This window comes from Mucilaginibacter sp. Bleaf8, from assembly GCF_018390515.1.
GTDB lineage: Bacteria > Bacteroidota > Bacteroidia > Sphingobacteriales > Sphingobacteriaceae > Mucilaginibacter.
This window is the reverse complement of sequence record NZ_JAHBBK010000008.1, coordinates 1-57671: the sequence shown is the minus strand read 5'-3', so window position 1 is coordinate 57671 and position 57671 is coordinate 1. Positions and strand designations below refer to the sequence as shown.

The 57671-nt window shown below is 42.0% G+C and carries 47 protein-coding genes and 1 pseudogene (1 of these 48 running past the window's edge); 20 read left to right on the top strand and 28 right to left on the bottom strand.

Going from position 1 to position 57671, the window contains the following annotated elements:
- From KHS38_RS21420 to KHS38_RS21405, 4 genes are all read left to right on the top strand, one after another.
- Positions 1–228: the final stretch of a hypothetical protein gene (locus KHS38_RS21420; RefSeq protein WP_213490839.1), read on the top strand. 597 nt of this gene lie to the left of the window's left edge; only the last 228 of its 825 coding nucleotides appear in the window; its start codon lies off the left edge, out of view; it ends in the stop codon at positions 226–228.
- A 23-nt stretch (positions 229–251) separates the two neighbouring features.
- Positions 252–1601, top strand: a complete 1350-nt coding sequence (locus tag KHS38_RS21415) for an acetylxylan esterase (protein WP_213490837.1) — start codon at positions 252–254, stop codon at positions 1599–1601.
- Between the two features lie 119 nt (positions 1602–1720).
- A complete protein-coding gene (locus KHS38_RS21410; RefSeq protein WP_213490835.1) occupies positions 1721–3043 on the top strand; it encodes an acetylxylan esterase in 1323 nt (440 codons plus the stop codon).
- Between the two features lie 26 nt (positions 3044–3069).
- The gene (locus tag KHS38_RS21405; RefSeq protein ID WP_213490833.1) at positions 3070–3927 is read left to right on the top strand and encodes a hypothetical protein; all 858 of its coding nucleotides are present in this window, start codon (positions 3070–3072) and stop codon (positions 3925–3927) included.
- On the opposite strand, the gene KHS38_RS21400 is transcribed toward KHS38_RS21405, so the two are convergent.
- Both KHS38_RS21400 and KHS38_RS21395 read right to left on the bottom strand, forming a co-directional pair.
- Positions 3921–4382 carry an SRPBCC family protein gene (locus KHS38_RS21400; protein ID WP_213490831.1) on the bottom strand — a complete coding sequence of 154 codons (462 nt, stop codon included), beginning with the start codon at positions 4380–4382 and terminating at the stop codon, positions 3921–3923. The two genes, KHS38_RS21405 and KHS38_RS21400, sit on opposite strands and share 7 nt — an antisense overlap.
- 57 nt (positions 4383–4439) lie before the next feature.
- Positions 4440–4913 carry a ribonuclease H-like YkuK family protein gene (locus KHS38_RS21395; protein WP_213490829.1) on the bottom strand — a complete coding sequence of 158 codons (474 nt, stop codon included), beginning with the start codon at positions 4911–4913 and terminating at the stop codon, positions 4440–4442.
- A 391-nt stretch (positions 4914–5304) separates the two neighbouring features.
- Between KHS38_RS21395 and KHS38_RS21390 the strand changes: the two genes are divergently transcribed.
- From KHS38_RS21390 to KHS38_RS21375, 4 genes are all read left to right on the top strand, one after another.
- A complete protein-coding gene (locus tag KHS38_RS21390) occupies positions 5305–5682 on the top strand; it encodes a hypothetical protein (protein WP_213490827.1) in 378 nt (125 codons plus the stop codon).
- A gap of 112 nt (positions 5683–5794) precedes the next feature.
- Positions 5795–7840 (top strand): M13 family metallopeptidase, encoded by a 2046-nt coding sequence (locus tag KHS38_RS21385; protein ID WP_213490825.1) that lies wholly within the window; start codon positions 5795–5797, stop codon positions 7838–7840.
- A 111-nt stretch (positions 7841–7951) separates the two neighbouring features.
- Entirely contained in the window at positions 7952–8767 is an 816-nt protein-coding gene (locus KHS38_RS21380) for an alpha/beta hydrolase (RefSeq protein ID WP_213490823.1), read from the top strand.
- 29 nt (positions 8768–8796) lie between these two features.
- Positions 8797–9558 (top strand): DUF4272 domain-containing protein, encoded by a 762-nt coding sequence (locus KHS38_RS21375; RefSeq protein ID WP_213490821.1) that lies wholly within the window; start codon positions 8797–8799, stop codon positions 9556–9558.
- Positions 9559–9591: 33 nt separating this feature from the next.
- On the opposite strand, the gene KHS38_RS21370 is transcribed toward KHS38_RS21375, so the two are convergent.
- From KHS38_RS21370 to KHS38_RS21345, 6 genes and pseudogenes are all read right to left on the bottom strand, one after another.
- Complete coding sequence (locus tag KHS38_RS21370; protein ID WP_213490819.1) at positions 9592–10011, bottom strand: hypothetical protein; 420 nt, start codon at positions 10009–10011, stop codon at positions 9592–9594.
- A gap of 27 nt (positions 10012–10038) precedes the next feature.
- A complete protein-coding gene (locus KHS38_RS21365) occupies positions 10039–10386 on the bottom strand; it encodes a hypothetical protein (protein WP_213490818.1) in 348 nt (115 codons plus the stop codon).
- Positions 10387–10858: 472 nt separating this feature from the next.
- A pseudogene (locus KHS38_RS21360) lies at positions 10859–11032 on the bottom strand (energy-dependent translational throttle protein EttA); the annotation flags it as partial.
- Positions 11022–11225, bottom strand: coding sequence for a hypothetical protein (locus tag KHS38_RS21355; protein ID WP_213490815.1), 204 nt, complete (start codon positions 11223–11225; stop codon positions 11022–11024). The pseudogene KHS38_RS21360 and the gene KHS38_RS21355, both read right to left, overlap by 11 nt.
- A 7-nt stretch (positions 11226–11232) precedes the next feature.
- Entirely contained in the window at positions 11233–12354 is a 1122-nt protein-coding gene (locus KHS38_RS21350; protein ID WP_213490814.1) for an L-dopachrome tautomerase-related protein, read from the bottom strand.
- Positions 12355–12369: 15 nt separating this feature from the next.
- Positions 12370–13305: an NADP-dependent oxidoreductase gene (locus KHS38_RS21345; RefSeq protein ID WP_213490813.1), complete on the bottom strand. Its 936-nt coding sequence runs from the start codon at positions 13303–13305 to the stop codon at positions 12370–12372.
- 83 nt (positions 13306–13388) lie between these two features.
- Between KHS38_RS21345 and KHS38_RS21340 the strand changes: the two genes are divergently transcribed.
- Positions 13389–14249 (top strand): helix-turn-helix domain-containing protein, encoded by an 861-nt coding sequence (locus tag KHS38_RS21340; protein ID WP_213490811.1) that lies wholly within the window; start codon positions 13389–13391, stop codon positions 14247–14249.
- Between the two features lie 113 nt (positions 14250–14362).
- On the top strand, positions 14363–14938 hold the full coding sequence (locus KHS38_RS21335; protein WP_213490809.1) for an RNA polymerase sigma factor: 576 nt from the start codon (positions 14363–14365) through the stop codon (positions 14936–14938).
- A gap of 316 nt (positions 14939–15254) precedes the next feature.
- Here KHS38_RS21335 and KHS38_RS21330 read toward each other — a convergent pair whose 3' ends face one another.
- The 4 genes from KHS38_RS21330 to KHS38_RS21315 all read right to left on the bottom strand — a co-directional run bounded on the left by KHS38_RS21330 (position 15255) and on the right by KHS38_RS21315 (position 22117).
- Entirely contained in the window at positions 15255–16040 is a 786-nt protein-coding gene (locus KHS38_RS21330; RefSeq protein ID WP_213490807.1) for a hypothetical protein, read from the bottom strand.
- A gap of 79 nt (positions 16041–16119) precedes the next feature.
- Positions 16120–17592, bottom strand: coding sequence for a beta-helix domain-containing protein (locus KHS38_RS21325; protein ID WP_213490806.1), 1473 nt, complete (start codon positions 17590–17592; stop codon positions 16120–16122).
- A 157-nt stretch (positions 17593–17749) separates the two neighbouring features.
- A complete protein-coding gene (locus KHS38_RS21320) occupies positions 17750–20995 on the bottom strand; it encodes a TonB-dependent receptor (protein ID WP_213490804.1) in 3246 nt (1081 codons plus the stop codon).
- 135 nt (positions 20996–21130) lie between these two features.
- Positions 21131–22117 (bottom strand): FecR family protein, encoded by a 987-nt coding sequence (locus KHS38_RS21315; RefSeq protein WP_213490802.1) that lies wholly within the window; start codon positions 22115–22117, stop codon positions 21131–21133.
- Positions 22118–22298: 181 nt separating this feature from the next.
- Here KHS38_RS21315 and KHS38_RS21310 point away from each other — a divergent pair, with 181 nt between their 5' ends.
- Together KHS38_RS21310 and KHS38_RS21305 are read left to right on the top strand one after the other, a co-directional pair.
- Positions 22299–23696, top strand: coding sequence for a S41 family peptidase (locus KHS38_RS21310; protein WP_213490800.1), 1398 nt, complete (start codon positions 22299–22301; stop codon positions 23694–23696).
- Between the two features lie 396 nt (positions 23697–24092).
- On the top strand, positions 24093–25472 hold the full coding sequence (locus KHS38_RS21305) for a TolC family protein (RefSeq protein WP_213490798.1): 1380 nt from the start codon (positions 24093–24095) through the stop codon (positions 25470–25472).
- A gap of 53 nt (positions 25473–25525) precedes the next feature.
- Here KHS38_RS21305 and KHS38_RS21300 read toward each other — a convergent pair whose 3' ends face one another.
- The gene (locus KHS38_RS21300) at positions 25526–26698 is read right to left on the bottom strand and encodes a TlpA family protein disulfide reductase (RefSeq protein WP_213490796.1); all 1173 of its coding nucleotides are present in this window, start codon (positions 26696–26698) and stop codon (positions 25526–25528) included.
- Positions 26699–27148: 450 nt separating this feature from the next.
- Entirely contained in the window at positions 27149–28123 is a 975-nt protein-coding gene (locus KHS38_RS21295; protein ID WP_213490795.1) for a glycosyltransferase family 9 protein, read from the bottom strand.
- An 877-nt stretch (positions 28124–29000) separates the two neighbouring features.
- Between KHS38_RS21295 and KHS38_RS21290 the strand changes: the two genes are divergently transcribed.
- The 3 genes from KHS38_RS21290 to KHS38_RS21280 all read left to right on the top strand — a co-directional run bounded on the left by KHS38_RS21290 (position 29001) and on the right by KHS38_RS21280 (position 34290).
- The gene (locus KHS38_RS21290; RefSeq protein ID WP_213490794.1) at positions 29001–30596 is read left to right on the top strand and encodes a vitamin K epoxide reductase family protein; all 1596 of its coding nucleotides are present in this window, start codon (positions 29001–29003) and stop codon (positions 30594–30596) included.
- A 202-nt stretch (positions 30597–30798) separates the two neighbouring features.
- Positions 30799–32976 (top strand): peptidase domain-containing ABC transporter, encoded by a 2178-nt coding sequence (locus KHS38_RS21285; RefSeq protein WP_213490792.1) that lies wholly within the window; start codon positions 30799–30801, stop codon positions 32974–32976.
- Positions 32977–32988: 12 nt separating this feature from the next.
- Entirely contained in the window at positions 32989–34290 is a 1302-nt protein-coding gene (locus tag KHS38_RS21280) for an HlyD family secretion protein (protein WP_213490790.1), read from the top strand.
- Positions 34291–34572: 282 nt separating this feature from the next.
- Here the strand turns inward: KHS38_RS21280 and KHS38_RS21275 are convergent, their stop codons facing one another.
- Positions 34573–35700, bottom strand: coding sequence for an alpha-mannosyltransferase (locus KHS38_RS21275; protein WP_213490788.1), 1128 nt, complete (start codon positions 35698–35700; stop codon positions 34573–34575).
- Between the two features lie 557 nt (positions 35701–36257).
- On the opposite strand from KHS38_RS21275, the gene KHS38_RS21270 reads away from it, so the two are divergent.
- On the top strand, positions 36258–37007 hold the full coding sequence (locus KHS38_RS21270) for an SDR family NAD(P)-dependent oxidoreductase (RefSeq protein WP_213490786.1): 750 nt from the start codon (positions 36258–36260) through the stop codon (positions 37005–37007).
- A 65-nt stretch (positions 37008–37072) separates the two neighbouring features.
- Entirely contained in the window at positions 37073–37654 is a 582-nt protein-coding gene (locus KHS38_RS21265; RefSeq protein ID WP_213490785.1) for a TetR/AcrR family transcriptional regulator, read from the top strand.
- A gap of 278 nt (positions 37655–37932) precedes the next feature.
- Here KHS38_RS21265 and KHS38_RS21260 read toward each other — a convergent pair whose 3' ends face one another.
- Entirely contained in the window at positions 37933–38562 is a 630-nt protein-coding gene (locus KHS38_RS21260) for a TetR/AcrR family transcriptional regulator (RefSeq protein ID WP_213490784.1), read from the bottom strand.
- 196 nt (positions 38563–38758) lie between these two features.
- Between KHS38_RS21260 and KHS38_RS21255 the strand changes: the two genes are divergently transcribed.
- Together KHS38_RS21255 and KHS38_RS21250 are read left to right on the top strand one after the other, a co-directional pair.
- Positions 38759–38941, top strand: a complete 183-nt coding sequence (locus KHS38_RS21255) for a hypothetical protein (protein ID WP_213490782.1) — start codon at positions 38759–38761, stop codon at positions 38939–38941.
- A gap of 65 nt (positions 38942–39006) precedes the next feature.
- Entirely contained in the window at positions 39007–39720 is a 714-nt protein-coding gene (locus tag KHS38_RS21250; RefSeq protein WP_213490780.1) for a DUF3667 domain-containing protein, read from the top strand.
- A 291-nt stretch (positions 39721–40011) separates the two neighbouring features.
- On the opposite strand, the gene KHS38_RS21245 is transcribed toward KHS38_RS21250, so the two are convergent.
- The 4 genes from KHS38_RS21245 to KHS38_RS21230 form a co-directional block, all read right to left on the bottom strand.
- Positions 40012–40980, bottom strand: a complete 969-nt coding sequence (locus tag KHS38_RS21245; RefSeq protein ID WP_213490778.1) for an MBOAT family protein — start codon at positions 40978–40980, stop codon at positions 40012–40014.
- A gap of 2 nt (positions 40981–40982) precedes the next feature.
- Complete coding sequence (locus tag KHS38_RS21240; RefSeq protein WP_249665515.1) at positions 40983–41420, bottom strand: hypothetical protein; 438 nt, start codon at positions 41418–41420, stop codon at positions 40983–40985.
- Between the two features lie 546 nt (positions 41421–41966).
- Complete coding sequence (gene ettA / locus KHS38_RS21235; protein WP_213490776.1) at positions 41967–43649, bottom strand: energy-dependent translational throttle protein EttA; 1683 nt, start codon at positions 43647–43649, stop codon at positions 41967–41969.
- Positions 43650–43721: 72 nt separating this feature from the next.
- The gene (locus tag KHS38_RS21230; protein ID WP_213490774.1) at positions 43722–44927 is read right to left on the bottom strand and encodes a family 1 glycosylhydrolase; all 1206 of its coding nucleotides are present in this window, start codon (positions 44925–44927) and stop codon (positions 43722–43724) included.
- 728 nt (positions 44928–45655) lie between these two features.
- Between KHS38_RS21230 and KHS38_RS21225 the strand changes: the two genes are divergently transcribed.
- Positions 45656–48196, top strand: coding sequence for an ATP-dependent Clp protease ATP-binding subunit (locus tag KHS38_RS21225; protein WP_213490772.1), 2541 nt, complete (start codon positions 45656–45658; stop codon positions 48194–48196).
- 148 nt (positions 48197–48344) lie between these two features.
- Here the strand turns inward: KHS38_RS21225 and KHS38_RS21220 are convergent, their stop codons facing one another.
- From KHS38_RS21220 to KHS38_RS21185, 8 genes are all read right to left on the bottom strand, one after another.
- On the bottom strand, positions 48345–49157 hold the full coding sequence (locus KHS38_RS21220) for an enoyl-ACP reductase FabI (RefSeq protein ID WP_213490769.1): 813 nt from the start codon (positions 49155–49157) through the stop codon (positions 48345–48347).
- Between the two features lie 60 nt (positions 49158–49217).
- The gene (recN, locus tag KHS38_RS21215) at positions 49218–50879 is read right to left on the bottom strand and encodes a DNA repair protein RecN (protein WP_213490767.1); all 1662 of its coding nucleotides are present in this window, start codon (positions 50877–50879) and stop codon (positions 49218–49220) included.
- Between the two features lie 112 nt (positions 50880–50991).
- A complete protein-coding gene (locus KHS38_RS21210) occupies positions 50992–52998 on the bottom strand; it encodes a M56 family metallopeptidase (RefSeq protein WP_213490765.1) in 2007 nt (668 codons plus the stop codon).
- Between the two features lie 11 nt (positions 52999–53009).
- Complete coding sequence (locus KHS38_RS21205; protein WP_213490763.1) at positions 53010–53381, bottom strand: BlaI/MecI/CopY family transcriptional regulator; 372 nt, start codon at positions 53379–53381, stop codon at positions 53010–53012.
- 124 nt (positions 53382–53505) lie between these two features.
- Positions 53506–54405 carry a type IX secretion system protein PorD gene (gene porD, locus KHS38_RS21200; protein ID WP_249665514.1) on the bottom strand — a complete coding sequence of 300 codons (900 nt, stop codon included), beginning with the start codon at positions 54403–54405 and terminating at the stop codon, positions 53506–53508.
- Entirely contained in the window at positions 54406–55602 is a 1197-nt protein-coding gene (gene coaBC, locus KHS38_RS21195) for a bifunctional phosphopantothenoylcysteine decarboxylase/phosphopantothenate--cysteine ligase CoaBC (RefSeq protein ID WP_213490761.1), read from the bottom strand.
- A gap of 89 nt (positions 55603–55691) precedes the next feature.
- Positions 55692–56021, bottom strand: a complete 330-nt coding sequence (locus tag KHS38_RS21190; RefSeq protein ID WP_213490760.1) for a DNA-directed RNA polymerase subunit omega — start codon at positions 56019–56021, stop codon at positions 55692–55694.
- Positions 56022–56058: 37 nt separating this feature from the next.
- Positions 56059–56991: an outer membrane protein assembly factor BamD gene (locus tag KHS38_RS21185; RefSeq protein ID WP_213490759.1), complete on the bottom strand. Its 933-nt coding sequence runs from the start codon at positions 56989–56991 to the stop codon at positions 56059–56061.
- Between the last annotated feature and the right edge of the window lie 680 nt (positions 56992–57671).

Sequence of the window (57671 nt, the reverse complement as noted above, 5' to 3'; positions counted from 1 at the left end):
CTTACTTTTGATGTAGGCGGCGTTACATCTTTCAGTTCCAATAAAAACCTGGTTGTTACCGGCAACCCCAACTTGGTTTACGATGGCTATTATGTAAAAACCACAGCCAGTTACGGGCACAAGTTTACCAACAAAGTATCTGTGTTTGCCAGCGCCTTTTACACCGTGGTTGGCCGCAATGCCTCCATCGGTTCGGGCGGTTCATTGTTCATGATCTATAAATTTTAATTACAGTTTAAATCAGTTATACCATGTTATTACACAGGGTGACCAATATATTCGTGTTTGCCGGCTGCCTGCTGTTGCTGCTTACTACAGGCAGTGTTGCTTTTGCACAGGAGGACGCAGATGACCCGAAGGGCGAAATATTTATGGAAGCTAAGCCGGGACACAAGAACGCTATATTTAGCGAAAACGGATCCATAGCCTACAAACTGAAGGTAAAAAGCACCTATGATGTTCGGCAGGACGGCAAACTTACTTATGAGCTACTGACCGACGATTGGAAAAAAGTATGGTCGGGCAGTACATCGGTACGCCTAGGTAAAAACGGATCGGGTACGTACAATGTGCGTGTACCGCAGCAAAAGCCGGGTGTATACCGCCTGCACTTCGCCCTTAATTTATCTTATTATGATGATACTGTAAGAAGGGTTGCCGTAGTATCGCCCGAAAAAATTGTTACCGAATCGCATATGCCGGGCGATTTTGACAGCTTTTGGGCTAAGGCTAAAGATCAGTTAGGCAAAGTAAAGCCCGAGTATACGGTAACCGAAGATGTAAAACAATCGAACCGCGACGTGAGAGTATATAAGGTAGAAATGCGTTCGCTGGATAATGTAAAAATACGCGGCTGGCTTACTGTACCTACCGAGGGTAAAAACTGGCCGGTAATTTACAAGCTGCCTGGATATAACATCCCCATGAAACCTGAAACTGATAAACCCGATTTTGCCGTGTTTGCTATTGATGTGCGCGGCAACGGCATGAGCCGGGATATCGTAGCGCCGCAGGCAGACAGGTACAATGTAACCAACATCGAAAACCGCGACCGCTATATTTATCGCGGTGTATACATGGACTGCATCCGCGGACTGGACTTCATTATGTCGCATGCCGATCTGGGGCTTAACACTTCTAAAGTCGCCGTATTGGGCGGTAGCCAGGGTGCCACGCTGGCTGTTGTGGTAGCAGCGCTGGATAAGCGGGTAACCGCCTGTACCTTCGAGTTGCCGCTATATGCCGATATGCACGATGCTTATCACATCGGTACGTCGTTCCCTAAAACTACCTGGCCGGTAAACCGCTTTCAGGATTATTTAAAAATACGCCGCGGCAGTTTTACTGAAGCTAAGTTTTTGGCCGTGTGGGATTATTACGATCCGCAAAATTTTGCCAGTAAAATAAGTTGCCCGGTACTAATGGGCGTTGGTTTGCTGGATGAGTTTTGCCCACCCAGATGCAGCTTTGGTATGTACAACAAATTAACCACTTACCAGAAAGAATTCCGTGTAGCGCCTGATAAAGCCCACGAAATGAATTTTGATTACTTTATGTTCCAGTTGCTATGGCTTAAAGAGTCGCTGCGGGTTCCAAATTGATGTGCTATATTTGCTTTTTATTTTAAAAGAGCAGCAACTTTTAAGAAACTATATTCGTAGATATACCCGCTGAAGCATGCCTGCATGCTTTTTAAGCAGATAGAATTATATATTAATTAATGAAAAACATCTTCAGGGTACTATTTTTCCTGATTACTGCGGTGGTTTTTATCACCAATGCTCAAAAGGCCCACGGCATGGTGCAAACCGGGGATGATGAAGGGGAAGTGGTAATAGCTGCCGAACCGGCAAAGAAGGATGCCATTTTTGGCGCCAACAGCGCCATCCATTATAAAGTTGATCTGGATAACCGTTATAATATGCCGCAATCGGGCACCGTAAGTTACCAGATTTTGTCTATTGGCAGCAAGCCGCTCACCAACAGCTCAGTTAGCGTAAAGCTTAACAAAAAAAGCAAGCGTTCAATCGATCTCTCTATACCCCGACAGGCAGCAGGTTTTTACAAGATCAATATCATGGTTAACCTGTCAGACTATGATGATACCATCAAACGCGTGTTTGGCGTAACACCCGAGCAAATCCGTTCTGAGCATGCTAAGCCGGCTGATTTTGACGCCTTTTGGCAAAAGGCAAAGGATGAATTAGCCAAGGTTACTCCCGATTTTAAAGTAACCGAGTATCCCGACTCCTCACGCGATAACCGCCGGGTGTTCGGCATAGAAATGAAATCGCTGGGCGGCATCACGGTGCGTGGGTGGATGACGATTCCCAAAACTACGAACCACCGCAAAAAATTCCCGGTACTGCTGGGCTTGCCCGGTTACCAGGTGAACCTGAAACCAATGTTTGGCTCAGACGAAGACTTGGCCATCGTGGTGCTCAACGTACGTGGGCAAGGCAATAGCCGCGACCGCATCCGCACCCTGCGCGACGATTATATTTTTTACAACCTCGAAGATAAAAACCGCTATGTAATGCGCGGCGCCATCATGGATTGTGTGCGCATGATCGATTTCATCTTTTCGCGCGAGGAACTGGATCATGACAACATCATGGTATCGGGCGGTAGTATGGGTGGATTTTTATCCATTGCCACGGCCGGAGTTGATCATCGCGTAAAGCTATGCTCGGCACAAAACCCCATTTTGTGCGATGTGCAAAACCTGCCCGGTAAAGTAACCTGGCCAGTCAAAGATTTTAGCCGCTACATCCGTACACAGCGCGGCCTTACGATGGATAAGCTATTGGCCAACCTATCGTACTTTGATACCAAGAACTTTGCCAGCAATATTAAATGCCCTACGCTGATGGGTATCGGTTTGCTTGACCACCTGGCGCCGCCAGATAACGAGTATGCCGCTTACAACAGCCTTACCGTACCCAAGCATATGATAATTTTCCGTGATTTGGGGCACGAGGTAGCCGTGTATTACAAAGAATATGAAGGCCGCTGGATGCGCGATACCTTTGGCTTGTTTTAATTGTTCATCATCAAATCAAAAATTCATTGAGCAATAGAATATCGATATTAACACTGGCCGCCTGTTTGCTGATCAGTTTTGAAGCCTACTGCGGCTGGCCTACCCGCCCGCGCCGGCTTGTCGTATCACCAACGCTGAGTTTCTTTCACTCTACATCCGATTGGGACCGAAACGGCAATTCCATTCGTCGGGAAAATAACGGTTCTTTTAACTCTACCAGCTTTTCGCTGTATAGCGAGTACGGGCTGTCGCGCAGGTTTGCGGTTACGGCGTCTATTCCTTACATTAACTATTCGTTGAAAGATGCGGTGTATGGCACTAACTCCGTATCTGGCTTAGGCGATTTGGAAGCAGGGTTAAAATATTATCTGGCTAATATTGCTTACAAGTACTATTTTACCTTACAGGGTACAGTCATTTTGCCTTTGTACAGCAGCTCAAAACCATTGGGCTATGCACAAAACGGTGGCGAATTGCGCTTAGGCTTTTCGGGCGCAGGTAAACTGGGCAGCAAGTTTTACTCGCTGAGCCTGGAAAACGGCGTGCGCCAGTACTTCGGTACCGACGGTCCTATTCAGGATCGGTACAGTGCCTCGTTTGGCATCACGCTCGATCGGAAGTTCCGTGACCAGCTTACGTTAGGTGCATCGGGGCTAATTTCAGCCAGCAGCATCAAAGCCTACACACAAAATATTTACACCACGCGCGATTTCTCGTACACGCAGGTGAGTTTGAGCTACGGGCATTCGTTTAATACCAAAACCGCCTTGTTTTTAAGCGCAGGCCAGTTTGTAACCGGTCGAAACACCGGTATTGGTACCACCGGCACCGTGTCGCTTATTTTTAAGCTGGACAATGTGTTTGATCGTAAACTTAATTACTGAAAAAACTTATTAATAGCTTTTTCGCGATAAGTAAAAATCTGCTCAATTTTTCTGTCTACCAATATCTTGTTCGCCAGCTGGCCGGCAATGCTGTAGGGTATGGCATAGTTCAAAATATCGGTCATCTGTGTGCCGCCCGGTACCTCTTTAAAATGGTGCTGGTGATGCCATAGTGCATAAGGGCCAAAGCGTTGCTCGTCCACAAAGTACTGTTTGTCTGCCACGTGGGTAATCTCCGTCATCCAATTCATCTTAATGCCAAACAAGGGCGATACCTTGTAGGTAATAATCATGCCGGCATACATCTTGGTATCCTCGGTATAAGGCGAGGTTACGGTGAAGCGCATATTGGCCGGCGTAATTTTTGATAAATTCAACGGCGACGAAAAAAAGTCCCAGGCCTCGTCTAAGCTAATGGGGATGAATTGCTCCCAGCGTTTTTCGTAAGTTTTCACATCTTATCATACGCACATACCCTGTAAACAGTTTTACTTAGTTGCGGTTGCCACTAATTACTGCACCATCTTGTTGGCGCAATAGGAACTGGCAAAGGCCTCGGGCTTGGCTTTAAAAACAAAGCCCATGCTCAGTATATAACCCATAGCCTCGTGCAGCGCCTGGTTGGATTTGAACATAGGGTTGGTGTTGATATCAGCATGTACTTCCAGATCAACGTCGTACAAATCCAGCAGGTCGCACAGTTTGTAGGCGATGTCAATTGATTTTTGCACCTCGCTCAGCATGCGTTCTTTAATACTCATTTTTTGCGAGGTACGCTCCTGGTGAATGTACATAAAGCCGCCGCGCTGCTCGCGCAAAAACACAATCACGGTGGCAAAGTCGGTCACGTCGCCTTTTACCTGCGAGTCGGTACCGATGCAAACTTTCAGCTTGTTGCCCAGGTTGCTTTCGCGTTCGATGGTTTTTTCTACTTCTTCGAGGATGGGTGTGCGCAGTACTTCACCGCTAAATTTTCTCCAGGTCATAAAATTCGTTTTTATAGTTAGATTTTATTGACCTTTTTGGGGTCTATAAAAGTAAGCGATACATATCCATATAAACGTAACTTGCAGATGATTTATTTGTTAACATTGTGTTGGTTATCAACATTTTATTGTGATATACATAACGTTGTTGAACGGCTTGCTGGTTTGATAGATGGTACCTTTAGCCAGGGCTTAATAACACGAGCCTGTAATGTATCTTTGCAGAGGAGTGAGGTGCAAAATCTATCTTAGTGCACAAAATTATGTGTAAACCCTTATCACTATTTATCGGGATATTAGCTGTGTTGTTAACTGGCTGTAGCGTAAGCAAACCAAAAAGCCGATTGGGCACGAACCGGAATTCGCAGCCATGATGCTAACAGATCAACTTATGGCACCTGTTATTGCCGACTCTTTCCGGCTTACGTCAGATACGGTCGATACAAAGGGCACCTCCATCCAAATGCCGTATATGGCATTAAACGATATAAAAACAACCTTTTCTAAAGCAGCTCAGCAAATGACCTTGCAAATGGATAGTGTGCGTATACATCCGCATTCCGTGAAAGTAACAGGTGGAACGCTTAAATTGCTAAGCTCAAACTGGAAACCGACTGAGCGTTTGGATAGCAGTGTAGTGGTTGTTACGTTGCAAAACGTTTACCAGTTTAAAGGCAGGCGCGCTACCTGGTGCAGTAGGCTTGTGTATAATTATTTGAATAAAAAGTTTATTCTGAAGCGTGCTGAAAAAGTGCCTTACAATAATTGATAGATATTATTGAATGTTGGATCTCCTTCAAGCACCAAATTCAAAACTAAATATATATAAGCTTGCTTAATTACCCATCCTTCACCATCTTTAACAAAAAATTAACGTAAGCATGAAATATATGAAATGGCTGGTGCTGGCGGCACCGGTATTGGCCGTAACCGCCTGTAACCAAAAGTCGGGCGAGGTGTCTGAAGCGCCGAAGCGTACCGTATTTTTTGAAAAAAGCGGTATGGATACTACGGTAAAGCCAGGCGACGATTTTTTTCAGTACGCCAGCGGTGCATGGTACAAAAAAACGGAGATACCCGCGTCTGAAACGGGATGGGGTTCTTTCTATACTTTATATGATGATAATCAGAAAAACCTGAGAAAGATACTGGACGAAGTATCGGCCAAAGGGAATGATAAAGGCAGCAATGCCCAAAAGGTAGGTGATTTATATGCCAGCGGTATGGATACTGCAGCTATTGATAAACAAGGCTACAACCCGGTAAAACCATTGCTGGCTAAAATAAATGCACTGAAAGATTATAAAGAGCTGATCCACTTTGCAGCCGAGAGCTATAAAGATGGCGACGGCTTTTTGCTGGGCTTTTATGTAAGCCCCGATGACCGTAACAGCGCAAAAAATGTGGTTCATTTTGACCAGTCGGGCCTGGGGTTGCCAAACCGCGATTATTACTTTAATGCCGATTCGGCCAGTAAAAACATACGGGCGGCTTATGTGAAGTACATAGCACAGTTATTTACCTTAACCGGTACCGACGCTGCTACGGCAGCTAAAAATGCCGACAATGTACTGAAGCTGGAAACGGCTTTGGCCCAGTCACACTCTACCCCGGTTCAACTGCGCGACCCGGTAAAGAATTACCATAAGTTTGCTGTAGCCGATATGCAGAAACAGGCGCCCGACCTGGATCTGAAAGACGCGCTGAACCGCATGGACGTAAAAACGGATACCATATTGGTTGGTCAGCCGGAGTATTACAAAGCGTTGAACAGCCTGCTTAAAGCACAACCCATTGATATCTGGAAAAGTAAGCTGCAGTTTATGGCGCTTAACGATGCCGCCAAATACCTGAGCAAACCTTTCCGTAGCGCACGGTTCGAGTTTTTTGGTAAAGTACTAAACGGCCAGAAACAGCCAACAGAACGCTGGAAAGAAATGGTATCAACTACCGACCGTAGCCTTGGCGAATTGCTGGGCCAGTTGTATGCCGAACGTTATTTCACTTCGGATGCAAAAGACCGCATGCTGAGCCTGGTAAATAACCTGCAAAAGGTATATGACGAGCGCATTCAAAAACTGGACTGGATGGGTGCCGAAACGAAGCAAAAGGCTACCGAAAAGCTGAACGCCTTTATCAAGAAAATTGGCTACCCGGATAAGTGGAAAAAGTATGACGATGTAGAAATTGAACGCGGTGCATTCTACAAAAACCTGCAATCGGTAAGCAAACACAACTATAAGGAAATGATTGCCAAGGTTGACCAAAAGGTAGATAAAACAGAGTGGGGCATGACGCCGCCAACCGTAAATGCCTATTACAATCCGAGCTTCAACGAAATTGTATTCCCGGCAGGTATCCTGCAGTTTCCGTTCTTTGATAAAAATGCCGACGATGCCATCAACTACGGTGCTATCGGCGCTGTTATCGGTCACGAAATGACCCACGGTTTTGACGATCAGGGCAGCCAGTATGATAAGGATGGTAACCTGAAAGTGTGGTGGACACCAGCCGATGCCGCCAAGTTTAAAGCCAAAACCCAGCAGGTGGTTGATCTGTATAACCAGTTTACCGTACTTAACAACCTGCATGTAAACGGTAAGCTAACCCTGGGCGAAAACATTGCCGATATTGGTGGTTTGGCTATTGCCTACCAGGCATTTAAAAATACGGAGCAGGGCAAAGGCGATAAAAAGATCGACGGACTTACGCCCGATCAGCGTTTCTTCCTGTCGTTTGCACAGGTGTGGCGCATTAAAAACCGGGACGAAACGCTGCGCATGCGCATCAGCACCGATCCGCACTCGCCCGAAAGATACCGCGTAAACGGCCCGGTGTTTAATATGGATGCTTTTTATAAAGCTTTCAATATTCAACCCGGCGATAAATTATACAAACCCGAAAACCAGCGTATTCATATCTGGTAATTCAAAATACAGCAAAGTGAACGCTGCCCTGAAAAGGGCGGCGTTTTTTGTTAAACAAACGGGTTGAAAAGCAATTTATACAGATGAATGAAAATTTTATACCTTGCTATTATGAAACGTCTGCTTATTTTATTGCTGTTCATCAGCAGTGCTGCGCTGGCCCAGCAATATAAAACCGAAACTAATATTGCCTACTATGCCAATACCGGTGGTGACGCTTACAAGGCTTCGCAATGCCGGCTGGATATTTACTATCCTAAGGATGTAAAAAACTTTGCCACGGTACTATGGTTTCACGGCGGGGGCATAACGGGTGGAAGTAAAGAAATTCCTAAAGCCTTAACCGAAAAAGGTTTTGCCGTGATAGGGGTAGGTTATAGACTATCGCCCAAAGTAAAAGCGCCTGCTTATATTGAGGATGCCGCCGCAGCTATAGCCTGGGCTTTTCAGCATATTGCACAATACGGTGGCAGCGATAAGCTGATCTTCGTTTCGGGCCATTCGGCTGGTGGCTATTTGGGGATGATGACCACGCTGGATAAAAAGTATCTGCAAAAATATAATATTGATGCTAACCGCATAGCGGCGCTTATACCATTCAGTGGGCAAGCCATTACGCATTTTACCATACGGCAGGAGAAGGGCATTAAAGATACGCAGCCAATTATTGATGAGTACGCACCGTTATTTCATGTACGTGCCGATGCGCCGCCTATGCTGCTTATTACCGGCGACCGCGAACTGGAAATGCTGGGCCGCTATGAAGAGAACGCTTACCTGCTGCGCATGATGAAGCTGGCCGGTCATAAGCAAACCCGCCTTTACGAACTGCAGGGTTTTGATCACGGCGGTATGGCACAGCCCGCTTTTCCGCTGCTTATCAAAGAAATCAACCAAGTGAGCAAAGCCATCATGGCAAAGCAGTAATTACTTGTTTTAACTAAACACATCACCATATGAAACTTTGGGGTACTTTATTATTGCTGGCATTGGCGGCCTGTAACAATACCAGTAAGAAACAGGATATGGTTGCAACCGGGGTAACCGTACCGGCAGAAAATATCAAAGCCACGGCCGACCAGCAAACCCGTCGCAACAAATCGGAAGCGTATTGCAAAGCGCATGGCGTACCTATTTACAGTAACCCTAATTCCATGTTCTCCGACCCGGAAAATCAGGTAACTATCCGCAGCAAAGATGAGGTAATTGACCGTTTGCTGGCTTTGTGCTACATCGGGTTGAAAAGCGAGGGGCTAAGCAAAGAGAGCATGGCGCAGCTTGACCAGCAATATCACATGTCGGGCAAACTGTCGCCTGCCGAAAGGGCTTACATCACCGCGCAAAACCCTACGGAGCAGCAAAAGGTGGATGCTAACTGGCGCTATGAAAGTATGCACGTAATGCTTTGGGCATTAGGTTTGGTTGATGACCTGGCGTATCCCGACAAGTTGTGCGATGTGGCCAATGATAACCGTATTATACGCGATTTGGGCGAGCAGGGCCTGCACCAAAAAGCCCGCCTGCGAAGCAAACAGGAGATTATGGACCAGGCCGACCTGGCACTGCGCCTGCACTGGGCCGTGGTAGATGCCCGTGTAAATAAAGAAGATACGCCCGCCCACCTGGAAAGCGGCGTAGTTTATGAAAGGCACTACGCCCTCAACTGGCTCATTAACTACGGTGGCCAGGATTGGGATGATGTAGGTACAGATACCTAATTAATAGCAGGTTGCTGAATAAAAGAGGGGCAGTTAGGGTATATAAAAGGTATCCGAAACCGCCCATCTTCGTATTGATGTAATGGTAGGGCCATAAGTTAGTTTAAACCGGTAACGATGCCTTTGTTTTCGATACAAAGGCGGAATGTTTTTAAATAGATAATTATAACTAACCGGTTCTTCAGCTTTCACTTTTCTGAGGATAGCTGTTTTTCCCGGTGTTGCAGAGGATATATCCAGTACAATCTCCCGCCACTGTTTGTCTATCATCTTTTCTAATCCTACATAGTAGTAGACAGTAGATGCACTGTTTATCTTATAGGCGATGCTGTTTGCGGAATGTTGATCTTCATTTAGTTTAATAACGGCAGGCTGAGCCCGTACTTCACTCACAGCTATAACACTTAACAGGCAGATAGAAAGAGTTAGCTGTTTGTATTTTTTGTGTTTCATTGTGACTGGGTTCATACTAATTGATGACTATAATGGCTGTACATTCAATGAACTCAGAATCTTGTCTGCCGCTTCATGAACCTCAATCCATTCAATATTTGATCTGAAAGCCTGCTTATGCCAGAGTTTTTCAGAGATTTTGCTAATTATAGCTTTTAGGTTTGTTATTTGTTCAAGTTGAAACTGGCAGATTAAGCCTGCAGCCCGTAAGGGATATACTGCATTGTAATCAAAAAAGCTATGAGCATCCCCTTCAAGTTCTTCTAAATGGTCTTCTACTTGTTCGTCATTAAGCGTCTTAAAATTTGAACTGGCCATTATCAAAGTATCAATGAGGAAATTGTAAGTGATTGATAACTGCTTTTGAGAGGACATGAATCTATAGCTATTGAGAAATATCTCGGTTGTTATGATATATAGTGAAGATAGAGAAATTTTAAGTATATCATATTGAGCAAATGCAAGGTTATGCTGAAACATATGCAGCATAACGGATAAGGAGGTTGTTATAAACACTTAGTTCGTAGCGGCCTTGCAATCCTAACAACAAAAGTACTGACAAGATTGTGTCACGAGTATAAATACCTGTACCAAACTGTTCCGGGTGTTCCACACTGTACCAATTTTTGAAAACGGCCCCTGCGTGCTGCAAACGGCGCTTTAGGTGTACAAAAGTGTACCACCTGTACCGGAGCGTACCGGTTTGTTCCGCTTTGTACCACTTTACAAGTGGTACACCCTGAACTGTACAAAAAAGCCCATTGCCTGGTTAAAGGCAATGGGCTTTTTTGATGCAAGGAATAGGAGCGCGCATGTCGCTCTCGCTCCAAAATCCTCGCACCTCCAATTATTGCACCTGCTTTCTGTACTTGATGCGCTTCGGTGCTACATCGCCCAGGCGTTTTCTGAGGTTCTCCTCATGGTCGGTATAGTTACCTTCGAAGAAATAAACCTGCGACTTGCCCTCGAAAGCCAGGATGTGGGTACAGATACGGTCCAGGAACCAACGGTCATGGCTGATGCGTAGGCACAACTGCGCCTTGCTGATAAGTAAAATAACCGATAATGCCCAACTCTCCTGATATCGTGCCCTGTGTAAGTAAAGTATTCACCTGTTTTGCCAGCAGGTCTTTTAAGCTGAAATGCTGCACTTTCTGTGCTGATACTTTAAGCGCAAGTATCAGGGTACTTATAATTAATAAGTTCTTGATCATCTTTTGCTTAGAGTTTAATCCTGTAAATTTTAAACGGCCGTTGTATCTTGTCTTCGCCTTTGTGGAACCAGGGCATATATTGTATTTGCGAAGTTGATATGTACAGGTAGCCATCCCGCGAAATACTGTAACTGTCTGGCCAGCGCAATTTTGCCTTATCGGTAACTATCGTATGCATCTTTAAATCGGGCGTAATTTTTACAATGCTGCTCTTCTCTAAATCGCCCAGATAGAGATTGCCCGACTTATCGAAGATCATGCCATCGGTTGTTACACAGTGCCCAAGGTCTTTCACGCTATCTGCTATTTCTTTTTGCGGTGTGTTAAAGTTGCGAAGCAATGCGGTGCTTACCCGGAACAACCTATTATCGGTAAGTGGCTTGTAATAGAGCCATTTGTTATCAGGCGTAAGTGCAATACCGTCGGAGTTAACTTTAATAGCCTTGCCATCGCCTTTCACCAGTTCAGTACCGGTAGGCGAAAACCGGTAAGCTGTATCCGACTTAACCGATGGATGATTGCCCAGCACAAACCTGGATGCGCCGGTATTAAGATTGAGAATTACAATGCCGCCGCCCGATGAACTGGTCATGTACGCAAAACCATCTTTATTATCAATACGGATATCATTGAGATAAACGTCAGCACCGGCCACATTGTCGGGGAAGCGGTAAACGCGCTCAATCTTGTTATTGGCCAGATTGATCTTAATCACCTTATTACTTTTCTGGTAAACAGCGCTTAGTCCAATACCAGCAGCATCAACCACCCATAGGTAACCTTTATTGTCAGTTACAACAGATTGTACGCAAACAAATTTGTTCTGTCCGTTTTCGCCCTTTTTAAAACTGTTCCATTCCCTATCAGGATAGGGCACCGGTTTGCCATTTACAACTTCAATTACCGAGTAGTTATGCGTATCCAGCCAGTATGGGTAATTGGTAAACAGCCGTCCATTTGCAGATATGGCTACACCCGTAAGTTGGTAGGTACTATCGGCAAATACTTCTTCCAGTTTTGGTAAGTATAGCGTATTGGCGGGACGCTTTTTCTGTTCGTTTGCGGGCCGGGTGTTCTGGCAGGCCGCCATTAGCAACACTGCAGCAGCGGCTACAATCAAGATTTTCATATTTATTAGATTGATTTACAGGGTAACTACAACTTTACCTACTGTGCGGCCGCTCTCTACTTGTAAATGTGCAGCCGCCATTTCTGTAAACGGATAAGAGTGGGAAACATGCGCTTTTAGGATTCCTTGCTCCAGCAACGCTGCTATCTGCTGCATATCACTGCCGTTAGATTGCACCAGCATAAAATAACCTTTTACGCCTTTGGCTTTAGCTTTCTCGGTAACAGCTTCGTTTAACCCTGTAGGAATGCTGATGATTGTGCCACCCGTTTTTGTTACCAGTAGCGACTTATCAATGGTATCGCCGCCAACACCGTCCAGTACAAAATCAAACTCATCGGGATGGCTTGCCCAGTCATAATTGGTATAATCAATATGAGCATCAGCGCCCATCTGCATTACAAAGTCTTTGTTCCGTGCTGATGACGTGCCAGTTACCTCAGCACCCAGGTGCTTGGCAAGTTGAATAGCAAAATGCCCTACGCCACCTGCAGCTGCATGCACCAATACCTTTTGGCCGGTTTTTACCTGACCGTTGTGCACTATGGCCTGCCAGGCAGTTAATGCGGCCAGCGTTGAAGCCGCCGCTTCTTCGTGCGAGATAGTTACCGGTTTAACTGCCAGTTGCGATGCAGGGGCGGCCACATATTCAGCATAAGCCTTACCATGACCTGGAAAGTTAACCATACCAAACACTTCATCGCCTGCCTTGAACTGCTCTGACCGCGATTCGGTTACAATACCTGAAATATCCCATCCGAGAATCAGAGGGCTTTCGCTCTTTATGCGTCCATAAACACCTTTGCCTGCACGGCTTTTTACATCAACCGGATTAATACTGATAGCTTTTACCTGTACCAATACCTCACCATCCTGAATGATGGGCCTTGCTGTTTCCTGAAATTTAAGCTGGCTCACTTCACCAGGGTTATCTATTATTATCGCTTTCATATTTGTTTTTTAATATGAAGGCAAAGTTATACTTGCTTAATGTTTTCTTTTTGGTATAAATTTGCGGAAAAGTGGTACAGATTATGGAAAGACAAAACCTGCACGAGCCATTCTCGATCAAATACACGACGTTAGATGAAGGCCCAGGAAACGGGCACAAGCATAGCTTTTTTGAACTGGTGTATATTGTGGAAGGAACAGGCATCCAGTGCATCAATCAAAGCCAGTTTGCTTATCATCCCGGCCATATGTTTTTGATCACGCCCGATGATTGTCATTCATTCGATGTGAAAACTACCACCACTTTCTTCTTTTTGCGGTTCAATGATATTTACATCAGGGAATCGGGTATATTAACCAGCAATATTCAGAAGCTGGAATTTATACTGCAAAATGCCAATCATAAGCCGGGGTGCATATTAAAGAATCTTGTTGACAAGCAGGTGGTCAAACCGCTTATTGATGCTATTATAAGGGAATACGAGAACCGGGATATCTATAATCAGGAACTGATTCACCAGTATGTCAACACGCTGATTGTGCTGGTAGCCCGTAATATAGCCAAGTTTCTTCACCTGGAGCTTTCAGAAAATACAGACCAACGGGCTGTAAATATCCTTAACTTTATACAGGCTAACATTTATCACCCGGAAAAACTTCGTGCTGAATATTTGTGTAACCATTTCAATGTTTCTGTTAATTACCTGGGCAAATACTTTAAGCAGCATACCGGCAGCACCTTGCAAAGGTACATTACACAGTACCGCCAAACCCTGATTGAGCACCGGTTGATACATAGCGATAAAAGGTTGGGTGAGATAGTTGACGAGTTTGGCTTTACTGACGAAAGCCATCTGAACAAGTTTTTCAGGAATAACAAAGGCGTTAGTCCGAAAGCTTTCCGCTTAAATAATTCGGTTAAAGTATCAGCTTCCGTTAATTAAGCATTTTTAGAAATTCTATGATCTTATAAGCACAACAAAATCAGGACAATATATAATAGATTTAACAGTGGTTTAATATAGGCTAGTTACCTTGAGTGCATCAAATCTTTTCTATGAAAACAGACGGCATTCAGTCCAGGGAAAGTCTTTTTAAGGAAATTTATAACGCCTCGTTTCCTAAACTTTACAAAATATTTTTTCAAAGCTTGAAAAGCGAGGAACTCACCAACGATGTGCTACAAGAAACTTATCTGAAATTATGGGATAAATTAGACGAGCTTGACGGCAGGCAGGATTATATGCCATTCCTGTTCTTTTACGCCAGAAACTTTGCCCGAAAGGAAGTTGTACTGAAGCTTAGTACTTTGGAGCTGGGAACAACCGTATTGCCAGCAAGCTACAATGTTGATATGGAAAATGAACTGGACGTAAAAGAATTCAGGTCTGTTGTTAAACGTGTCATTGAAAGCTTGCCGCCTAAACGGAAAATGATTTACCGGATGTTTAAGGAAGACGGTTTGAGCTACAAACACATAGCTGATACGCTTAACATATCAAGTAAAACTGTCGATAACCATTTAAGTCAGGCCTACAAAGCCGTAAAAAGAGGGCTTTCGTCAAATTACGAATTGCGAAACACTAGCTATATCTTTTTATTGAGCCTTCTTTCTCTACTGAATGCAGGTTAGTATTACCATAAATTTTTCTTGAAAAAGGAGGGCCGTAAGGTCTTCCTTTTTTTTGTAAAAAGTACTTCCGGGCTTGTTTAGTCAAGCCAGGTGCTTGGTTGTTAACTTATAGTGGCTGTTTTAATTAAGGGAAAGTTAAATATTTATTATATTAAAAAATCGGACAGTATTTTGTATAAATGTTTGGAATAAAATTTGTATAAAAAAAGTAATTAAAGTACTTTCGCGCAACCTTTAAAAGAGATTTTAAGGCATTGATTTAAAGAAAAAGGCTTACCTTGTCCGGGGTAAGCCTTTTTTATAGTGCTAGATTTTTCTATTTCACTATCCTTCTAAAAATATTGGACGGATAATGGGAAGGGTCGCCTTGGGGAGCACCAATTCCTAAGGAAATGACAGCATTGGGTGTATAAGTAGAAAAGGTTTCAAAATCCAATACATAGCTGTAACTTCCTTCGTCTATGCTCATTACTTTCGCATTGCCATTTGCAGGGTCAAAGCCCTCAATCACGTAGTAAAAGAATGTAGGGTCTGTTCCTTCAGGAAGCAAAGACGCTGGATTTGGTAATTGTATAAAACTGCTGAATTTGTCTTTCCGGATGCTGCTTATCTTTTTATTGCTTAGTGGTAATCTGGTTCCGCCAAAATCAGTTAAGATTAGTTCGATGTTCATATTATTAGGTAGTGCAGGATCAGTAATCACAAACCTTACTAACATGCTATCCTGCGCTGGTTTAGCTGTCACATCATCAAAGAGAGCAGCAGTTCCGGTATACAAAAATGTGGGTAATGTAAAGGTATTTTGAATTTCGATAGTTACGGTCGTGTCCGTGATAATCTGCTTATTTGCTTGATTAATCAATAGAATACGCCTTTTACCCCCTTTTACAGGTAATCCACTGATGCCCTGTTTAGCAAAAGTAAGCGTATCTTTGGTTTCTCCGTCAATTTGCACCAGCAATGGGTTTGCGTCTGCTGCGAACGAAGAGGTAATATTTAATTTACCGAAGCCGGGGCTTTCAAGATCTTTGCCTTTCTGACAGGCACTTAATATAGTTGAAGCAAGAATGAATAGTGCAATATAAGATATAAAATTTTTCATATTTGAATAAAACCCGGGGCTCATCACCCCGGGTAGTCTTTTAATGGAATTTATTAGTTAAACAATTATCCGTATATCATTAATAAGCGTTTGCGTTAGAGTTATATGAAACCCAAGGAGCAACATCCCAACGAGTGCTTGCTGCTGCACCGAAAGCACCACGGTAAGATGGTGTTTCTAAGGCTGTAACAGCACCACCTGGATGTGGTATAGCTAAACCGGCATAATTGAATCCAGAAGCTGAAGGTGCAGCTGGAAGACCTGCAGCATAACGGAAGTCAGGTACAGCGGTAGAGCCGGTAAAAGCTATGTTAAATGGATTTACTAAACGTAAGGCAACGCTTGCATTGGCCGTAGCGCTAACAGATGATGTTGCAAAAGCGGGGCCTGCAGTTGTAAACGCCTGACCGAAGTTACCTTGGAATGTAGTGGTTGCAGCACTAGCCAGTGATGAACCAATGTCGAAACCGCCTACAACAGAGTTAGCAAATGTTCCCGCAGAATTTACGCGGAATAAAACACCAATGCCGTAAGTAGTACCGGTTAGCGGACCTCTTGGTGGGTTTAAACCAAGAACGGTCAGGTTGGTTAGCAGTGGGCTGGTTAAACGAGAGTTAATGGTTACAACCGGTGCAGTTACGTTGTTACTTTCAATACCGTTAGGGTTTGAAGAAAACTGAGGAGCTGGTGTTGATGCATCTTTTACTGATACCGCATATTGGATGGTTCCCTGATAACCTTGGTCAAAATCAAAGTCATCATCGTTATTGCCTTGTGCAATCAGGTATTTTGCGTTTACAGAGCCACCAAAGAATTCAAAAGCGTCGTCAGCGCCGTAAGATACCTGGATGTGATCTAACGTGGTTGCAGAACCTACGCCGCCTAATGTAAGACCATTTAATTCATTGTCAGCCTCTAAAACAGCGCCAGCGTACTCTATACGTACAAAGCTCAAGCGGCTTGCTGCTGCTGCATCATCTTCAGAAACGTTTGTACCGTACTGAATAGTGCTTGGGTAAGGCAGTCCGAAGCCACTAACATAGGCTGGTGCAATCCCTTCAATTGGACGTAAGCCGGCATTGGTTAAACCGTTGCCTAATATCACTACGCCAGCCCAGTCACCAGGTCTGCGTGCTCCGGCGGCAGCAATACTGGTAAATACAATTGGCTGGCTACTTGTACCCACAGCTTGTACATTCGAACCTTTCGTGATTAAAAGGTATGAAGGTTGGCCAGTGGTTGTTGTTGATGTTAACCTGCCTTTGATAAAGGTGCCAGACTGAATGGTCAGCGTACTGTTGTTTGTAACATAAGTAGGGCCGTTCAGTATATAGGTAGTATCGCGAGACAGCGTTCTGTTGCCGCCAATAACGTTAGGCAATACGCGGGTTACAGATGGTGCAACACGTGAATCAACATACGCACTGCTTGATTTGCTAAAATCACCTTTGTTATCTCCAGTTACAGCGTTGTCTTTTTTACAAGATGATAATGAAACTGCTACCAAAATTGGAGCATATAATGCCTTCAAGGCTAATGATTTAAAGTTCATAATTTAAGTTTTAGTTGTTTTTTAAACTGTTCAAAATGTCCGTTTTGATCAGTGTTTAGTTTAAGTTTTGTTGTCTTTCATGATTACGGATTTGTTTTTTATAATAGATTACATTAAAAGCATTGAAGTAAATTAATGATAGGGCCTATGGATTTAATCAAAACCTGTAAATGAAATTTAGGGTGAAGGTGGTACCAAAACGGAATCGTCTGAACTTGGTATCGTAGTCTTTATTATAGTTGGTGCCTTTAGGATCAATCCGGTTAGCTGGTATTGGTTCCTGGCCGCCTGTATCAGGATATTCTTCAATTGACGCATCCCCAGAGTTTGCGCCAAGTGAATTATCATTGTTGAAGCGGTTCGTATAGATGAATTGCTCCTGGTTTAACAGGTTGCTTATGTTTAACCTGAACTCGGCCTTCTGCTGTTTTAAAAACTTATAGCTAAGCTGAGCGTCCATCATATCCCTTGGATTTTCATACTGATCGAGCGAACGGTTGGGTGAAGCATAAACGATCCTTTTTCCGTATCGATTATAAGTTACATTCAAACCGAAATGCGTTCCTGTATATAACAAGCCGCCATTAATAATATAAGGCGATTGTCCGGCCAGCGGCCGGTTACGTTTGGTGGATACTGGGTTTCCTTTAGTATCAACGGCCACCTGAGGATCGAAATCTATGCTGGCATCCAGCCAAGTAAAATTCCCTGATACGTAGATGTTTTTCCAGATAGGTGATTCGCTCCCCCAAAAGTTAAGCGACTTACGGAAATCAAATTCTACTCCCAGGTCCTTGGCTGATAATAAATTATTGTAGAATAGGGTCTGACCGCTACTTGTACCAATGTAAACAACTTCTATCGGGTTTTTAAACTTCTTGTAGAAGCCCGAAATGCTAACGATCTCACCCGGCGAAGGAAAATATTCAAGTCGCAAATCCGCGTTATTAATGTGCGTAGTTTTTAACGGAGCACCTGAGATTACATCATAGATCTCATAATCAAAGTACTGAAAAGCGGATAGCTCGCGTAGGTCTGGCCGGGCAACGGTTTTGTATACAGCAGCCCGTATGTTGAATTTGCTGGTCAGTGAATAGATAGCATTAACAGATGGCAGCCAGTCGGTTTGGTTGATCCCAGTTGCTACCCTGTTTACTTCCGTCGCTCCTTCATTCAGCACCCTGTCAAAGACCGTTTGGGTATTCCTTTCGGCACGAATACCGCCAATCAGGCGTAACCTCTGTAATGGTTTAATATCCAGCATGCCATAAAATGCATGTAGCCGCTGAAAGCCGTCATACCCTTCAGATGATGCGGTTGCCCCGTAAGTAGCCCCTCCGGTACCAATGGGGCGCAGGTATAAATCATCTGTAAAATTTGCCGTATTAAATACATCATAATAAGGCAACCCATTATAAAAATTGGTGCCCTTGTTAAAGGAAAACATTCGGTACAGGTTGGCATTGAAATCTGACTCGCGGTATTTACCCTGGTAACCTGTCTTGAACGTTTGATTTAATTTTAAGAAGTTGAAGGGAATCTGAATGTTTGTTCCCCAATTGTATAATTTCTCGTTTAATTCTGAATAATATAGTGAACCATTCTTTATTCTTGGATCGCTGAGATCGTAACCAAAATAGTCTTCCGGCGTATTATCGCCAAGGGTACCATTCCCTCTGGTCAGGATACGGCTATAAGGTTGATCGCGGTTTAACCTGGCGGCCGAGAAGTTCCAGTCCACTTTAATCCGGCTTTTAGTGAGGGTATGTTCCCCGCTTAACTGAGATTGCAAAAGGTTATTAATAACGGTTACGTTGTTATAATTGTCAACTCTTGTATTGTTATTATCAAAATCAACGCCCTTATATTTCCAGAAATCATCACTGAATTTACCATTGTAAGTATTTTGCAGCGTGATTTTGTTTTTGCCGAAGCTGTAACCCAGGTTTAAGGAACCACCAAGCGTGGTGATATACCGGTATTGGTCGCCTTGATAATCGTATGCTGAATTAAAATACATATCCCGCTGGTCGGCTCGTTGTTCGTTACGGTAGGTTAAAGCGCCAATAATCCCTAAACGTGAATCATTTTTAAAGGAAAGTACTTTTCCACCCTGTAACTGGTAGTTTTGTATTGGTTCACCTGTGTATTGTTTAAACCGCCAGTTCTCTGGAACAGAACCTAAAAAGCTGTTAATTTTGGTTCGTTGATCAGCCGTGGGCATTCCGTTTTTAACAGAGGAGATTACTGCATTATATTCGCCAAAACTCAGGCCTCCGGGCTTTCTATGAATGTCAGAACCTAAGCCCAGCCAAGCGTGGTTGCCACGATCCAGGCCGAGCGTATTCTTTCCGGTAGCACGGGTATTATAACCGCTTCCTACGGTTATCTGAAAAAAATCTTCTGCCGGAATGTCCTTCGTATTTACCTGAACTAATCCCCCTGTAAATTCTCCTGTTAAATCAGGGGTGGCTGTTTTATTTACAATAACGTTATCCACCAAAGCGCTTGGGATCATATCAAAGGCGAAATCCCGGCGATTAGGTTCACTGCTTGGCAGCATGGCGCCGTTCAGCAAAACGTTGTTATACCGGTCACTAAGGCCCCTTACCACTACATTTCGGTCATTCGATATTTGAAGCCCACTTATTTTGGCTAATACCTGCGCGGTGTTTGTGGCCGGCGTTCTGCTGATCTGTTCTGCTGTTATACCGTCAGACATGGCCGAGTTGTTCTTTTGCTTGGCGTATAATCCTTCGATAGAAGCGCGCCTGTAGCTGGCGGTTACCACAACTTCATTCAAAGATTTTGAATCAACGGTCAATAAAATATCCAGAGGCGTATTTTGGCCCGGTTTCACAATGATATCCGTGATGCGTTTAGTTTTAAAAGATATATAAGATACCTCTATTGTATATGTTCCTGCTGGCAGGTTTAGTTGATAGGTTCCATCTGCGGTACATTGGGTAGCATAATTAGCGCCAATTACCCGTATATTGGCACCCGGAAGCGTACCTCCTTTGTCGTCAAATACTTTGCCTGATAATTTACCCGGTTGTTCTTTTTTTATCCGGTTGGTAAATTCCTGATCGCTTTCTATTTGTATAGTGATTTCATTACGAATCATATGATAGTCCAACGGCAGGTCTTTCCGCATTTTTTTTAAGGCCGATTGGATAGATGACGACGTAAGCCGGAAATTTTGAATCTTGATTTTTTTTGCTGCGACTCTATCAAAGAAAAATTCATAACCGGTTTGTTCTTTGAGTGCATCCAATAGTTCTAATAGGTTTGCTTGTAAGATGTTAACATTGATAGTAGAAGCCGGTCTGGCCGGTGCAGACTGTGCCATTGCCGGACTAAAAAATACGAGCAGCAAGGCCATGAAAATAATGAACGACAAACGTTCCTTTTGAATACAATTACTTAATTTTGTAAAGACGAACATAAAATTGTGATAGTTTACTATTCAGTTTTGGGGAATGCCATGCCACTGGCATTCCTTTTTTATTAGGTGGTGCTATTATTAGCTACTATTTTAAAAGATCAAATATTCTTTCTCTCCTCTCTTTTTATAATGCAGGCCATGCATAAACAAGATGCTATGCAGCACTTCTTCCGTATCATTACGGTAATAATTTCCACTAACCGTTTTGTTTTTCAACACAGCCGGATTCGAAACCGTTAATGATACCCCGTAAATTTGCTCCATACGGTTAATCACATCTTTCAATGGAACGCTTTGAAAAATCACCTTTCCGCTTGTGTATAATTCCATTTTGCCGTTAACATCCATATGATTTATATTCATGTTCCGGTTACTACGATCATATTCCATCATTTGTCCTGGTGTCAAATCTTCCTGGCCGGTGCCATCGCTCACGCGAACATGCCCCCGAAGGAGCAAAACCCTTACTTGTTGCTCTGTAGAATAGGCTTCAACATTAAATGCAGTTCCTAAAACCGTTGTAGTAAGCCTGCCTGCATGAACCCGAAAAGGTTTTTGAGGATTATGTGCTACATCAAAGAATACTTCGCCGGAAATATTGATGTCACGTGTTTTCTCATTGAATTGGTTGATATTGTAACTTACTTTGCTGCCTGGGTTTAACCATAATTTAGTTCCATCTGTTAGTACAGCGTATTGCAGGCTTTTGGTAACGTTAATGATGGTTTCGTATTGAGCAATCTTTTCAGCTTTGCGTTGTGTTAAAGTATTTAGTAGAAAAGCACCGATACTGAACACAATAAGAACACTTGCGGCAATTGTAATATAAGGAAAGATATTTCGATGCTTAGGGAGCGGTTGTGGCTGTTCTTGCTGATGGATACGTTCCATCAAATTATCAAGGAATTTTTCTTTCAGCGAGTTTTCTACAGGCACACCTTCAGCCTGCTTCTCATTCTCTTTGATATACTCATTAAAAACCTGCATATCCTCGCCCTGAAAATATTCCTTCACTTGCTTCATCTCCCAACTGCTGCTCCTACCTTCAAAATATCTTTTTAAGATCTCCTTATTCATTATGCTTCGTTTTTACAAGCTCTGGTATCGCCGGCTGGTCAGATTTCATGTGCCTCATTTATTAAATAATCCAGAAAAGAGGAAACTTCCCTATTCCGGAATAAAAAATATTTGATAATAATTATTGGGCGGGAATAGGGAATAGTTGGAATAGACAGATTATATAATTATAGCGTATAGCATGAAAAAACTGGAACATGGTATTTCATCGGCTTTTATGATCGTAATCATATCATTATTAGCCGCCTGTAAGAAAGAAAATAGTGCAAGCGTACCTCTTTCCGGAAGTAATCAATGGATACTGGACAGCATGAGGGTCTATTATTATTGGAACAAAGAATTGCCCAAACAGCCTGCAGCTAATGAAAGTCCTACATCGTTTTTTAAATCCTTGCTCAATCCGGCTGATCGTTTTTCTTATATTGATAACCCTGACGAGGTAAAAACTGAGTACTCGTCCTTTGCCTGGTACGGCTTTGAATATGCTTTTGTTGAATCTGCTGCATTGGCCGGTCAGCTCATCGGAACGGTTACCCTGGTAGTACCCGGCGGCCCTGCTGAAAAACAAGGTCTTAAACGGGGAGATATTTTTACAGCTGTTAATGAAGTAGCTCTCAGCACATCTACATCCAATTCCATAAAGCGGGTGCTATCTGAAGGTAATGGTGTTACGCTTCAACTTGCAGATTTGCAGGATAAACAATTGATCCGAACTTCAGCTGTAAAGATCACGCATCAGAATTTTTCGGAACAGCCTGTTTACACCACCCGCATCTTTTCAGGAGGGCAAGCAAAAATTGGTTATATATTCTATAATTGGTTTAGCGGGTTAAACGATTACAATGTTCTCGATTCATTGAATAAGTTAAAAAGTCAGGGGATATCCGAGTTAGTTATAGATTTGCGTTACAATCCTGGTGGTGATGTGTCCTCAGCAGCAAAAATTGCTGCTACCCTAACGCCGGGCAAACCTGAGCAACTGTTTGCCATCTATCAGGCTAATAGCAATGGGGGCCACATTAATAAGTCATTTAATGATCTGATCGGGGAGAATGGTTTTCAGCCGCAAGATTTCAGTGAGTTTACTTCCCGCAGAATAAACCTTAAAAGGATATTTATACTCACAAGTGCTTCTACAGCATCAGCGGCAGAGTTATTGGTTAATAATCTTAAGCCTTTTATTCAGGTTATACAAATTGGCCATACCACTACTGGAAAGGATATGGCAAGCTTTGCCATTCGCGATTTTCACACACCTATAAAAATTAACTTTACATTACATCCATTAGTCTTTAAATTATATAATGCTAACGGGCAGGGAGAATATTCAAATGGTTTAACACCGGATTACATTGTTGATGAGTTCTCTGTTCTTCCGCTGAAGCCCTTTAGCGACCCGGATGATCCTTTGTTAAAAAAAGCATTGGAACTTGCCGGTATGGGATTAAGTATCAATCAAAAGAAAGTTAATAGTGCATACAATGCTTTAAGTAGTAAACCTGTTTATATCAGTAAAAGGTCATTGCCTATTATTGTTAATGAAAGCGGCTCGCGAGTAAAGGCCAGATTTCACAATTGAATGGATTGAGCTAATCAGAAAATAAGCTTTACTGATAGTTCTTATTGTGAGCTCGTTTATCAAAGTTACTGGTCCTTATAGGATGCGATATGTGAAGTAAAAGATATTTCCACAGTGTCTTTTAACTCACTTTTTTGACATAAGGCAGAGCGATCGTGTTATAGATATCTATTTGAAAGCCATTAATTACCTGCAGACACTGCAGAGGTCATTCTTTTAAAGACATCTTTGATACCCCATCGGTTAGTGATGCAAGCTTAGAGATAGATTACTGGTATATACAGCATGCCATCATATTTTACTATCTTTAAATGTCTTATAAACCTCTTAAACATGTCATGTCACAATGGAATAATAAGCGCATTGAAAAGTGTTTTTCTAATATGTTGTTTGTTGATGGCTAGTCTGAGAGGGTTTGCACAATACAATCTCCCGCTTACCGATGCGATAGACTCTGCTTTGAAACGAAGTTTGTTAATTAAGCAGGCTGAAAATAATGTTGCGTTAGCTATCGAGGATTTAAAGCAAGCCAGATATAATAAATTACCAAGTTTTGCGGCCAGTCCCCAAGCCAGTATCAACTGGGGGAGATCTCTCGATGTCTCTACTTATAGCTTTATAAATCAAAGAGTATCATTGATCAATGGAAGTATAAGTACCCAATTTACATTGTTTCAGGGAGGGCAGTTGAGACAACAGGTTCTTGAGAATAAGCTTATTTTGGAGGCAGGTAAAAGTGCTGTTACGAAGGTTAAATATGATCTGATATTAAATGTGGCTACTACTTATACCTCTGCATTAGCAAGCGAGGATATGCTGCAAACAGCAAAGCAACAGCTGCGCCTGGCACAATTAACCGAAGAAAATGTTAGAAAGAGCTTTGATGCGGGCAATAAGTCGGAAGCAGATCTTGCGCAGGTTCAGGCACAGGTTATAAAAGTAGAACTTAACATAGCAGACTTGCAAAATCAATTAGATGTAGCGCTGCTTACGCTCAGGCAATTGACTGAAATGCCAAATGTAACGTTCCTGTTAAGCCGGCCTGACACGGCGTTGTCTAAACTTAAAAGCACCTCGGTTGACTCTGTCATCTTAATTAGAAAAGCTATCGAAAATAATCCTGATATTAACATCGCAAGGAGAAATCTGGCAATTCGACAGCAGCGTATTAAAAGAGCAAAAAGCGCTTATTATCCCACTGTTTCACTATTTGGCTCTGCTGGTACTAATTACTCAGACGCGAGAACACTACTTACTGGTTCCAGACAAACCGGCTTTGATACAATTGGCACAGTAAACGGAACAAATCAGAGTGTGTTGACACCTGCCTATAGAAATAATTATAGCGGATATCCTCTGATTAGGCAATTTGCTGACAACTTTTATCAGTCAGTCGGAGTTAGCTTACAAATCCCCATCTTTAGTAAACTGAGCAATAGAATTAATGTTACTAAGGCGAAACTAGCATATATTGATGCGCAGTTTGTGGAACAACTCGCAGTTAGCAACTTTATTAAAATATTCAATCAGGCAATTACAGACATCAAGTTTGCCGAAAAAAGGCTTCGTGCAAGCGAAAAAAACCTTAAGGCGACTGAAAAAGTTTTATTGGTTAGTGACAAACGGTACAAAGCCGGGCTTATCGGTGCAATTGAGTACAATACTGTCCTTTCTGATTTTAACCAGGCCCAGCTCGACCTCATTCAAGCGAAATACGTTTTCTTGTTCCGTCTCAAGATCATTGACTATTATTCTGGCAATATGCTTGCATTTTGATGATTGCAAAAGTGCTATATAATAACCGATTGAATTTTTGGCGAGTAAAGGATTTATAAGCCTTTCTCTTTCAACTTCGTTACAATGTCAGTGATGCTCATATTATAATCTGTAATTTTTCCGTTCTTTGCATTGATTAAAATATAACTGGGAATTGTTGCTAAACCTAATTCTTCATCAATATGCTTATACATGGCTGGTGTAATCCAATATTGCGTGTAATTAAATGGATTTTTAGATAGGTAAGTTTGCCAAGGTTTGATTTGTTTATCTAAAGCCACACCGATAATTTTAAGACGTTTATTTTCCCTAAACTGTTCCTGAATTTCTTTAAGCTGCGGATGCTGCTGTATGCAGGGGCCGCACCAGGTGGCCCAGAAGTCAATAAGTATAAAGTCGTATCCTTGTGAGATATTGGTAAACGAAGTTAAGGAACCCTTATCGTCAACAAGTTCTAAGTTTGGAAATGACAGGTTTTCTTTCGGCGTGTAACGCTTCAACATGTTTTCATACAGCATTTGCATATTATCAATGCGAGCTTTACCAATTGCTTTTTTGTCTAAATTATTTAAAGCTGCCATAATTTCATTTCGGTAAGGATAAGCACCCCCAGGCAAGGGGAGGCAAATCAAATTTCTTAAGCTTTCAGCTGCTAACAGTGACGAATTGTGATGATTAATTACGTCAATCTCCGCCATAGTTCTTTTTCTATTGGCATAATCTGTACCGCGCTGGTTAACGTCTTTATAATACTGCACCAGTATACTATCGTTGAGCGCCTTTTCTCTGTTTAACATTCCACCATTTGTCGCCATTGTATTTGTAAAAATATTGATGGTAAGCTTTGTATAATTACTGTCTATCAAAAACCAGTATAAATCTTTTCCGGGATTTATTTTTTTAGCTTTAAGTTCTGCTTTGTAGATAGAATTATTCATGAGAGAAAGCCTGCTCAAAAAAAGGCCGGCATGCAGCACCGTGTCTTTTAGTTGCTTATTGAGCGAAATCTGAAATCGGCCATCTTGAATGATGCCCTTGTTAAACTCGGGTTTTACGTCTCCGGTAATGACATATACATACGCTTTATCAGTTCGGCCTACAATATCTCCCTTTATCTTTATATGCTCTATTTGGGCATATACGGACGTTTGAGTAAAATATAGAAGGATAGTTAAGGCAAGAATCAGCTTGGCTTTTACAAAATCTAACTTGGTGGAAACATTCATTGTGATGGGGGTTATAGTATTAGCTTTTTAATAATTGGTGCTGTCGGTTTTAACCGAGCTATTGTTTGGTGCTGGAAGTATACATACTAAATTGTATTTTGATATTTTGTGAATATTAAAAGTAGTGGCTTGTATTGTCAGTGCTTGATTCCACACAATCATGAAGTTTTAAAGCTGTTTTTCATTGTTCTATAGCCCTTAAACTTATTGTCGTAGCAAGTATTAGTTAATTAATGATATGGTTTTGAGAGATTGAATAAGACGTTTCCTTGGCAAGGACTACTTCCAAGGGACCTTCATAAGCAGACTCATATTACCTGTAAAGTGACAAATTATTTATATGATGTGTGAGTGCTTACTAACGCTAAATAAATAGGTGATTGTGCGTTGTGAAATAAACTTAATATTTTGTAGTCGGTTTGTTCCGGTCTCTTAAATTCATATTTTGGTTTAATTTATTGGGACAGTATTTTGTACTTCAACTAAGGAAGAAAAAGCATTATATACGTCTATCGGAGCCACTAAGTTAATATCAGTAGTTTCGGAAAATACGTGATGGTGCTGAGTTAAGGCCAGTCCATATCTCCGACTTGAATATTCGTTCGCAAAAATGCCTACTGAAGGTATTCTGAAAAAGTCAGCAGCATGAAGGAAACAGGAATCAATTCCTATGAATACACCTGCGTGTTTTATAAGATCCAGATTTATCTCCAGCGGAAGATCAGCAGCAGAAAAAATACGGTCTTTGTACAGACAATTTTCAGTGTTTAAGACGGAGTTCCCTACCAGCATAATAATATATAAAGGATATCGATCAAGAATCATATCAAACAGTGTATTATAATTAGGGTAGGCCCATGTTTTAAACTCTTTTGTAGTATCGGGATGTACGATAAGTAGTTTGTTATCTGGTGGGATGCTATCAATAATTCGTTTTGCTATGTCTCCATCACTAAACTTGTAGGTGGGCGGGTAGCTGTATTCGGTTAAATTAAGCTGATTATTAAAATACAAAGAAAAATTAAAGTGAGAAATGAGTGAATGTTTTTCCTGGTCCATTGGTACTTGAATTTTGAAAGGCTCGAAGTAACCCATTGTTTCGGTATCCAGGTAATCTATCAAATCAAGTAACTCAGTAAAAAAATAGGGGTTGATATATATAAATAAATCACAGCTTGTTATTTCACGTTTGCAAATTTCTACTGCTTCTTTACGGTTATCTGGCACTACAACATTTGGTATCTCAATGATGCGCCTTAAAGATAGATCTCTGAAAAACAAATCGGCAATACCCTTGGTGCATATCAGCGTTAAACGCCCTTCAAAAAATTCTGATAGTGCCCGCATCGCCGGCAAGTTAAAGAAACAGTCACCTATGCCATCTGAAAACAATAGGTATGGAGAGCTATACAATGGCTTATTCATAAAGATAAAAAGTTAAATGTGATAGCGAAAAGACACACTTTTTGCTGCGTTGCATCTTTGATTTATAGTGGTTTACATAAAAGTAAAATAAAATTTGATATAGAACAATAAAAAATTAGCTTTATAGAATAATTGTAACCAACGATTAACCGCACCCTAATTAGCATCCCTTTTAGATAGAATTAAGCAGCCGGCTTTTATCAGTTTATATTGATGAAAGATTTGGCATGAAGAATATTATTTGCGAATAAACTCACGGCGAGAATGAGTTGCTCACCGTGGCGCCAAGTTGGCCCCTTGGACGAAGTTCAACTCCATTATTTTATCATTTTCTAATTTTTTTGTTATGGAAAGATTTAGTTCTCTTTTACAAGAGTTGAGTAATGCTAAACAACTTACTCGTGCACAAATGAAAAATGTTCTTGGCGGAAGTGGAGGTGAAGGAAGTGGGCAATGTGCTTTTTGTACAGTAACGGGAGGTGTTGGCTCTGGAAGTTCGTCATGTTGGTATACGACCAGTTCATCCAATGACCTCTGCTCAAGGGTTTATCCTAATGGCTCAGGAACAAGCCATCTTGGCCCTTGTACCAGTGATTGCCATATGAACTAATTAAATAGCGCCCTATTAAGCATTTTATAGGGCGCTTTATTGAAGGCATCTATATAATATGTTTTACTATGATCATAGACGTTTAGAAGCGGCGCAGCTATTATAAGTCTGTACTGCTTAAGCCCGACCTATATCTTATTAACATAACATACTCCATGTTATTCTTTAACCTAGAAAAGGATGGTTAGATTATACATGCCCGTCTCGTCATCAGCATGCCATTGCTGAATGATTATTGTTTAAATCACGTTGGTAAATCTTAATTCAATGTCAATATTTTCATTTAGAAAGTTAGATAATACACAAGCAGTTGTTATCAAATTTTTAGAGCTGTTAAATATACCTGAAAACGATAATGTGGTATTGAAAAAATTAGGTTCTCATCCTGAATATCCTAGTTTACTTAGTATTGACGATGTCTTGACAGACGTGGGGGTAGAAACGTATTCATTTCAAATCGAACGTGAAAAGATCGAAGATATACCTTGTCCATTTATTGCCCATACCAAAAGCGATGGTTTTGTATTGGTTAAGAAAAGTTCGAAGCAGCAACTTGTTTTATATAATGAGCAAAAGGCTCATTACCGACTTAACATCGACCAGTTTTCAGAAGCTTTCGATGGAATTGTTCTATTTGCCGCAAACCCTTCAGGCATAAAAAAGACAATCCCTAATTCGCTAATGGTTCAAGTAAAGAGGGCTACCGTGGCTTTTGCTTTACTAACCTTGTTTGGCCTCCTAATTTATAACGTTGATATTTATAGAACCTCCGATCAGAAGAGTCTCTGGACCTTGGTCGCGTTATTCTTTCTAAAAGCAGCCGGTATATTTCTTACCTCTTTACTACTTATTCAGGGTTTTGATGCGAATAATTCATTCGTAAAAAAAATATGTAGAATTAATGCCAAAACAAGTTGTGAAAACGTGCTATCTTCTCAAGCGGCGAAAGCGTTTGGTGGATTTAGCTGGTCTGATGTTGGCTTTGTTTATTTTACAGCCACATTTTTTTCAATGCTTTTTACCCGTGAACTGGATTCTATGGTCAGGCTTATTTATCTCATAAATATCGTTTCCTTGCCGTACACGGTTTATTCCATTTATTATCAGTACAAGGTAATAAAGCAATGGTGTGTGTTGTGTTGTTTAGTCCAATTTGTTTTGTGGATGGAATTCATCACTTTATCCATTAATACAACGATGAGTTTTTCCATTTCAAATCTGCAACCTGTCACAACACTGGCAATCTGTTTCATATCTATTGTATTGTTTTGGACGGTAACTAAAGAGCTAATAGCCGGTTATTTACAGCTCAACCCCCTAAAAGAGCAATTAAGGAAATTTAAATATTCTGCCAAAATATTCGATCTAATTTTGCTTTCGCAACCCCGCTGTATCTTACCTGATCCAAAGTGGTGCATACAAATAGGAAATTCTTTTGCAAAAAATAATATTGTTCTGGTTACAAATCCATTCTGCCCTTCCTGTAAATCGATACATAATGAACTGGATAAATGGTTGCAGGATAGAGTTGACCTCAATATACTCATTGTATTTGCGCCGGACTTAGAGGAGAAGGGTGTTAAAAATCAGATGATTCAGCACTTGATTGCACTTAGCGCTCTGGAAAATAGTTCGATACTTATCGAGGCCATGCGGGACTGGTATGCGGCCGGAACCTACGATTATACAGGTTGGTCAAGGAAATATCCTGTGACAATTGACGAGTCAGTAACTCTTAAATCGCAGTCGCATCGACATTGGTGTGAAACAACGCAGATACAGCATACACCTACCATGTTTTTAAATAGTCACTCTTTGCCCAATACTTATTCGTTGAATGATTTAAAGTATCTTTTGACTTGAGTACAAGGTAGTATAATGCTTTCTGCGAACTCGTATATTAATTAAATAAGTTTAATTGATTTCTTCATGCCGATTGAGGGATTGAAGAGTGTTTAGCGGTATATTGAGCTGTGGTTCCCCTAGGCAAGTATAGAAGTCTTATAATACTTATGATTTAATTATTTATTGCACAGCTTATTGGTCCCCAATAATATTTAGAGCTATGGTTTTCCCCTTCTTTAAGCAGCCAGATCAAATGGATTGCGGCCCTACCTGTCTACGAATGGTAGCTAAATATTATGGGCGTAACTTGAGGTTGCAGACTTTGCGTGATATATGTGAGGTTAATCGGGACGGTGTGTCATTGTTAGGTATCAGTGATGGTGCAGAAAAGATTGGATTCCGGTCCCTTGGTACTAAGCTAAAATTGCCTAATCTAAAATCAATGAAGCTGCCCTGTATTCTGCACTGGCGGCAAAATCACTTTGTTGTATTGCATAAGATACGCAAGAACAACTATTATATTGCTGATCCAGAAAACGGGTTAATCAAACTGAATGAAGCGGAATTTGTCAATAGCTGGATATCTGATAAGGAATTAAACGAAGGCATCGCACTGATATTAAATCCAGCCCCGCAATTTTACGAGCGAGAGGACGACAAGGCTGACGGAATCAGTTGGTTGTTCTTACTTCGATATATTGCTGCTTATCGGCAAATGGTCATGCAGTTATTTTTAGGATTAACCATTGGAACCCTATTGCAACTTATAGTCCCTTTCCTGACACAATCAGTTGTTGATATTGGCATAAATACAAGTAATTTACACTACATATATGTTGTCACCATAGCACAAGCTATTTTAATCATTGGAAGAGTTAGCGTTGAATTCATCCGGTCCTGGATACTTTTACATATCAGTACCCGGCTAAACATTTCAATTCTAACTGATTTTTTAATAAAATTGATGAAACTCCCCCTCAGTTTCTTTGATACAAAAATGACGGGTGACATCATGCAGCGTATGAATGACCAGCAACGCATTGAAAGCTTTTTGACTGGTTCATCATTGAACACATTGTTTTCATTCTTTAACCTATTCATATTCTCTGTAGTTCTGGCATCTTATAGTACTATGATTTTCTTCATTTATATAATGAGTAGTTTCTTGTATGTAGGGTGGATTTTTATCTTTCTAAAAAGTCGCCGTAACCTGAATTACAAAAACTTCGACATATCATCAAAGAATCAGAGTAATGTTGTTCAATTAGTTAGTGGCATGCAGGAAATCAAACTTAACAATTGCGAGCAGCAAAAACGGTGGGAGTGGGAACACCTGCAAGCAAGGCTTTTCAGGTTCAATGTAAAAAGCCTTGCGTTAAGCCAGTATCAGCAAGGCGGCTCTACATTCATCAATGAATCGACCAACCTCGTTATTACTTTTATCAGTGCTAAAACTGTAATTGATGGAGGATTCACCTTGGGGGCTATGATTGCAATACAATATATTATTGGTCAGCTTAATAACCCCGTACAGCAATTTTTAGCCTTTATTCAGGCCTTCCAGGATGCAAAGATCAGTTTAGAAAGGATGAATGAGATTCACCAGATGCAAGATGAAGAACCTGTTGATAAACAGTTTAATCATGTTTTACCGAAAGATCTGAGTGTTACTTTTAATGATGTCACATTTCGTTATCCAGGTGCAGGAAATGAACCGGTATTGCAAAATATATATTTAAATATTCCAGAAGGAAAGACCACTGCTATTGTAGGTATGAGCGGAAGTGGCAAGACAACTTTGTTGAAATTGTTATTAAGGTTTTACGAAACAGAAAAGGGAGAGATAAGGGTAGGAGACCAGCTGCTTACCAATATTGGCTTTAAAACGTGGCGTCGCGAATGCGGTGTGGTTATGCAAGATGGATTCATTTTTTCAGATTCGATAGAGCGGAACATTGCAGTTGGCGACGAGCGGCCTGATAATGACAGGTTACAGCATGCTATTAAAGTTGCTAACATCCAAGATTTGATTGATTCGCTGCCATTAGGAGTTAAAACAAGAATTGGTGCAGAAGGGAATGGTATAAGCCAGGGGCAGCGGCAACGCTTGCTTATTGCACGTGCTGTTTATAAAAACCCTAGCTATATTTTCTTTGATGAGGCTACAAACTCCTTAGATGCCAATAACGAGCGGGTAATTATGGAGAATATGAATTCTTTTTTTAAAGGACGTACCGTGATAATTGTGGCACACCGGTTAAGTACTGTCAATAATGCAGATAATATTATCGTGTTAGATAAAGGGCGGATAATTGAGCAAGGTACGCACCAGCAACTTGTTGATGGTAAGGGAGAGTACTTCAACTTGGTGAGAAATCAGTTAGAACTTGGAATGTAAAAATGAAATCTTATGCCATCTGGAAGTTTCAATAATCAAATAGAAGGAAGACACTCTGATGAGGTACAGGATATTGTATCTGAAGTTCCGTCTTGGGGCCTGAGATGGGGTACTTTCATTTTTTTGTTGATTCTTATAACTGTTCTTGGTCTCTCGGCTTTTATACAATATCCGGATATTGTAAAAACACAACTTAAAATCACATCCCTTGAGACGCCGAAGTCAGTAGTTTCGAAAATTAATGGGAAGCTGGTTGAACTTAAGGTTACGGATAACGACTATGTAACTGCTGAACAACCTTTGGCTTATATGGAAAGTACGGCCAAACACGATAAAGTATTAAACTTATTAATGCATTTGAAGCGAATGCAAAAGCAGTTAAGTGAGAATCAACCAATAGACAATCACCCTTTTTCAAATAACAGCACTTATGAACTAGGTGAGTTGCAATCATCTTACCAGGCTTTCGCACAGGAATATCTGGTTTATAAATCTTCAATTGAAGATGGCGCTCTTTGGAGGAGGAGGAACTATCTCCAAAAAGACATCTCGGCATTGACAGAGCAGGAGCGCCAACTGAATTTAGAGAAGGCATTGTTACAGCGCGATCTTAGCTTAGCTGAAGATGAATATGTGATGCATAAAAAGCTGGCAGAACAAAAAGCAGAGACACCAGCAGAGTTAAGGCAACAAGAAAGTAAGTACCTCTTGCGTAAGTCTCCAGTTATACAGAACGATGCGCAACTTATCACCGCCAGAACAAATAAACAAGGCAAATTTAAAGAGATAATGGAACTGGACCATCAAATCCGGGATGAAAAGCTACAGTTTAGTCAGGCATTAAACAGCCTGATCAGCCAAGCCGAGGAATGGAAAAACAAATATGTACTCACAGCTCCGCAAAATGGCAGAGTAGCTTTCTCTGGTATAATTCAAAAAAATCAAGTTGTAAGAACTGGAGAGGAACTTTTTTATGTTAATGCTGGTGGTGATAAATTTTTTGGACAGATGAACATCCCTCAAGAAAACCTTGGTAAAGTGAAGCAAGGGCAGTTGGTGTTGATTAAGCTTAAAAGTTATCCTTTTGAAGAATACGGTATGCTAAAAGGCAACATCTCCCACATATCCGACGTCCCATACCACGACAGTGTCTTTTTTTCTAGGGTGAATATTGTTTCAAGATCTCAGTTGAAATCACAAAAGCCTATACATTTAAAGCAAGGTATGATTGCAAATGCAGAAATTATTACTCAGGATGCAAGCATATTAAAAAGAATAACACGAGATCTGATGAAAGTAATAAGTAGAAATTGATAAGGTAACGGCAGCTTAAGTACATTGTACATTAACCAAAATCATAAAGGAGATAGTAGTGCAGTACGCTTGTAAAGATATAGGAGATTAAAATAGCCATATAGTTGGTAAAAAAGGAGTGAGGTAAGAATAAGGCCATGGGACCTATTTAAGGTATCAAACTCTTCCTTTACAGTAAGAACAATCATTCCTTTTTGAGAAGCCATCCTAAACTTAAAAAGTTTGACCGCAGGCCTTTATTTTCAAGGAGTGCAAAGATTCTAATACTCAGTCAATAGTTTATTAAATCGGTTCGTTCATTTTTGTGAACGTAATTCGAGTAGAGAATCTATTCTCTATAAAATGAGAATACTGTAAAAACTTTAAATAGTGGTCAGACCGGCGCCATTCATTTAAAATGTTTAAACACTTCGTTTCTAAATTTCCATAAATCTGAACAAAGTCCTGCTCTTGGATATCCCCTCTGATGTCTATAGACATATCCCCTCGAGGCGAATCGCACACAATAAACTCTTTATTATTTGCATTAACAGTAAATGTTTTAATGTATTCCCAACATTGTTCATCAGCCTTTGTAACCCCCCATTTAATTAAATTTCGATGCAGGAACAACGGCTTTCCAAAAGTGTCGAATTGAACCATTGTTGTTCCATAAAAACGTTTATCTTCTTTAAATCCTAGCGAACCAACATGATGATGAACCATGTAGTATTTCTTATCTAATGCAAGCCATGCGAACTTAAAGGTATCCTTGTCGCCTAAAAGTATTTTGTAATAGTAGGCCGATAGCATATTGAAGTATAAACAAAGCTGCAATTCCTTCCAACACTTTTGTTTGTGAATAAGTATCTGTCCGCTTTCCTGTTCATTTTCATCAAAATAATCTTTTTCAATGATTTTCCAAATAGCGTTATCGGGACTGGTTTTCCAAAAGTCTGGCCAGAAAATGCATCCAAAATCTTCGTATTCTTTTAATGTAAAAAGATATTCGGGATTAAGGATGCAGTTGTTGTCTGCATCTAAGAATAAAACTTCTAAAAACCGGCTGTTTATGATAGCAAGTGGTTTTAATACGTAGCCGGGCGATATATCAGGGTCTATGTCAAGAAAATCTCTGAATTCGACATTAAGCCCATGAAAAGCGTCGATAACTGATTTGGAGACCTCATTACCTAGGTACCAGACCTCTATTGGTAAGCGGCACCCTAAACTACGCAAAAGCTTAATTGATACGATTACGCAAGAAATATAGGTAACGTTTCCAGCGGTATAAACAATTCCTTTTCCTGAAGAGTCCTGATTAAACTTACTGGTGTTAGCTATATAATTTTTCCAATCATCTTTTAATACTCTAATCTCTTCTTCATTAAATTGATGATTTGCTTCCCTTATTCCGCTTTTAGTAAACATAGGCCTGTGAATTGAGTAAAACTTATAGTTTGCTCTATTAGAAAGATATGGTTAAGTTAAAAAAAGCAAATGATTTATTATCAATTATTTGATTATTAGATATTAGTCTTTTGTAGTGATTAAACCTGGATTAATTATTCCGATAAGTAATAATTCGTTTAAGTCCGAAGTTTATCTTCGAACGATGGGCAAAGCAGAATGAAACATCGTTTCTAGTGTTAAAGTGCTAAATTATGGGAAAGAGATTGGCGACATTGCACAAGTTGCCCTGTACTATGGCTCTTTCGAACGTGTATCATCAATGGAGTAAAAATCATTTTTGAAGATGAATGAGAGAGCGTGTGTATACTTTGTGTTCGATACTTATATCTGACAAGAGTGATTGGTTCAACCTAAGCTCACAAAAAATTTACTTCTGATATCACCTTGTAATAACTGCTTTTTTAGATAGACACCAGCTTCCATTTGTCATTCTAGATTAATTTTACAATTATTTAGGAATGAACATTCCAAATATATACCATATTTGGAATGTTCATTCCTAAATAATACACAACATGAAAAAATTAGTGGATAAAGTAGCGTTAGTAACAGGCGCATCTAAAGGTATTGGTGCTGGCATTGCCAGAAGTTTAGCTGCTGAAGGCGCAGCCGTTATAGTTAATTATGCCTCTGCAAAAGCAGGTGCCGATAAAGTGGTGGAAGAAATTGCTGCTGCAGGCGGCAAAGCCATAGCTGTGCAGGCCGACGTATCAAAATCAGTTGATGTAGAGCGTCTGTTTGCTGAGGCCGAATCTGCCTTCGGGCCTCTGGATATTTTGGTCAATAATGCCGGCGTTTACGAATTTGGCGCAATAGAAGCCATTACAGAGGAGCATTACCATCGTCAGTTCAACACCAACGTACTTGGGCTGCTGCTGGTTACCCAGAGTGCCGTAAAAAGCTTTGGTGAGCGCGGGGGCAGTATTATCAATATTAGTTCAACGGTGTCACGTATTACGCCGCCGCAAAGCTCAGTGTATACAGCTACCAAAGCCTCAGTAGATGCTATTACGCAGGTATTGTCGAAAGAACTGGGCCCTAAAAAGATTCGCGTCAATGCCATCAACCCTGGCATGGTAGAAACGGAGGGTACGCATACCGCAGGCTTTATTGGCAGTGATTTTCAGAAACAGATTGAGTCGCAGGTTCCACTGGGGCGTGTCGGACAACCGGAAGATATTGCGCCAATTGCCGTATTCCTGGCCTCAGAAGATTCTGGCTGGCTGACTGGCGAGGTATTGATTGCCAGCGGCGGCATGCGATAAACTATTAAACTCACCAACAAAATTAATAGCTTTGTCCTTTTATTTAGGACAAAGCTATTGTTATTATGGCTAGAACGAAAGATTTTGATGAAAGGGAAGTACTGAAAAAGGCTATCTGTCTTTTTTGGAACAAAGGCTATAATGGTACCTCAATGCAGGAACTGGTGGATGGCTTGGGCATTAGCCGTTCCAGCCTGTATGACACTTTTGGCGACAAACATCAGCTCTATCTCAAAGCGCTGGAAGCCTACCAGCAAGGTTACGGCAATCAACTTTGTACGCTCATCCGCGAAACACCCACGGCCAAGGCCGCTATTAAGGCTATGCTTGATTTGGTGGTAAACAATTTACTGAATGACCAGCAGCGCAAAGGCTGCTTTATGGTAAACGCGGGTATTGAACTGGCAGCACATGATACCGAAGTGAACGAGCTGATTTGTCAGAACGAGCAGCAACTGGAAGAAAGTTTTCTGCAGGTTATACGACAGGGGCAGCAAAGCGGCGAGTTGGACAAAGCAAAAGATGCACAGGCATTGGCGCGCTTTCTGAGCAATACCGTAAAAGGCATGCAGGTTTACGTAAAATCAACTACCGAAAAAAGGTTCTTTGAGGACATTATTAAGATTGTGCTGACCGTGCTGGATTAGGAAGATAGCACCGCAGTACGTGCGATAAATCGTTCACCTGCATTCCGGTTGCCTCAACTTCAAAAAAGCTTTTGCTTAGCCTTGGCTCATTCTCTGCCTCCGGTTCAAAGTAGTGCGCGGATTATAACCGCTGAGAATTCGTTTAAAACTCGAAATCATACTTTAAGCGCAGCTTCTGACTGGTGTGAAGCGTAAGCAGTATACACTTAAGTAAATAAGTTCTTTGTACTGGAAAGCGTTACGAACCTTAAACGGGAGCCTGCAACGTATTACTGGTATTATAAATTTTTATAGGTAGATTGTAACAGAAAGGACAGTGCTTTCCTGATTTCGTTTCGGCCTTGTTCGGCCTGCAAATCAATGCCGCAAAAAACACTTCCGTTAACAGCCGCGTAAAGGTCCAGATAATAAGTGCCGGCAATAAGCACGGCCATAATTGAGCGGAACTGAGTAGACTGCCCGCCAAAATGAGGGTCGGTGATGCTTTGAAGTAATGTTTCGCCGTTTGCCTCCTGGGCATCAGTCAGCTTTTTAAGTGATTCTCTTTGCTCGGTTAACCGCCACAACAATAACTTTTGGAAAGCTTTGTCCTTTGCTACATAGTCAAACTGGGACAATAGCATGTCTTCTACGAATGCATGGCCGCCGTCGGTGATCGCATCAGGTACTTTTTCACCTTTAACGTTGCTCCAGAAGTCCTTTGTCCGGATGTATTCATCCATTAGCTGCTCTGTTCCGCCAAAATACTTGTAGATCAATTTTTTATCTAAGCCGGCAACTTTAGCTATGTCATTCACTTTGAGTGCAGCAACTCCCTTTGTGATCAAAATTTGCTCTATAGCGTCTAAAAACCGCTGCTTTGTCTGTGCCTTATTTCGCCTTATGCCTTTCGCTGCTTCCTTTTCCATAATTATCGATGATATCTAAACAACTGCTTGCAAAAGTAACAATCTACATCAAGTACCATTGATGCACAATTTGCTTTAAAAAAATCATATATTAGTCACCACTTGGTGACTTTAATATTATATTTGTTCTTGCCACGATGCCCCGGTTCAGGGGGTAATCAGATATAATTAAATTGTAAGAGAGTTTGCAATCTATATGAAAAAGGGAAATGCACTTAAATTCACGTTAGGTATTGTTGCCATAATTTTGGGTGTAACATTATTTAAACATTTTGATTTTGAGCATTTAAGATTTGCAAAGCCTGCTTTAGATATTCTCTATTTAATTGTCTTCATTGCTTCAGTTTCCTTGCTGTTAAAGAAACCAAAGAAGCAGTGACGTAAACTTACCTTCCTATTCAATCTTTTCCATCATAAAATACTGTCTTATTAACCTTTCATCACATGAGTAATTGCAAGGCTTGCGACTTCGAAGTTTTACATAAATACTGTCCAAATTGCGGACAGCCTGTAGCGTTAAAAAAAATAAATGGCGGCTACCTCCTCCACGAGATTGAACATGTTTTGCATTTTGAACGGGGCATACTTTATACCATAAGGGAACTGCTGCTCAGACCGGGCACCAATATCAAAAGATTCTTATCTGATGACAGGAGCAGGTTGGTTAAGCCCGTAATCTTTATCATTGCAACTTCTGTTGTTTACACGCTGATCTCGCATCTTTTTCATGTTGAAGGCATAGTAGACAAGAGTATTCAAAAAGGCTCTACAACTGAAAAGATCATGATCTGGACTGAATCACACCTGGGATATTCAAACATCGTGATGGGCGCATTGATTGCCCTTTTTATAAAGCTTTTCTTTAAATATTGCGGCTATAACTATTTCGAGATTCTGATTCTGCTTTGTTTTGTGATGGGTTTTGGCATGTTGATCTCTGCCCTGTTTGCCGTGCTTGAAGGTGTAACCCATATCGATTTGAAATTAATTTCTTCAATTATTGCAATTGGTTACTGCTCATGGGCAATCGGGCATTTTTTCGCGGCTAAAAAGGTTATGAGCTATATCAAGGCATTCCTTGCCTATATCATGGGTGCCACCACTTATTGGCTACTGGCGGTATTATTGGGGAACTTTATTGACGCAGTACTAAGATAGTAAATGCGGCCAGCCTACTTTTCTCAAGGGAGGCGGGATGTGGTTGCTGGGAATTATAAGCCTTATGAAAGAGTTCATCGTAGAAAAGCTACCTGCCGGGATAATGCAGTGGCTGAAAGCTTCTTTGAATCCGTAAGAACTGGATGGTTTATCGCTGATCTTTTCAGACTCAGGCAAAGCCAGATTGGCTGTGTTTAAATATATTGAGGTATTTTCCTTAATTCAACACCTCAAGAGTCTGTTTAGTACAAAAGAAAAGTCTAACCAATTCACCGGAATTATATTGTCCAATTATTTCATTTGAAGTCCGGCAAGCGGCCATATTACCTCCTGCAAAAAAGTAGCATGAAACAACAGGGGTATGGGAGCAACAAGCCAAAAAAACACCCATAAACGCGCTGTTATTTTGTTTTGTAGAAAGTTGATATGATGCAGCGCTAACCTTTTTTCTAACAGCACTGCTAAGCCTTGAATTAGAAAGTAAAGTAAGGGGTGTCCATATCCTTTATTAACCGGTACACTCAACGCCAGCTCATGTAATAAGCCTGAGAAAATGAATACGGCCATTAAGGCTGCTGCATTGCTCACCTTGTGCCTTAACGGCCTGAATAATGTAACTGTCGTCATTTCAATGAAGGCTATATTCCAGCGCTTTCCCCAAAACTCGGTGAGGCCGGTGGATATAGCCGGACGGTTAAACAAGTAGTATGCATGCACGCCCGAAAGCCGCCAGATACCAGCACTGATGCTTAACAGGCCAAAATGTAACACTAAACTAAAAGCAACCAATAATAAGGCACTTACGGTTACATACAGGAAAGTAGAGTTGAGCGGCTGCCTCACCAGCAGATGTGCTACGGCGATAAGCAGTGCACCAGCCACTAATCTGCTTACGCCGAACGTAATCATTTTCCATGCATCAGGTACAGCGATAGTTCCCAGCGTTTCAAAAAGCTGCGCACGCATCCCGGCCCAGCCCGCTGCAAATGCCACCCACTGTTTAAAAGTGAGGGTGAAAGGTTTGCCGCTATAACCTTCGGTTGTAGCTATCACTTTCATAGCGGTAAAAGTAGTAGCTGTTATGGCCAGCATTTTTATGATAGGGGGCAATTGCCAGGATATAAGGCATATTACTACCACACTAATCACCAGCATAAACCACGCAAGTACAACCTGTACCTTTTTTGCCGTGATGTATCCTGCAATAATGATTACTGAATTAAGCAGTAAAAAGCAAAGCAAAGGCAATAAGTGCAGCATGGCTATAACTTTTGGAGATTGCTATAAAAGGCAGATGCATATACTATACATAAGAATAAGAAGAGTGACACCAGCACAATTTCGCCAAATACAAGCCATTTGCCGGTAGGGAAGTTCTTCCGCTCGAATCCAAAAAATTGTATACATATCCGCGAAACCCAGTACAAACCGATGAAGCCGGTATTAAGCACAGCCAGTTTTGACCCATTGGTTAGATCGTGGGCGCAAAATGCGGACACAAATCCGAAGCAGAAATTGATAACTAAAATATACCCCGCATACATCCAGAAAATATGCCGGATGAGTGGGTTTACTTTGGTTAGCTCTGTTTTCCATTTAAGGATACCCGGTATAGCTGTGCTACCTGCAGCCAGGCAAATTTGTCCGATACCTGCCAGGCGAACCAATAATTCGATGTGATCAAAAATGCTTTTCATCATGGTACGGCTTTAACTATCAACCGCATAACAAAATTACATATATTTCTGAACTTTCAAAAATAAATGAAAGTTATTTCAATTTGTGCCTGTTTCGCTTTCTCTAAAGGTGCGTCAAGCTTAGGGTGTAGTGGGGACGCCATTTTATTGTGAGAGATAATGTTATTACGAATGTTGTCATTGCAGGTCATAGCATGCACTTATGTGCTGTAATATGGCAGCGAGCGGGCCACTTTGCTCTCACGCTTATAACAATAAGAAAAGTACTGACAGTATTGTGTCATGAGTATAAATACCTGTACCAAACTGTTCCGGGTGTTCCACCCTGTACCACTTTTTTCTAACGGCCTATACGTGCTGCAAACGCCGTTTTAGGTGTACCAAAGTGTACCACCTGTACCGGTTTGTTCCGCTTTGTGCCACTTCAAAAGTGGTACACCCGGAACGGTACAAAAAAGCCCATTGCCTGGTTAAAGGCAATGGGCTTCATTCTTTTTCGGAGGGAGGTAAGAGCACAATATTGCTCTCCGCTCCAAAATCCTCGCCTCGTTATTGCACCAGTTTTTTATACTTGATGCGCTTCGGTGCTACATCGCCCAGGCGTTTTCTGCGGTTCTCCTCGTAGTCGGTATAGTTACCTTCAAAGAAATAAACCTGCGATTCGCCCTCGAAAGCCAAAATGTGGGTACAGATACGATCCAGGAACCAACGGTCGTGGCTGATGATTACGGCGCAACCGGCAAAGTTTTCCAGTGCCTCTTCCAGCGCACGCAGCGTGTTCACGTCAATATCGTTGGTCGGCTCATCCAGCAGCAGCACGTTCGACCCCTTCTTCAGTGTTATAGCCAGGTGTACCCGGTTACGCTCACCACCCGATAGTACCGATATTTTCTTCTGCTGATCGGCGCCATTGAAGTTGAACTTGGATACATAGGCGCGGGAGTTGATAGGGCGGTTGCCCAGTAGTATGCTTTCCTGCCCGTCGGTAATGTTTTCCCAAACCGATTTGTTTGCGTCCAGGTCGTCGTGCATCTGGTCAACATACCCCAGCGCTACGGTCTCGCCCACACGGAAAGTGCCGCTATCCGGCTGCTCCTGCCCGGTAATAAGGCGGAACAGCGTGGTTTTACCGGCACCGTTAGGGCCGATGATACCCACAATGCCTGCAGGTGGCAATGAGAAGGTCAGGTTCTCGAACAGTACACGGTCGCCATAGGCTTTGGTTACGTTGTTTACCTCAATTACCACGTTACCCAAACGAGGACCCGGCGGGATAAACAGCTCCAGCTTTTCTTCACGTTCCTTACCCTCTTCCGAAGCCAGCTTTTCATAGTTGGCCAAACGGGCTTTACCTTTGGCATGGCGGGCTTTAGGGGCCATACGCACCCATTCCAGCTCACGCTCCAGTGTTTTCTGGCGTTTGCTTTCTGTCTTCTCTTCCTGGGCCAAGCGTTTTGCTTTCTGATCCAGCCAGCTTGAGTAATTGCCTTTCCATGGAATACCCTCGCCGCGGTCGAGCTCCAGAATCCAGCCCGCTACGTTGTCCAGAAAATAACGGTCGTGCGTAACGGCAATAACAGTACCCTGGTATTGCTTCAAATGCTGCTCCAGCCAGTCTATCGACTCGGCATCCAAGTGGTTGGTAGGCTCATCCAGCAGCAATACATCCGGCTCCTGCAACAGCAAGCGGCACATAGCCACACGGCGGCGCTCACCACCCGATAGTACGCCTATCTTGGTTTCGGGATCGGGGCAACGCAAGGCATCCATGGCACGCTCCAGTTTGGTGTCCAGTTCCCAGGCGTTTACGGCATCAATCTTGTCCTGCAGTTCGCCCTGGCGCGCCATCAGCTTATCCATCGCATCGGCATCCTCATAGTATTCCGGCAAACCAAATTTTTCGTTGATGTCTTCGTACTCTTTAAGGATAGCCGTGATTTCGGCAACGCCTTCTTCTACCACTTCACGAACGGTCTTTTCCGGATCCAGTTCAGGTTCCTGGGCTAAGTAACCCACCGAGTAACCCGGCGAGAAAACCACTTCGCCCTGGTACGACTTATCTAAGCCGGCAATGATTTTTAAAAGAGATGATTTACCCGAGCCGTTTAAACCAATAACGCCAATCTTGGCGCCATAAAAAAACGACAGGTAAATGTTTTTCAGTACTTGTTTTTGAGGCGGGTAAATTTTATTTACCCCTGCCATCGAGAATATAATTTTTTCGTCAGCCATCTAAGTTGTTGTATTGATTGCCAAATATAACGCATTACAAAAAAAGCCACTCATGTGGCTTTAAATTGTTTGTTAATGCAAATAGGTTTGTATGCCAAAGCTTTCGTCGGCCAGTACGGGTTTCCAAACTTCTATCAAGTGCTTGTAAGCCTTACCCACGGGGCGTATTTTACGATCCAGGTCATAAAGGCCCAGCTTGTTTACATTGCCGGCATTGTGGCGCAGGGCCGAGTCCCAGTCCATCTGGTCGGTTAAGCTGTACCAGGTAAATCCTACAATAGGAAAGCCATCCTGCTTAAAACGATATAAGTTGGCCCATTCCTTATGCAGCCACATTTCGGAGTTTGGCTCAATAATATTAGTTTCGGTATGCATTACCGGCAGGTGATAGCGGTCATAATACTGTTTGGTAATTACATAATAGCCAAATATCTCGCCTGATGCACGGGTTGACCCATCGGGCAATACCAGGTGCTCATTGGTAATATAATAATCGTTACCCATAATACATTTGGCTTTGATTTTATTGTTCATGAACCACATGTATTCCTTATCCGTCATGCCGTTATCCAGCAGCCATTTGTACATGGTAACGCTTACCGGGTGGCTGTAGCAAAGATCGAGCGATAGGAAGCGCTTACGATTCAGGAAATCGGCCAGGTCGCGGCAGCTCGGATCTTCGGGGTGAAAGTACTCCGACGATTCGCTTTGGATAAAGGTAGCATCAGGCTGTACCTTCAAAATTTCCTGCATGGCCAGTGCATTGGCTTTGCAAAGTATTTTAAGCGCATTTACAAACGCTTTATCGCTGGTTAAGCTTTCATTCCACCAGCCATACTGGCCTGAAAATACCGCTGCAATAAAAATCTCATTAATAGGCGTATACAATTGCAGGTCCGGAAACCGGCGGGCAAATGCGCCGGCAAACTCAGCAAAATAATGTGGCCAGTCAGCATTCTGAAAATCGCCGATCCAGTCGGGTACACCAAAGTGGCACAGGTCAACTATTGGGGTAATATCCAGTCGCTTAAGTTCACGAAAGGTTTCGTCGGTAAAACTCCAATCGTATTTGCCAGGGCCTTCATGTACCTTGTAGTATGGCGGACCGTAGCGCAGAAACTCAATGCCCATTTCCTTTACCAGGGCAAAGTCTTCTTTCCATCGCTCATAGTGGCCGCATTTTTCCATCTCGTCAATACGTATTTTTTTGCCGTTCTCAAATATGGTAGGGTAACTGTTCTCTATCCCGGTACTGAACATGAATTTGCTTTTCATCATAGATGGCTTTATAGGTTAGTAATTTTAACCGATGGCGGTCTGGATTAACCATAGCAAGATGTAGCCTAATGTTTACAAATGCATGCATGCTGGTATTTTCCGTCTCGGTAAACAAGTTTGATTGTTATGAACCACAGCCTGGTGCTGTGTTGTGCTTATTGATTTAAATAATATTGATGCATGTGTAACCCCTGTTTGACTTTTATCGTTATAATGATAAGTAACATTGTGCATAACAATACCTTTAATGCGATATGGCATGCGCTCCTTATTTAAATTAACGACGTTGTTTAGTTTCAATTGCATCGTTTGCTTATAACCGCTTTACCTTATAATGTGTTTTAACTTGAGATTAATGTTAAATGAGATTAAAATCAGGAAATAAGGTTTAAGTAACAGGTGTATGTCAATAAGGCATACTTGTGACGAAATTGCCTGCTATAGTAACCGGTGTATAATAAACTGAAAAATTAATTTTAAACTGTGCAGTAAAAATTAAATCAAATACTACATTGCACATGAAAACACCGTAAACAGAGCGCTACAATCGCATTAACACCTGCAAATCCTATATGGGGATTGGCGAGTTATACAGATTACACTGATTTAACAAATTATCTACGCCAACTTTAAACATTGGCAACATTGTTGATATTAAAGATATAATTCCGTATGCGTAATCAAATCTATTCATCCGGAGGTTCAAATAAACTATAGAAAGGTACTATATGGAAGCTAAATTTTCGCCGCGGGTTAAAGATGTAATATCTTATAGCAGAGAAGAGGCACTGCGCCTTGGGCATGACTATATAGGTACAGAGCATCTTTTACTTGGGCTTATTCGCGACGGCGACGGCATAGCCATAAAATTGCTGAAAGGCTTAAATGTGGATACAGCTAAATTACGCCGCGCTGTAGAGGATGCTGTTAAAGGTACTACCGGAACTAATGTACATATTGGCAGCATTCCGTTAACCAAACAAGCAGAAAAAGTATTAAAGATAACTTACCTGGAAGCAAAAATATTTAAGAGCGATATTATAGGCACTGAGCACTTGTTGCTGTCTATTTTACGTGATGAAGATAATATTGCCTCTCAATTGCTGATGCAGTTTAATGTGAACTACGAAATTTTCAAGAATGAAGTAGAATCTCACAAAAACATTACTGACGAGATGCCTGGTTCATCAACCGGTGGCGACGATGATTTCAAAGAAGAAGAATCATTTAGCCAGCCTAAAAAAGTATCAGACATTAAATCTAAAACGCCTGTACTTGACAACTTTGGCCGCGATTTGACTAAAGCAGCTGAAGAAGGTCGTTTAGACCCGATTGTAGGCCGCGAGAAAGAAATTGAGCGTGTGTCACAAATCCTGTCACGTCGTAAAAAGAACAATCCTATCCTGATCGGTGAACCAGGTGTGGGTAAATCTGCAATTGCGGAAGGTTTAGCCTTACGCATTGTACAGCGTAAAGTATCACGGGTGTTATTCAACAAACGTGTGGTTACGTTGGATCTGGCTTCACTGGTTGCTGGTACTAAATACCGTGGTCAGTTCGAAGAGCGTATGAAAGCCGTGATGAATGAATTGGAAAAATCACCTGATGTGATCCTGTTCATTGATGAGATCCATACCATTGTGGGTGCAGGTGGTGCTTCTGGTTCACTGGATGCATCGAACATGTTTAAACCGGCTCTGGCCCGTGGAGAGATCCAGTGCATTGGTGCCACCACGTTGGATGAATATCGTCAGTATATTGAGAAAGATGGCGCATTAGATCGTCGTTTCCAGAAAGTGATGGTTGAGCCGGCATCAATCGATGAGACTATCGAGATCCTGACCCGCATTAAAGATAAGTACGAAGAGCACCACGGTGTAACTTATACGCCTGAGGCTATTAACGCTTGCGTTGCTTTAACCTCACGCTATATTACCGATCGCTTTTTACCAGATAAAGCTATTGACGCTTTAGACGAAGCCGGTTCACGTGTGCACTTAACCAATATCCATGTGCCTCAAAATATTCTGGATATTGAGCAGAAAATAGAGCAGATTAAAGTTGAAAAGAACCGTGTGGTTCGCAGCCAGAAATATGAAGAAGCTGCGAAATTGCGCGATACTGAAAAACACCTGCTTGAAGAGCTTGACCAGGCTAAAGCGGCTTGGGAGGCTGAAACCAAATCAAAACGCTATACCGTAAGCGAAGAAAACGTTGCTGAGGTTGTAGCCATGATGACCGGTATCCCGGTACAGAAAGTGGGCCAGGGCGACAGTCAGAAACTGTTGAACATGACCACCAGTATCCAGGGCAAAATCATCGGTCAGGATGATGCGGTTAAAAAACTGACTAAAGCTATTCAGCGTACCCGTGCCGGACTGAAAGATCCTAAAAAACCAATTGGTTCATTTATCTTCTTAGGTCCAACCGGTGTAGGTAAAACCGAATTGGCTAAAGAACTTGCCCGTTTCATGTTCGATTCTGAGGATGCACTGATCCAGATAGACATGAGCGAGTACATGGAAAAATTTGCCGTATCACGTTTAGTGGGTGCGCCTCCGGGCTACGTAGGTTACGAAGAAGGCGGACAGCTGACTGAGAAAGTACGTCGTAAACCATATTCGGTAGTGTTGCTGGATGAGATTGAAAAAGCTCACCCTGATGTGTTCAACATCCTGTTGCAGGTGCTGGACGAAGGTCAGCTGACCGACTCATTGGGACGTAAGGTCGATTTTAGAAACACGATCATTATCATGACCTCTAACATCGGTGCCCGTCAGTTAAAAGACTTTGGTCAGGGTGTTGGTTTCAGTACTGCTGCTAAAGTAAATCAGGCTGATGCACATTCAAGAGGCGTGATTGAAAATGCATTGAAACGTGCCTTTGCTCCGGAGTTCCTGAACCGTATTGATGACGTGATTGTGTTCAACTCTTTAACCAAAGAAGACATCTTCAAAATCATTGATATTGAGTTAGCTTCACTGTTCGGCAGAATCAACGGCTTAGGTTACGCCATCGAGCTGACTGAAAACGCCAAGGAAGTAATTGCCGACCGTGGTTATGACCAAAACTTTGGTGCCCGTCCGTTAAAACGTGCAATACAAAAATATCTGGAAGATCCGATTGCAGAAGAAATTCTGAAAGGTGAATTACAGGACGGTGATGTAATGGAAGTTGACTTTGACAAAGAAGCCAACGAAATTAAAATCACTGCCAAACATAAAGGCGAAAGTGAAGATCCTGCTCCTAAAGCTGAAGAGCAAGAGTAATAATCTTAGCTAAGTGAAAACAAAAAAGCCCCTGAGCAATCAGGGGCTTTTTTGTTTATGTGGCATTATCTGAGTGGATGTTGATGTAAAAATAAGAAGGCCATGCTGATTAGCACGGCCTTATCTTATAAATCTTTATAATGGAAAATTACTCGCCCATTTTCTCGATAACATCTGGGGTAACGCCAGTGAAAGAGAAACCACCATCGTGGAAAAGGTTTTGCATGGTAACCATTTTGGTAAAGTCTGAGAACATGCTCACGCAGTAGTCAGCACAGTTATCAGCATTAGCATTACCCAGCGGGCTCATTTTCTCAGCAAAGTTAATGAAGCCGTCAATACCTTTAACGCCAGAACCAGCAGTAGTAAGCGTAGGTGATTGTGAAACGGTATTCACACGCACTTTTTTCTTAACACCGTAGTAGTAACCAAAGTTACGGGCAATGCTTTCCAGCATAGCTTTACCATCGGCCATATCGTTATAGTTAGGGAATACACGCTGTGCAGCAATGTAAGTTAAAGCTACGACCGAGCCCCACTCATTGATTGCATCATGTTTCATGGCTGATTGCAGCACACGGTGCAAGCTGACAGCAGATATATCTAAACCTTTGTGTGTAAACTCCAGGTTATTTTCAGTGTAAGGAATGTTTTTGCGCACGTTGATGCTCATGCCTATAGAGTGCAGGATGAAATCAACACCGCCGCCAAAGTGCTCCATAGTTTTAACAAACAGGCTGTCAACATCGGCCTCGCTGGTTACATCAGCCGGTATAACCGGAGCATTTACCTCTTCGGCCAGTTGGTTGATAGTACCCATGCGCAGGGCAATAGGGGCGTTAGTTAAAACCAGTTCGGCGCCTTCCTCTTTACAGCGCTGTGCTGTTTTCCAGGCAATTGATTTTTCGTCAAGGGCGCCAAAGATGATACCCTTTTTACCTTGTAATAAATTATGAGCCATACTTTTCGTAATTGTTATCGGGGTGTAAAGGTAGAAATTATTTGTCAGTTTAAATGCAAACTAACTATTCAACAATTCTTTGGCATTTTGCAACGCACTCTCGCCCGGTTTATCCCCGCTCAGCATTTTTGCAATCTCCACCACACGCTCATCATTGGTAAGCTGGCGTATCTGGGTATAGGTAATTTCCTTCTCGTTGTTTTTGTATACAAAGTAATGGCTTTCGCCTTTGCTGGCAATTTGCGGCAAGTGGGTAATGGTAATTACCTGCAGGTTTTTAGCCAGTCGCTCCATTACAATACCGGCTTTGTTAGCCACCTCGCCCGAAATACCAGTATCAATCTCGTCAAAAATAATGGTGGGCAGCGCAGTATACCGGGCAATGATCGATTTAATGCTCAGCATTAATCGGGATAGCTCACCGCCTGATGCTACCTTGCTCATTTCGGCCAGGTTGTGGCCTTTATTAGCGGTAAACAAAAATCGTATCTGGTCTACACCGTTTTTGGTTAGTTCATTATCGGCAGTAGGTTTATGTTCAATTTTAAGCTGTGAGTTGCCCATGGCCATTTCAGACAGTGTATCCAATACCTGCTGCTCAATATCAGGAATTGCTTTGATACGGTTTTCCGATATCTGCCCCGCCAGGCTTTCCAAGTCTTCTTTCTGCAATTTGATTTGCTGCTGCAGGCTTTCAATTTCCTCATCACCAAAAAGTACTTGCTGTATTTTTGCTGATAAGTCGTCCTGAATTTGCAATAGCTCTGCATTGCTGCTTACACGGTGTTTCTTTTGCAGGTTATAGATCACGCTTAAGCGTGTGTTTATTTCATCCACACGAGCCTCATTGGTTTGTGTACGCTGCTCCAGCTGCTCAATTTCTGAAGCTACATCTTTTATCTCGATAAGGGTACTGTTGAGGCGCTGGTACAGTTCAGATACTTCCGGGTTAAATTTTTCGATACCTGTCAGTTGCTGGCCTGCTTCCTTAAGTTGCAGGGTAACGGCCGTTTCGCCATCCTGTAATAGATACATGGCACCGGTAAGGTGGCGTTTTATTTCTTCGGCATTATTTAAGGCGTAAAGTTCCTGCTCCAGCTGTTCCTGCTCGTCGGCATCCAAGTTGGCTTTCTCCAGTTCGTCAAACTGGAACTGAAAGTAATCCAGATCGGCTTTGGCCTTATCACTATCAGCTATAAGCTGCTGCAATCGTGATGTGGCTTTTTTATATGCGCGATAATTGGTTTGATATTCGTTGAGCAAAGGCTGGTGCTTGGCTACCGAATCAACAATCAGTAACTGAAATTCAGGATCGGCAAGTTCGCGGGTGGCGTGCTGAGAGTGAATATCAATCAATTGCTCACCCAATAATTTAAGCGTAGTAAGATTTACCGGCGTATCATTCACAAACGCGCGCGATTTACCGTCGGCCGATATTTCACGGCGCAATACAGTTTCGGCTTCATAATCCAGGTCATTATCTTCAAAAAACGACTTTAAGTGAAAGCCGGCAATTTTGAAAATTCCTTCAATTACACATTTTTTTTGCTGATTGAAGAAATACTTACTCTCGGCGCGCTGCCCTAATATTAACGACAGGGCGCCGAGAATGATAGATTTACCGGCTCCGGTTTCGCCGGTCATAATGTTCAACCCCGCATCAAAACTGATATCCAGGTTGTCGATTAACGCATAGTTATTTATGGTAAGCTGTCGCAGCATGAAAATGTATCCTTTGCTTTAGGGTTACTAAGTTACAAAATCAATGCCTAAGCTTTATGATTATCTGTTTAGCAAATGCAAAAAATATTAGCTAAACAGATAATAGGTAAAATTACAGTTTGGGTTCAGGTACTTCCTTCAGTTCGGGTAGTTCCGGTTTTTCAGGAAGCTCGGGTAATTCCCTTAGTTCCTGACGTTCTGTCATCACTGCGTTGGCTGCCTTAGCCATGCGCTTTTTAAAAGCCGGGCTATTTTGGTATTGCTGTAAACGCTCGGTCGCTTTTTTTAATGCGGCCTGTTCTTTGAGCAGCTTTGGATTGGTTTGAAAAGCCTTTAATTGCTGTTGAACGCCAGCCATTTGTTTTTGCTCGAGTTGCAGGCGCATGTTATTAGTTAGGCTTTTAAGCGAATCATCAAGGCCTTGCAACGCTTTATGTTGCTCTTTCAGCGCAGCACTTTGATAATGCTTGCCCAACTGCTCGCTCACTTTGCCAAGTTCGGCCTGAGCAGATTTGATATCCGCATCGTTTTGGTAAGCATTCAGCTCTGCTGTTAATTTATCTAACTGGGCTTTTTTCTTTTTATACTCGGCGCTGTTGGCTTTGGCTTGTGACAGCTCGTTGCTGGCATTTGTAAGTTGCTTTTGCATTTCCAGAAACCTGGCCGAACTATAATGTTCACCTATTTTGGTGGATAGCTGACCGATTTGCTTTTGCAACTGCTGCGCTTCCGGATCCTCAGTAGCCTTACCAATGGCTGCGGCATAGTCCTGTTGCTTTTGCATCAGCCTCTGCATATCCGGATTGTTGAAATATTGATCAACGTTTTGTGCATGCCTGTTCAGATCTTTTTCAATTTTTGTAAAGGCTTCGCTTGCATAAAGCTGTCCAATGGCATTACCATGCTTTTCAATATCGGCTGCTAACTTTTCCATCTCCTTATCCTGGTAAGTAAAGCCATATTTATCCGATTTAAATTTAGGCGGCTTAGGCGCTTCAGGTGGGCGGGGCGGGGCTGCAGGCTCGGCAGGTTTAATAATGGTATCCTGAAAAAAGGTGGGTACCAGCTCGGCAAATCTTACTTTTTTTACCGTAATCTTTCCGTCTTTTACGGTTGGTTCCAGCCAGGCAATACTACTTAGGCTGCCTGCCATCAGTAGCAGCGTAAGCGCTACATGGCGCGGATTAATCATTGTCTTTTTAGTTTCCATAATACGATGTATGCGGTTTAGTAAATAATTTTTTTGTCCGGTGGCTGCCAGTGCAAGAGAAGGAAGGTCGGCCTGCGCTTCCTGCACTTTAAGTAGTGCCTGTGCATATAATAAAGGCTCTCCTGTATGCTGTATTACTACATCATCACAGCAATGCTCGCGCTCCTGGTTAATAGTTCGGTTGATGAGCCATACCAGGGGGTTAAAGAATAAGGTGGTTAAAACCAGTTGCTGTATCAGGTTAATGAGGTAATCATTCCGTTTAATATGTGCCAGTTCGTGTAGTAACAGCGCCTTTATTTCGTCAGCCGATAGCCGGGCATAAGCCGTTATGGGTAAAAAGATAATAGGTTGTAAATAACCGGCAACGCAGGGCGTAGTTACCTGGTTGCTAAGCCCGGATGTCACTTCTTTTTTGACACCTGCCTGGCGGGCTAACAAGTTTATTTGTTTCTGCAAAAAATCATCTGTAATAATTGATTGCCGTAGCTGCCGCAATCGCTGACGCCCCATAAACAGGCGAACCAGTTGGAAAAAGAGACCTGCTGTATAAAATAAACTGATATAAGGCAGGTAGGGGCGGTAGCTTATGCTGTAGCTTTGGTAAGCCTGGTGTATAGCCTGTTGCACCAGGTGCAAATCAAAGTTACGATTATGCTGGTTAACGGTTATGGTTGATGTTGTTACATCCCAGTTCGACTGATAGAGGTGCGCAATCACCGTTATGGCAAACCAGCCCGATACAGCCAGCATAGCACCTGCTGCCAGTTTGTATTTAATGCTTGCCGTTGTATTGGGCAAAAGCAGTATAAGCAAACGCAATAAGGTGTAAACAAGCAACGCCTGCCACAACGAATGGATAATGGCATTAGCCACAGCCTGACTTATATTATAGATAACGGTTTGCATAACAGTGGTATTTATTGGTTCTCGAACTTTTTCAGGTACGCTTTGATGGTATCTATCTCATCTTTGGATGCTTTGTGATTACCCAACGCTTGGATAACCAAATCGGCAGCCGAGCCTTTAAAAACAGTAGATATAATTTTATCCAATGCGCTTTGCTGTGCTTGCTTTTCACTTACAGCAGCTTTATAAATATGTGTTTTGGCTGATGCATCACGTTCAACCAAACCTTTTTCGTGCATAATTTGCATAAGCTTTAGGGTAGTGGTGTAACCGGCTTCTTTGTTCTTAATTAGTTCCTCGTGCACATCACGAACGGTACAGGCGCCTTTATGCCATAGCACTTGCAATATTTCCAGTTCGCTTTCAGTTGTCTTAATTTTCATATATACGAATATCTTCGTACAAAGATCTACGATAGTTTTCGTATTTGCAAGTGGTCAGGAAATAAAAAATTAAAATTATTGTTTAACAGCCTATTTAATAGGTGATAATGCCGGAGTAGGCAGATTAGCGCTGTTGTAAAGCCTGGTAAAGATTGCCGTTAGCCGGATCGGCTTGGTTCAGGATATTCATGGCCTGTAATCGCTCTTGTGGATCGGCCTTGGTATATAAATTAACAAACTCATTGCGCTTGGCCAAAAAGAAGAGGGTGGGCCAGGTAGCACCTACACGCTGGCGATCTAATTGGGTAAGGGTAGGGAGTATGCCTGTAATTGTTTTTCGTCCGGCGGCGGCGTCATCGGCCATTACGTCTAAACCGTTACGGTGGTAATCATACAAAAAGCTACGCAGCGGAATGTAGGTTTTGTTCATCGTGTTTTCTGACAGCCAGTAGCGATTGGTATTGCCGTCAAACGCTTTCCACCCTTTGTATGATGAGCTTTGGGCGTTAATCACTACAGTTTGGGCGTTTGCGTAATAAGCCGTACCGCCAAAACGCGAAAAGCTATCATAATCCATCGCCATAATCAGGTAAGCATAATAAGCCATTACCGAGGCCAAATTGCTCTGAAAATTCTGGTTATTGAAATCAATGGTTTGGCCTTCGGTATAAGTGAAATCAAAATCGCGGTCGTTAACGCTAAGTAGTGTAGTGTTATAAGACGCATTATACACCGGCCGGGAAGATTGTACCTGCAACTCGCCACTAAAGGATGTACCATTATCCCAGGCGGTAACGTTCAAAATAAAGCTGCAATCTATCTTTTCTGACGGCTGTATCGCATCCGCGCTCCATTTACGGCCATTCAGGAAATCGCGCATGGCTGTTTCAAGCGATTTAAATACACGCTTGTTTGCAGTTTGAATTTTGGGTGAAAGTACTTCTACCCGAGCATTCAAATCCTGTGCGGCAGCTGCACAACTGCAAAAACATAAGGCCAGGTAAAGGCACAGCTTTATCATCATTTATATCAGCTCTATAATTTTATTACAGATATCAGCCGCAGTATCCGCTTTGCTTTTTAAATCAAAAGTGGTTTTCTGCAAATGCTGATCAATAATCGTAATCTTATTGGTATCTGTTTTAAAGCCCGCACCTTGATCGTTCAACGAATTGAGCACTATAAAATCCAGGTTTTTCTTCCTGATTTTCTCTATAGCATTCTCTTCCTCGTTTTGTGTTTCAAGGGCAAAGCCTACCAGTAGCTGGTTTTTACGTTTCCGCTCGCCTAAAGTTCTTAAAATATCGGTTGTTTTTTTTAGTTCGATCTTAAATTCCTGGTCCTGCTTTTTAATTTTCTGCGGAGCTACAGTAACCGGCGTGTAATCGGCCACTGCGGCGCTCATCACGCAGGCATCAGCAGTTTCAAAATACATAAGGCAGGCCTCCAGCATTTCTGAGGCTGATGTAACGTCTACCCGCTTGATGCCAGGTTGGTTATTGGTTTGGCTTGTAGGACCAGTAACTAAAGTTACTTCGGCACCTAAAACAGCCAGTCTATCGGCTATGGCAAAACCCATTTTGCCCGATGAGTGGTTCCCTATAAACCTTACCGGATCAATCGCTTCATAAGTAGGACCGGCAGTAACCAGCACCTTACGGCCTGTAAGTGGCAGGTTGCCGCTTAACTGGTTAGTTAAAAACTGCACAATTTCTTCCGGCTCGGCCATTCGCCCTTCGCCATGCAGGCCGCTTGCCAGTTCTCCCGTACCTGGTTGTATAAGCACATTACCATAGCTTTGCAGCTTTTGTACATTATTTACCGTAGCCGGGTGCTTCCACATATCCAGATCCATGGCCGGGGCAAAGTACACCGGGCATTTGGCTGATAAGTAAGTTGCCAAGAGTAAATTATCACATTGCCCGGTTGCCATTTTAGCCAAAGTGTTGGCGCTGGCAGGCGCAATCAGCATGGCATCAGCCCATAACCCCAGTTCCACATGGTTATTCCATTGCCCGGTTGCAGGTTCAAAGTAATTAACCAGTGCGGGCTTTTTAGAAAGGGTTGCCAGGGTAAGCGGCGTTATGAAATTAACAGCGTCGGCAGTCATCACTACCTGCACCTTAGCACCGGCTTTTACCAAAAGCCTTACCAGGCTTGCGGCTTTATACGCAGCAATGCTGCCGCACACACCTAAAACTATTTTTTTGCCATTAAGCATTCAGCAAAAGTATCAAATTAAGTGTATTAAATAAAAAGCCCTTCTTTGCATTAAAGAAGGGCTTTTTATTTAATATTTAACTGGTTAAGTTATTCTTTTGTTGGGTTGCGGTAGTAAACTTTACCATCCAAAAACTCTTGAATGGCAACCAGTACAGGTTTTGGTAATTTCTCGTAGTGTTTAGAAATTTCAATCTGCTCACGGTTTTCAAATACCTCTTCCAGGTTATCGTTTGATGAAGCAAACTCAGAAAGTTTCTGGTGCAGCTCTTCTTTAATATTGTTTGATATCTGGTTGGCACGTTTGCCCATAATTACGAGCGATTCGTAAATGTTATCTGTACCTTTATCCAGCTCCCGTAAATCGCGGGTTACGGTACTGCTTGCTACTGCCGGTTTATTACTGTTATTGTTGCTCATGTCTTTTTCTTAATATATAGTTATATACTATGTTCTCTTAATTCTGCGGACTTCTCTCGCCGTGTCTGCCAATCTCTGATTGCTGCTGGTTCTTTATCGTGTCTTTTTTTGCCAGCTTACGAAGTTGTTTATCATCACTAGCGGCAGCGGCTAATATCCTCTTAGCCCTATCAACACCCCATGAACTATCTTTACGTAATTGATTGGCCTCTCTGATATGTTTACTGTTCGGATACTTTTCAATAAACTGATCTGCATAGCCAATGGCTTGGCCATAACGTTCTTCCTGGCGTAACGGCGTACTGTTTTTTGAGTACATATATTGTGCCTGAATAGTCATGTATTCCATCTCTTCCGCATATTTAGTATCGGGGTAATCACGCAGTGCATTGTTAAATGCCATTACTGCCGATAAGTAATCACCAATATCCCAGTAAAGCTTCGCATTAAGATAAGCTTTAGTCTCCAGTTTATCGCGCAGGTTTTGAATCAATTTGCTGGCTTCAGCAACCCGCTCACTTTTCGGATACAGGTTGATAAACAATTGTAAAGCATCTATTGCCTTTACTGTGTTATCCTGGTCAAGTGTTGCATTTGGTGAATCCTGGTAGTAACAGTAAGCCGCCATATAACGGCACTCTTCTGCACGCTGGCTGGTTGGATACGTGTCGGCAAAGTTTTTAAAATGATAACGTGCTGAGGTATAATCTTTCAGCTTATAGTTGGCGTAGGCATAGTAGTAAAATAGGTCCTCTGCTTCGGCACGGCCACGGTAGCGCTGACTTAAATCTTCGAATAATTCAAGCGCTTTAGTATAGTCCTTTTGATTGTAGTATTTAATACCTGCCTGGTATTTTTTAGCGTTATCGTTACTTGCTTTCAGCTTTTCGTAATTGCTTTTGCAGCTGCCTGCAATCAGCATCACGCTAAATAAAGCCCCGGTAACAATAGTGCGTTGTTTTTTAAACATCCTGCAAAGATAAATATATAATGTAAATCAGTCAATTATTATTTATGCGCTAAGATACAGGCTTATTATGAAGCTAAATGTTAAAATGCGTTAAAATCTCAATATGGTATAGACATATATAGGGCCCACCTTTACATTTATTATATAGTTACGATAGCGACCAGGTTATTCCTGTATTAATGATGTATTAGCTTCAACGATCATAGATTCGATTATACACCTATATATAAGGAAAGGAGTGTCTCCTTAGAAGAGGATAAACAGGTAACCACTTAAACAATAATAATAAGGTTTAAATAAACCATTTGTAAATGAATTCAGCTATTTAAGAAATTTTAGGATTGAGAATGAGTAGCTTAACCAAGTAATACAGCCCTGATTTGATAAAGTTTTGCCAATTTATAAAATTTCCATACCTTTGTCGTCCCGCTTGCAAGGAGCGGCTGATGAATTGACATTAGAAAGGCGCTGAAAAAGCGGCCAGAACCGAAAGGGAAGCCGTTTAAGCGAACGCCAAGGCTGCTTTGAAAAAAGGAAAAAAAGGTCTTGACGGGAGTTCTAAAAAGTGTTACCTTTGCAGTCGCAAATCGAAAGAGTAGCGAAGTTCATTGAAAGATAGGTAAAGGATGGGTGAGAGGAAGAGCGGAGCGCGGTGAAAGCTGTAGTGAAGTTCAGAAACA

What these genes read in the sequence shown, in the direction of transcription:
- KHS38_RS21415 (WP_213490837.1), top strand. Translation starts at nt 252, where the DNA reads ATGTTATTACACAGGGTGACCAATATATTCGTGTTTGCCGGCTGCCTG.
- KHS38_RS21410 (WP_213490835.1), top strand. Translation starts at nt 1,721, where the DNA reads ATGAAAAACATCTTCAGGGTACTATTTTTCCTGATTACTGCGGTGGTT.
- KHS38_RS21395 (WP_213490829.1), bottom strand. Translation starts at nt 4,913, where the DNA reads ATGACCTGGAGAAAATTTAGCGGTGAAGTACTGCGCACACCCATCCTC.
- KHS38_RS21390 (WP_213490827.1), top strand. Translation starts at nt 5,305, where the DNA reads ATGGCACCTGTTATTGCCGACTCTTTCCGGCTTACGTCAGATACGGTC.
- KHS38_RS21385 (WP_213490825.1), top strand. Translation starts at nt 5,795, where the DNA reads ATGAAATATATGAAATGGCTGGTGCTGGCGGCACCGGTATTGGCCGTA.
- KHS38_RS21380 (WP_213490823.1), top strand. Translation starts at nt 7,952, where the DNA reads ATGAAACGTCTGCTTATTTTATTGCTGTTCATCAGCAGTGCTGCGCTG.
- KHS38_RS21375 (WP_213490821.1), top strand. Translation starts at nt 8,797, where the DNA reads ATGAAACTTTGGGGTACTTTATTATTGCTGGCATTGGCGGCCTGTAAC.
- KHS38_RS21370 (WP_213490819.1), bottom strand. Translation starts at nt 10,011, where the DNA reads ATGAAACACAAAAAATACAAACAGCTAACTCTTTCTATCTGCCTGTTA.
- KHS38_RS21365 (WP_213490818.1), bottom strand. Translation starts at nt 10,386, where the DNA reads ATGTCCTCTCAAAAGCAGTTATCAATCACTTACAATTTCCTCATTGAT.
- KHS38_RS21355 (WP_213490815.1), bottom strand. Translation starts at nt 11,225, where the DNA reads ATGATCAAGAACTTATTAATTATAAGTACCCTGATACTTGCGCTTAAA.
- KHS38_RS21350 (WP_213490814.1), bottom strand. Translation starts at nt 12,354, where the DNA reads ATGAAAATCTTGATTGTAGCCGCTGCTGCAGTGTTGCTAATGGCGGCC.
- KHS38_RS21345 (WP_213490813.1), bottom strand. Translation starts at nt 13,305, where the DNA reads ATGAAAGCGATAATAATAGATAACCCTGGTGAAGTGAGCCAGCTTAAA.
- KHS38_RS21340 (WP_213490811.1), top strand. Translation starts at nt 13,389, where the DNA reads ATGGAAAGACAAAACCTGCACGAGCCATTCTCGATCAAATACACGACG.
- KHS38_RS21335 (WP_213490809.1), top strand. Translation starts at nt 14,363, where the DNA reads ATGAAAACAGACGGCATTCAGTCCAGGGAAAGTCTTTTTAAGGAAATT.
- KHS38_RS21330 (WP_213490807.1), bottom strand. Translation starts at nt 16,040, where the DNA reads ATGAAAAATTTTATATCTTATATTGCACTATTCATTCTTGCTTCAACT.
- KHS38_RS21325 (WP_213490806.1), bottom strand. Translation starts at nt 17,592, where the DNA reads ATGAACTTTAAATCATTAGCCTTGAAGGCATTATATGCTCCAATTTTG.
- KHS38_RS21315 (WP_213490802.1), bottom strand. Translation starts at nt 22,117, where the DNA reads ATGAATAAGGAGATCTTAAAAAGATATTTTGAAGGTAGGAGCAGCAGT.
- KHS38_RS21310 (WP_213490800.1), top strand. Translation starts at nt 22,299, where the DNA reads ATGAAAAAACTGGAACATGGTATTTCATCGGCTTTTATGATCGTAATC.
- KHS38_RS21305 (WP_213490798.1), top strand. Translation starts at nt 24,093, where the DNA reads ATGGCTAGTCTGAGAGGGTTTGCACAATACAATCTCCCGCTTACCGAT.
- KHS38_RS21300 (WP_213490796.1), bottom strand. Translation starts at nt 26,698, where the DNA reads ATGAATGTTTCCACCAAGTTAGATTTTGTAAAAGCCAAGCTGATTCTT.
- KHS38_RS21295 (WP_213490795.1), bottom strand. Translation starts at nt 28,123, where the DNA reads ATGAATAAGCCATTGTATAGCTCTCCATACCTATTGTTTTCAGATGGC.
- KHS38_RS21290 (WP_213490794.1), top strand. Translation starts at nt 29,001, where the DNA reads ATGTCAATATTTTCATTTAGAAAGTTAGATAATACACAAGCAGTTGTT.
- KHS38_RS21285 (WP_213490792.1), top strand. Translation starts at nt 30,799, where the DNA reads ATGGTTTTCCCCTTCTTTAAGCAGCCAGATCAAATGGATTGCGGCCCT.
- KHS38_RS21280 (WP_213490790.1), top strand. Translation starts at nt 32,989, where the DNA reads ATGCCATCTGGAAGTTTCAATAATCAAATAGAAGGAAGACACTCTGAT.
- KHS38_RS21275 (WP_213490788.1), bottom strand. Translation starts at nt 35,700, where the DNA reads ATGTTTACTAAAAGCGGAATAAGGGAAGCAAATCATCAATTTAATGAA.
- KHS38_RS21270 (WP_213490786.1), top strand. Translation starts at nt 36,258, where the DNA reads ATGAAAAAATTAGTGGATAAAGTAGCGTTAGTAACAGGCGCATCTAAA.
- KHS38_RS21265 (WP_213490785.1), top strand. Translation starts at nt 37,073, where the DNA reads ATGGCTAGAACGAAAGATTTTGATGAAAGGGAAGTACTGAAAAAGGCT.
- KHS38_RS21260 (WP_213490784.1), bottom strand. Translation starts at nt 38,562, where the DNA reads ATGGAAAAGGAAGCAGCGAAAGGCATAAGGCGAAATAAGGCACAGACA.
- KHS38_RS21255 (WP_213490782.1), top strand. Translation starts at nt 38,759, where the DNA reads ATGAAAAAGGGAAATGCACTTAAATTCACGTTAGGTATTGTTGCCATA.
- KHS38_RS21250 (WP_213490780.1), top strand. Translation starts at nt 39,007, where the DNA reads ATGAGTAATTGCAAGGCTTGCGACTTCGAAGTTTTACATAAATACTGT.
- KHS38_RS21245 (WP_213490778.1), bottom strand. Translation starts at nt 40,980, where the DNA reads ATGCTGCACTTATTGCCTTTGCTTTGCTTTTTACTGCTTAATTCAGTA.
- KHS38_RS21240 (WP_249665515.1), bottom strand. Translation starts at nt 41,420, where the DNA reads ATGATGAAAAGCATTTTTGATCACATCGAATTATTGGTTCGCCTGGCA.
- ettA (WP_213490776.1), bottom strand. Translation starts at nt 43,649, where the DNA reads ATGGCTGACGAAAAAATTATATTCTCGATGGCAGGGGTAAATAAAATT.
- KHS38_RS21230 (WP_213490774.1), bottom strand. Translation starts at nt 44,927, where the DNA reads ATGATGAAAAGCAAATTCATGTTCAGTACCGGGATAGAGAACAGTTAC.
- KHS38_RS21225 (WP_213490772.1), top strand. Translation starts at nt 45,656, where the DNA reads ATGGAAGCTAAATTTTCGCCGCGGGTTAAAGATGTAATATCTTATAGC.
- KHS38_RS21220 (WP_213490769.1), bottom strand. Translation starts at nt 49,157, where the DNA reads ATGGCTCATAATTTATTACAAGGTAAAAAGGGTATCATCTTTGGCGCC.
- recN (WP_213490767.1), bottom strand. Translation starts at nt 50,879, where the DNA reads ATGCTGCGACAGCTTACCATAAATAACTATGCGTTAATCGACAACCTG.
- KHS38_RS21210 (WP_213490765.1), bottom strand. Translation starts at nt 52,998, where the DNA reads ATGCAAACCGTTATCTATAATATAAGTCAGGCTGTGGCTAATGCCATT.
- KHS38_RS21205 (WP_213490763.1), bottom strand. Translation starts at nt 53,381, where the DNA reads ATGAAAATTAAGACAACTGAAAGCGAACTGGAAATATTGCAAGTGCTA.
- porD (WP_249665514.1), bottom strand. Translation starts at nt 54,405, where the DNA reads ATGATGATAAAGCTGTGCCTTTACCTGGCCTTATGTTTTTGCAGTTGT.
- coaBC (WP_213490761.1), bottom strand. Translation starts at nt 55,602, where the DNA reads ATGCTTAATGGCAAAAAAATAGTTTTAGGTGTGTGCGGCAGCATTGCT.
- KHS38_RS21190 (WP_213490760.1), bottom strand. Translation starts at nt 56,021, where the DNA reads ATGAGCAACAATAACAGTAATAAACCGGCAGTAGCAAGCAGTACCGTA.
- KHS38_RS21185 (WP_213490759.1), bottom strand. Translation starts at nt 56,991, where the DNA reads ATGTTTAAAAAACAACGCACTATTGTTACCGGGGCTTTATTTAGCGTG.